General features: G+C 68.3%; 47 protein-coding genes, 3 tRNA genes and 1 pseudogene (1 of these 51 only partly in view). 29 read left to right on the top strand and 22 right to left on the bottom strand.

Annotated elements, in window-relative coordinates; translation table 11 throughout:
• The 3 genes from APZ21_RS13425 to APZ21_RS13415 all read left to right on the top strand — a co-directional run.
• A protein-coding gene (locus tag APZ21_RS13425) for a hypothetical protein (protein ID WP_054813590.1) crosses the window boundary here: on the top strand, window positions 1-158 show its 3' end. Its footprint begins 166 nt before the window's first position; 158 of the gene's 324 nt are visible here — the last part of the coding sequence; its start codon lies off the left edge, out of view; the stop codon is at window positions 156-158.
• Window positions 155-1525, top strand: a complete 1371-nt coding sequence (locus APZ21_RS13420) for a hypothetical protein (protein ID WP_054813589.1) — start codon at window positions 155-157, stop codon at window positions 1523-1525. Before APZ21_RS13425 ends, APZ21_RS13420 begins: the two co-directional genes overlap by 4 nt.
• Before the next feature lie 400 nt (window positions 1526-1925).
• Window positions 1926-4040 carry a DUF8176 domain-containing protein gene (locus APZ21_RS13415; protein WP_156371049.1) on the top strand — a complete coding sequence of 705 codons (2115 nt, stop codon included), beginning with the start codon at window positions 1926-1928 and terminating at the stop codon, window positions 4038-4040.
• A 118-nt stretch (window positions 4041-4158) separates the two neighbouring features.
• Here APZ21_RS13415 and APZ21_RS13410 read toward each other — a convergent pair whose 3' ends face one another.
• Both APZ21_RS13410 and APZ21_RS13405 read right to left on the bottom strand, forming a co-directional pair.
• Entirely contained in the window at window positions 4159-5352 is a 1194-nt protein-coding gene (locus APZ21_RS13410; RefSeq protein WP_204249096.1) for a cation:proton antiporter, read from the bottom strand.
• A gap of 10 nt (window positions 5353-5362) precedes the next feature.
• Window positions 5363-5845, bottom strand: a complete 483-nt coding sequence (locus APZ21_RS13405) for a cation:proton antiporter regulatory subunit (protein WP_054813586.1) — start codon at window positions 5843-5845, stop codon at window positions 5363-5365.
• A gap of 129 nt (window positions 5846-5974) precedes the next feature.
• Here APZ21_RS13405 and APZ21_RS13400 point away from each other — a divergent pair, with 129 nt between their 5' ends.
• Entirely contained in the window at window positions 5975-6853 is an 879-nt protein-coding gene (locus APZ21_RS13400) for an ABC transporter ATP-binding protein (protein ID WP_054813585.1), read from the top strand.
• Window positions 6850-8037: an ABC transporter permease gene (locus APZ21_RS13395; protein WP_054813584.1), complete on the top strand. Its 1188-nt coding sequence runs from the start codon at window positions 6850-6852 to the stop codon at window positions 8035-8037. The genes APZ21_RS13400 and APZ21_RS13395 overlap by 4 nt, the downstream gene beginning before the upstream one ends.
• A 41-nt stretch (window positions 8038-8078) precedes the next feature.
• Here APZ21_RS13395 and APZ21_RS13390 read toward each other — a convergent pair whose 3' ends face one another.
• The 3 genes from APZ21_RS13390 to APZ21_RS13380 form a co-directional block, all read right to left on the bottom strand.
• A complete protein-coding gene (locus APZ21_RS13390; RefSeq protein WP_054813583.1) occupies window positions 8079-8423 on the bottom strand; it encodes a hypothetical protein in 345 nt (114 codons plus the stop codon).
• Window positions 8424-8465: 42 nt separating this feature from the next.
• Window positions 8466-9998: a bifunctional phosphatase PAP2/diacylglycerol kinase family protein gene (locus APZ21_RS13385; RefSeq protein ID WP_082393072.1), complete on the bottom strand. Its 1533-nt coding sequence runs from the start codon at window positions 9996-9998 to the stop codon at window positions 8466-8468.
• A 106-nt stretch (window positions 9999-10104) separates the two neighbouring features.
• The gene (locus APZ21_RS13380; RefSeq protein ID WP_054813582.1) at window positions 10105-12168 is read right to left on the bottom strand and encodes an acyltransferase family protein; all 2064 of its coding nucleotides are present in this window, start codon (window positions 12166-12168) and stop codon (window positions 10105-10107) included.
• Between the two features lie 230 nt (window positions 12169-12398).
• Here APZ21_RS13380 and APZ21_RS13375 point away from each other — a divergent pair, with 230 nt between their 5' ends.
• The gene (locus APZ21_RS13375; RefSeq protein WP_054813581.1) at window positions 12399-12626 is read left to right on the top strand and encodes a hypothetical protein; all 228 of its coding nucleotides are present in this window, start codon (window positions 12399-12401) and stop codon (window positions 12624-12626) included.
• A gap of 5 nt (window positions 12627-12631) precedes the next feature.
• Here the strand turns inward: APZ21_RS13375 and APZ21_RS13370 are convergent, their stop codons facing one another.
• From APZ21_RS13370 to APZ21_RS13360, 3 genes are read right to left on the bottom strand one after another with little or no spacing between them, the layout of a single operon-like run.
• Window positions 12632-13471, bottom strand: coding sequence for a sterol desaturase family protein (locus APZ21_RS13370; RefSeq protein ID WP_054813580.1), 840 nt, complete (start codon window positions 13469-13471; stop codon window positions 12632-12634).
• Window positions 13472-13475: 4 nt separating this feature from the next.
• Complete coding sequence (locus tag APZ21_RS13365) at window positions 13476-14189, bottom strand: FadR/GntR family transcriptional regulator (RefSeq protein WP_054813579.1); 714 nt, start codon at window positions 14187-14189, stop codon at window positions 13476-13478.
• Between the two features lie 24 nt (window positions 14190-14213).
• Window positions 14214-14846 carry a sigma-70 family RNA polymerase sigma factor gene (locus APZ21_RS13360; RefSeq protein ID WP_054813578.1) on the bottom strand — a complete coding sequence of 211 codons (633 nt, stop codon included), beginning with the start codon at window positions 14844-14846 and terminating at the stop codon, window positions 14214-14216.
• Window positions 14847-15457: 611 nt separating this feature from the next.
• Between APZ21_RS13360 and APZ21_RS13350 the strand changes: the two genes are divergently transcribed.
• Complete coding sequence (locus APZ21_RS13350) at window positions 15458-15682, top strand: hypothetical protein (protein ID WP_054813576.1); 225 nt, start codon at window positions 15458-15460, stop codon at window positions 15680-15682.
• Between the two features lie 18 nt (window positions 15683-15700).
• Here the strand turns inward: APZ21_RS13350 and APZ21_RS13345 are convergent.
• A tRNA-Arg gene (locus APZ21_RS13345) sits at window positions 15701-15774 on the bottom strand.
• Window positions 15775-15981: 207 nt separating this feature from the next.
• Between APZ21_RS13345 and APZ21_RS13340 the strand changes: the two genes are divergently transcribed.
• The 8 genes and pseudogenes from APZ21_RS13340 to APZ21_RS13305 all read left to right on the top strand — a co-directional run.
• The gene (locus APZ21_RS13340) at window positions 15982-18021 is read left to right on the top strand and encodes a bifunctional copper resistance protein CopD/cytochrome c oxidase assembly protein (protein WP_054813575.1); all 2040 of its coding nucleotides are present in this window, start codon (window positions 15982-15984) and stop codon (window positions 18019-18021) included.
• A gap of 197 nt (window positions 18022-18218) precedes the next feature.
• Window positions 18219-19205, top strand: coding sequence for a serine/threonine dehydratase (locus APZ21_RS13335; protein WP_239476610.1), 987 nt, complete (start codon window positions 18219-18221; stop codon window positions 19203-19205).
• A 164-nt stretch (window positions 19206-19369) separates the two neighbouring features.
• Complete coding sequence (locus APZ21_RS13330) at window positions 19370-19885, top strand: single-stranded DNA-binding protein (RefSeq protein ID WP_082393062.1); 516 nt, start codon at window positions 19370-19372, stop codon at window positions 19883-19885.
• A 133-nt stretch (window positions 19886-20018) separates the two neighbouring features.
• Entirely contained in the window at window positions 20019-21695 is a 1677-nt protein-coding gene (gene ettA, locus APZ21_RS13325; protein ID WP_054813654.1) for an energy-dependent translational throttle protein EttA, read from the top strand.
• A 398-nt stretch (window positions 21696-22093) separates the two neighbouring features.
• Entirely contained in the window at window positions 22094-27022 is a 4929-nt protein-coding gene (locus APZ21_RS13320) for an NAD-glutamate dehydrogenase (RefSeq protein WP_054813574.1), read from the top strand.
• 254 nt (window positions 27023-27276) lie between these two features.
• Window positions 27277-27699, top strand: a complete 423-nt coding sequence (locus APZ21_RS33985) for an acyl-CoA thioesterase (RefSeq protein WP_338048717.1) — start codon at window positions 27277-27279, stop codon at window positions 27697-27699.
• A 57-nt stretch (window positions 27700-27756) separates the two neighbouring features.
• Window positions 27757-28425, top strand: a complete 669-nt coding sequence (locus tag APZ21_RS13310; RefSeq protein ID WP_054813572.1) for a DUF8185 domain-containing protein — start codon at window positions 27757-27759, stop codon at window positions 28423-28425.
• Between the two features lie 214 nt (window positions 28426-28639).
• Window positions 28640-28900 (top strand): annotated as a pseudogene (locus tag APZ21_RS13305) (transcriptional regulator); the annotation flags it as partial.
• Between the two features lie 3 nt (window positions 28901-28903).
• Here APZ21_RS13305 and APZ21_RS13300 read toward each other — a convergent pair.
• Window positions 28904-29611, bottom strand: coding sequence for an HNH endonuclease (locus APZ21_RS13300; RefSeq protein WP_239476609.1), 708 nt, complete (start codon window positions 29609-29611; stop codon window positions 28904-28906).
• A 165-nt stretch (window positions 29612-29776) separates the two neighbouring features.
• On the opposite strand from APZ21_RS13300, the gene APZ21_RS13295 reads away from it, so the two are divergent.
• The 4 genes from APZ21_RS13295 to APZ21_RS13280 all read left to right on the top strand — a co-directional run bounded on the left by APZ21_RS13295 (window position 29777) and on the right by APZ21_RS13280 (window position 32837).
• On the top strand, window positions 29777-30181 hold the full coding sequence (locus APZ21_RS13295; RefSeq protein WP_054813652.1) for a globin: 405 nt from the start codon (window positions 29777-29779) through the stop codon (window positions 30179-30181).
• A 238-nt stretch (window positions 30182-30419) separates the two neighbouring features.
• A complete protein-coding gene (locus APZ21_RS13290; protein WP_054813571.1) occupies window positions 30420-32036 on the top strand; it encodes a glycoside hydrolase family 13 protein in 1617 nt (538 codons plus the stop codon).
• A gap of 71 nt (window positions 32037-32107) precedes the next feature.
• Window positions 32108-32386 (top strand): aa3-type cytochrome oxidase subunit CtaJ, encoded by a 279-nt coding sequence (ctaJ, locus tag APZ21_RS13285; RefSeq protein ID WP_054813651.1) that lies wholly within the window; start codon window positions 32108-32110, stop codon window positions 32384-32386.
• Window positions 32373-32837 carry a DUF5130 domain-containing protein gene (locus tag APZ21_RS13280; RefSeq protein ID WP_054813570.1) on the top strand — a complete coding sequence of 155 codons (465 nt, stop codon included), beginning with the start codon at window positions 32373-32375 and terminating at the stop codon, window positions 32835-32837. The genes ctaJ and APZ21_RS13280 overlap by 14 nt, the downstream gene beginning before the upstream one ends.
• Window positions 32838-32896: 59 nt before the next feature.
• Here the strand turns inward: APZ21_RS13280 and pepN are convergent, their stop codons facing one another.
• Window positions 32897-35470: an aminopeptidase N gene (pepN, locus tag APZ21_RS13275; protein ID WP_054813569.1), complete on the bottom strand. Its 2574-nt coding sequence runs from the start codon at window positions 35468-35470 to the stop codon at window positions 32897-32899.
• A gap of 218 nt (window positions 35471-35688) precedes the next feature.
• Between pepN and APZ21_RS13270 the strand changes: the two genes are divergently transcribed.
• Complete coding sequence (locus tag APZ21_RS13270) at window positions 35689-36519, top strand: phosphoribosylaminoimidazolesuccinocarboxamide synthase (RefSeq protein WP_054813568.1); 831 nt, start codon at window positions 35689-35691, stop codon at window positions 36517-36519.
• Window positions 36520-36637: 118 nt separating this feature from the next.
• Here the strand turns inward: APZ21_RS13270 and APZ21_RS13265 are convergent, their stop codons facing one another.
• The 4 genes from APZ21_RS13265 to APZ21_RS13250 form a co-directional block, all read right to left on the bottom strand.
• Window positions 36638-37120: an NUDIX hydrolase gene (locus tag APZ21_RS13265; RefSeq protein WP_054813567.1), complete on the bottom strand. Its 483-nt coding sequence runs from the start codon at window positions 37118-37120 to the stop codon at window positions 36638-36640.
• Between the two features lie 54 nt (window positions 37121-37174).
• A complete protein-coding gene (locus APZ21_RS13260; RefSeq protein WP_054813650.1) occupies window positions 37175-38407 on the bottom strand; it encodes an RNA polymerase sigma factor in 1233 nt (410 codons plus the stop codon).
• Window positions 38408-38409: 2 nt separating this feature from the next.
• Window positions 38410-38808, bottom strand: coding sequence for a YciI family protein (locus APZ21_RS13255; protein WP_174553613.1), 399 nt, complete (start codon window positions 38806-38808; stop codon window positions 38410-38412).
• Window positions 38809-38923: 115 nt separating this feature from the next.
• On the bottom strand, window positions 38924-40156 hold the full coding sequence (locus APZ21_RS13250; RefSeq protein WP_054813566.1) for an NAD(P)/FAD-dependent oxidoreductase: 1233 nt from the start codon (window positions 40154-40156) through the stop codon (window positions 38924-38926).
• 185 nt (window positions 40157-40341) lie between these two features.
• Between APZ21_RS13250 and APZ21_RS13245 the strand changes: the two genes are divergently transcribed.
• Entirely contained in the window at window positions 40342-40983 is a 642-nt protein-coding gene (locus APZ21_RS13245) for a mycothiol-dependent nitroreductase Rv2466c family protein (protein ID WP_054813565.1), read from the top strand.
• A 42-nt stretch (window positions 40984-41025) separates the two neighbouring features.
• On the opposite strand, the gene APZ21_RS13240 is transcribed toward APZ21_RS13245, so the two are convergent.
• Window positions 41026-42030, bottom strand: coding sequence for a M48 family metallopeptidase (locus tag APZ21_RS13240; protein WP_082393071.1), 1005 nt, complete (start codon window positions 42028-42030; stop codon window positions 41026-41028).
• A gap of 264 nt (window positions 42031-42294) precedes the next feature.
• Between APZ21_RS13240 and APZ21_RS13235 the strand changes: the two genes are divergently transcribed.
• Both APZ21_RS13235 and APZ21_RS13230 read left to right on the top strand, forming a co-directional pair.
• Window positions 42295-42759, top strand: a complete 465-nt coding sequence (locus APZ21_RS13235; RefSeq protein ID WP_054813564.1) for a ribose-5-phosphate isomerase — start codon at window positions 42295-42297, stop codon at window positions 42757-42759.
• Between the two features lie 15 nt (window positions 42760-42774).
• A complete protein-coding gene (locus APZ21_RS13230; RefSeq protein ID WP_054813563.1) occupies window positions 42775-43587 on the top strand; it encodes an Fpg/Nei family DNA glycosylase in 813 nt (270 codons plus the stop codon).
• A gap of 114 nt (window positions 43588-43701) precedes the next feature.
• Here the strand turns inward: APZ21_RS13230 and APZ21_RS13225 are convergent, their stop codons facing one another.
• A complete protein-coding gene (locus APZ21_RS13225; RefSeq protein ID WP_054813562.1) occupies window positions 43702-44658 on the bottom strand; it encodes a GGDEF domain-containing protein in 957 nt (318 codons plus the stop codon).
• A 549-nt stretch (window positions 44659-45207) separates the two neighbouring features.
• On the opposite strand from APZ21_RS13225, the gene APZ21_RS13220 reads away from it, so the two are divergent.
• The 3 genes from APZ21_RS13220 (at window position 45208) to APZ21_RS13210 (ending at window position 47950) form a co-directional block, all read left to right on the top strand.
• Window positions 45208-45278: transfer RNA gene (locus APZ21_RS13220), tRNA-Gly, on the top strand.
• 47 nt (window positions 45279-45325) lie between these two features.
• Window positions 45326-45402: transfer RNA gene (locus tag APZ21_RS13215), tRNA-Pro, on the top strand.
• A gap of 379 nt (window positions 45403-45781) precedes the next feature.
• The gene (locus APZ21_RS13210) at window positions 45782-47950 is read left to right on the top strand and encodes an MMPL family transporter (RefSeq protein WP_054813561.1); all 2169 of its coding nucleotides are present in this window, start codon (window positions 45782-45784) and stop codon (window positions 47948-47950) included.
• Between the two features lie 102 nt (window positions 47951-48052).
• Here the strand turns inward: APZ21_RS13210 and APZ21_RS13205 are convergent, their stop codons facing one another.
• The 5 genes from APZ21_RS13205 to APZ21_RS13185 form a co-directional block, all read right to left on the bottom strand.
• Window positions 48053-49768, bottom strand: coding sequence for a hypothetical protein (locus APZ21_RS13205; RefSeq protein ID WP_054813560.1), 1716 nt, complete (start codon window positions 49766-49768; stop codon window positions 48053-48055).
• Between the two features lie 381 nt (window positions 49769-50149).
• Window positions 50150-50866: an ESX secretion-associated protein EspG gene (locus tag APZ21_RS13200; RefSeq protein ID WP_054813559.1), complete on the bottom strand. Its 717-nt coding sequence runs from the start codon at window positions 50864-50866 to the stop codon at window positions 50150-50152.
• The gene (locus tag APZ21_RS13195; protein WP_054813558.1) at window positions 50863-51435 is read right to left on the bottom strand and encodes a hypothetical protein; all 573 of its coding nucleotides are present in this window, start codon (window positions 51433-51435) and stop codon (window positions 50863-50865) included. The genes APZ21_RS13200 and APZ21_RS13195 overlap by 4 nt, the downstream gene beginning before the upstream one ends.
• Complete coding sequence (locus APZ21_RS13190; protein WP_156371048.1) at window positions 51432-51776, bottom strand: hypothetical protein; 345 nt, start codon at window positions 51774-51776, stop codon at window positions 51432-51434. Before APZ21_RS13190 ends, APZ21_RS13195 begins: the two co-directional genes overlap by 4 nt.
• A 152-nt stretch (window positions 51777-51928) precedes the next feature.
• Window positions 51929-54391, bottom strand: coding sequence for a phosphoketolase family protein (locus tag APZ21_RS13185; RefSeq protein ID WP_156371056.1), 2463 nt, complete (start codon window positions 54389-54391; stop codon window positions 51929-51931).
• Between the two features lie 173 nt (window positions 54392-54564).
• Between APZ21_RS13185 and APZ21_RS13180 the strand changes: the two genes are divergently transcribed.
• The 3 genes from APZ21_RS13180 (at window position 54565) to APZ21_RS13170 (ending at window position 57639) form a co-directional block, all read left to right on the top strand.
• The gene (locus tag APZ21_RS13180) at window positions 54565-55146 is read left to right on the top strand and encodes an FKBP-type peptidyl-prolyl cis-trans isomerase (RefSeq protein ID WP_054813556.1); all 582 of its coding nucleotides are present in this window, start codon (window positions 54565-54567) and stop codon (window positions 55144-55146) included.
• A gap of 232 nt (window positions 55147-55378) precedes the next feature.
• Window positions 55379-56758, top strand: coding sequence for a trigger factor (gene tig, locus APZ21_RS13175; protein WP_054813647.1), 1380 nt, complete (start codon window positions 55379-55381; stop codon window positions 56756-56758).
• 293 nt (window positions 56759-57051) lie between these two features.
• Complete coding sequence (locus tag APZ21_RS13170) at window positions 57052-57639, top strand: ATP-dependent Clp protease proteolytic subunit (RefSeq protein ID WP_054813646.1); 588 nt, start codon at window positions 57052-57054, stop codon at window positions 57637-57639.
• The last annotated feature ends 32 nt before the right edge of the window (window positions 57640-57671 follow it).

The following is a 57671-nucleotide window of genomic DNA, read 5'->3' as shown; positions in this document are numbered from 1 at the left end:
TCACCGCCGCCGTCGCCGAACACTCGCAGGCGCTCTCGACGGCCGGTCAGCTCGTCGCCGCCTACGGCGAGGTGCTGCGCGACTACAGCACCCGGGCGCAGGCCGTGGACGCCGACACCGCGGGCGATCTGAGCCGGACAGGGGAGGAATTGGTATGAAAAGGCTTCGCAGGCGCGGGAATACCGAGGACGCCGCCTCCGCAAAGACCCTCGACCCGAATGTCGACCCGCCGATCGTCGCCGCGCTCGTCGAGCCGATCCTGACGTTGCGCGCCTCGCTCGGCACCGGAGCGGGCGCCCCCGACAGCGCCATCACCGACGCGTTGTCGGCCGCCTCGACGCGGGCGGCCGACACCGAGGAACCGCACCGGCGCGGGCTGCACGCCCTGGAGTCGTCGTGGACCTCCAACGCCGCCGATCTCGCGGTGCCGTCGCTGCGCACGACACAGACCGAACTCGGCGAGATCTCCGACCGTGGCCCCGCCTACCTCGAAGTCCTCTCCGACGCGCAGACCACCACCTCGCGCGGTGCGCAGAAGGTCGACCAGATCATCGCCGACTTCCGCCGAGACGCTCGTCGCATCCTCGGCGTGGCCACCGCGTCCCCCGACACCGACGCCGTCATCGAACGCGGCGCGCAGGCCCTGCGCGACGCCATCTCGACGGTCGAGTCCACGCGGTCGGAGATGAACGACCACACCCGTCGCCTGGATGCCATGGGGCCGCTCACCGTGTCCTCGCCCGCCGGCATCGGCACGACCCAGGCCGCCGCGGGCACGGACTATCCGAGCCCCGGCAACGGTACCCAGTACGTCCCCGGCGCCACCGTGCCCGGCGCGGGCACCACCGCGCAGCAACTCGATCCGGTCGTCGCGGCGCAGTTCCAGTTGCAGCAGCAGCTCATCTCCGCGGGCGTGCAGGTCGGCACCGCCGCCATCAGCGCGGGCGTCGACATCGGCACCCACCTCATCGACAAGTTCGTCGAGGTCGGCACGCACGCCATGGACACCGTCGCGGCGTCGGTGGACAAGGTGATCGACAAGGCGATACCGGAACTCATCCACCCCGGCAGCACCACCGGGGACGGAAACACCAGCGGCAGCGGAGCCAAACCCGGTGCCGGGCAATTCGATTTCGGCGGCGGCACGGGGCAGACCGCCGCCCCGAACGGCAACCGCAACGGCAATCCGCCGTCCTCGGCGCAGAGCGATTCGCCCACGATCGATCCCAAACCCGCCCCCATGCCGCAGGTCCCCTTCGCGGGCGCGTCGCCGAACGGGTCAGGCGGCACGGGCGGTTCCGGTGGTTCCGGTGCGGCGGCGGCCCCGCGCGCCGTCGCGCCCGAGCCCGCCCAGCAGCACGGCCCGACGGGCGGGGTCGCGATGCCGCCGCAGATCGGCTCGGGCGATCAGGAGCACAAGTCGCGTGAAGGTCAGCTCGGCGTGACGGTCCCGGCCACGCTCGACCCCGATCCCATGACCGTGCCCGCCGCGGTCATCGGCGATTTCGGCGATGACTTCGTCTGATTCGGAAACCCCCAAGCCGAACAATCCTTTCGACATGGGGTTGCCCATGCTCCGCCAGCCCGCGCGCAAACCCAAACGCCGGCGCGGCGCCCCACGTCGAACCCAGCCGCGCGCACCCGTCGAGTCGACGAATACTCCGCAACCGCCGGTCACCGCGGCTCCGGCCCCGCCCGCGCGGGTGCGAAGGCCGGAGCCCGCGGCGATTGTTCCGCCGCGTACCGAACAGTTCCGGGATTCGCGCGATTCGGCAGTCGACGGTGAAGGTGAAAAGGCCACTGCCGGAAATGGGTTCGAGACCTCAGCTACGGTGGCGTCCGATTCGACGGAGCGGGACGAGCCTTTCGCCGATCCCTCGGGAACCGCTTACGGCGCGCGAGTCGCCGGCCGCGCGGAGGATCCGGTGTCCCCCGATCCAAATGCCGGCGAAGCCGACACCGCGATAGCAGCGGAGCGGACCGATATCGAAGTCGAGGAATCCCCCGATATCGGCTTCACGCTGTTCGAGGAGGAGCGTGAGGCTCCCGCGGTGACGGACATCTCGCCCCCGCCGTCGAACGAGACGCGACCCGGCATCGAGAGTGGCGGTGCCACAGGAGAATCGACTTCGGTAGACAAATGCGCATCCCAGACCTCGACGGCGCCGGGCGACGCCGCCGTCGGGTCGGCGGATCGTCTCGCGGATGACGCGACGCCCGACCGGGTAGGGGCCGATGCCGACGCGGGGGAGCGGGACGTGTCGGTCACCGAAGCGAGCGATCCTTCGGATACGCGATCCGCGACGAGATTGCCCGAGGGCCAGTGCGATGTCCCGGGCGATCAGGACGATTCGGTGCTGCGGGCCGACGACGGCCTGCCGGACTCCGACGACCGCGGGTGGGACGTTCTGCCAGGAGACGAGTCGGGAACGTGGGCTCCGCTGGCCGAATCCAGTAGCGCGTTCGAGGCCGACAGGACCGCACTCCACGCGGGTGGTTTGGGGCCATGGGGAAACGGCGAGGAAATCCCGGACGAGAAGGTCGGCGCATGGGCGCCCACAGGCGGAGCCCCGGTAGCGGACGACGAGCCGGACCCCGATGACGGCGATCACGATCGCGCCGACGAGTGGAGCACATCGGATCGGGAGCGGAGTTCTCTCGACGGCGAGCAGAACTCGTTCGACCTGGATCGGGCAGTATCCGAGCGGGAGTGGGATTCATCCGAGGATGAGCCCGATCCGGCCGATGACGAGCCGGATTCGTTCGGCGGCGAGTCGAGTCCGGCTGGACCGGAGCGCGATTCGGCCGAGGTGGCCGCTGGTCCCACCGGTGATGACCCGGGCGCCGACGAGGGGGAGGGGAGCCGGACCGATGGTGAGTGGGATCCGAGCGATCGGGTTCACGCGGTGAGTGAGCGGGACGGGGAGCCGAATTCGCCCGGTGTCGAGCAGAATTCAGTCGACGGTGTGTGGATTGCGGCCGAAGGCGAGATGGATTCGTTCGATGACCAGCGCGATGCGTCCGAGGCTGAGCCGGATTCGTTCCACGGCGGGTCGAGTTCATTCGAGGATGAGTGGGTGCCGGCCGACGGCGCGCGGAATCGCACCGACGCGGCGTCCGGTGACGACGGCCGGGACACAGACTTCCCGGACACGCGGGAAGCCGCCCCCGCGACTCCACCTGCCGGTCTGTTCCCGTTCGCCGAACCGTCCTTGCCGGATGTGGACGAGCCAACCGAGCGCTCGGGGCATTGGGAGCAGTGGTTGGAACAGGCCCCCCGAATGGAAAAGCTCGTGCCTGAGCGGGTGACGGATCGGCCTCGCCCACTGCCGCGGCGGGTGGAGGAGCAGGAGCCGGGTTCCGATGAGCCGGTGCGGGTTCCGGGCATCGTGGACCGGACCGGTGGGAATCCCGGGTTGGCGCTGCGGCGTCCGCGGCCCGCGGGTGCGACGGAGCAGAGCGGCGGCGGGAACCGCATGATGGGGGTGCTGATCGGGGTCGGCATCGTGGTCGCGGTGGTCGCGGTGGTGATGATCGCGCTCGGCGGTTCCGACGAGCGGAAACGTCCGGCCGCCGCGGCGACCGCGACTCCGGCGCCCGCGCAGGGCGCGACGGCCAAGTCCTCGCCGTCACAGGGGGAGCCCGCGGTCATCGCCACGCCGGGATGTGAGCAGCGGCGCACCCCGGATATCGTCTCGGGCACCGATCCGGGCGGTACCACCGACGGCCCTTCGGCCATTCTGGCGTTCGAACGGGCCTATTACGTGCAGCGTTCGGGTTTCGCGGCGCGTGCGGTGGTCGCGGAGAACTCCGCGGTGCCCGCCGCCGAACAGATCCAGCGCGGCATCAACCAGGTGCCGTTGGGCACGTTGTACTGCGTGGAGATCACCCGCGCGGAGAGCGGCGAGGGTAGCCCGCCGAGCTGGCGGGTGCGCCTGACCCAGCAGGTTCCCGGCGAACAGGCCACGACCTTCACCCAGTTGGTCACCACCGCGACCATCGGCAATCGCACCCTGATCACCTCGATCGCGGCGGGCTGAGGGCTATTCCCTGTCGTGCGCCGACCAGGGTCGGTGCAGTCGCGGTGCGGGTCAACGCAATTCACCGCGAACCGGTCGAGACGAACCGTGTCCGATCGGGCGGCCGGACGCGCGCCGCTCACTCGGGAACCGGCTCCGGCCGGGGTTTGGCCGGACGCTCCAGCAGCGCGCGAGTGATGGGTTCGACCACGCGGGCCGCGATGGGACCGAGGATCGCCATGAGCAGCACGTAGGTGGTGGCGAGTGCGGCGAATTCGGACGGCAGCGCGCCCGCGGTGACGGCAAGACCGGCGATGACGATGGAGAATTCGCCGCGCGCGACGAGCGCGGTGCCGGCTCGGGCCCGTCCGAGCGGACTCGCTCCGGTGCGTTTGGCCGCCCACCAGCCGGTCGCGATCTTGGTGATCGTGGTCACCACCGCGAGCAGCACCGCCCACGCGAGAACCGGCGGAATACCGGCCGGATCGGTGCTCAACCCGAACAGGACGAAGAACATGGCGGCGAACAGGTCGCGCAGCGGTTCCAAGATCTTGGTCGCGTTGTGCGCGGTGGAATCGGAGATCGCGATGCCGAGCAGGAACGCGCCGACGGCCGCGGACACCTGTACCGCGGAGGCGAGTCCGGCCACGAGCAGAGCCGCGCCGAGCAGTTTGAGCAGGAATATCTCCCGGTCGTCGCTCGCGACCACGGCGGAGACGTATCTGCCGTAGCGCAGCGCGACCACGAGGACGACGGTGACCGCGACCATGGCGATGGTGAGTGTGGTGAGTCCGGCGATGAATCCGACGCCCGCGAGTACCGCGGTGAGCGTGGGCAGATAGGCCGCCATCGCCAGATCCTCGAAGACGAGGATGGACAGGATGACAGGTGTCTCCCGGTTGCCGAGTCTGCCGAGGTCGTTGAGGACCTTGGCGACGATGCCGGAGGAGGAGATGTAGGTGACGCCCGCGAGTGCGATGGCGCCGGTGAGTCCGAGTCCGAGCATGAGTGCGACGATGACGCCGGGCGTGGCGTTCAACGCCATGTCGAGCAGCCCGGCGGGCCAGGATCTTCGCATGCCGGTGACGAGTTCCGCGGCGGTGTACTCCAAGCCGAGCAGCAGCAGGAGCAGCACGACGCCGATTTCGCTGGCCAGGTGGATGAATTCGTCGACGGCGTGCAGTTCGACCAAGCCGCCCTCGCCGAAGACGAGTCCGCCGAGGAGGTAGAGCGGAATCGGTGAGAGGCCGATCTTGGCCGCGACACGGCCGAGGACACCGAGGCCGAAGAAGACCGCGCCCAATTGGATCAAAGCCAGGGCGGTTTCGTCCAGCTCCATGCGTTCAGCCGTCGGTGAGTAGCTCGGCGGCGGATGCCAGGCCCGGCGCGGTGCCGACGGCCACCAGCAGATCCCCCGCGGTGAACAGGAACTCGGGTGCGGGAGAACCGTGCACCTGGCCCGCCCGCATCACCGCGACTATGGATACGCTCGTCCTGGTGCGCATTTCGGTATCGCCGAGGGTGCGGCCGTCGTAGGGCGCGCCGGGCAGGATCGGCAGGGTGCGGGTGTGCACGCCTTCGATGTCGCGGTGTTCCTCGCGCAGTTGCGCCACCAGTTGCGGTGCGCCGAGCAGGTTGGCCAGCACTCTGGCCTCGGTCCCGGAGAGGGGGATCTGTACGGTTGTGTCGGGATCGGTGTCCTTGGTGAAGATCAGGTCCATCGTTCCGTCGCGGTGATCGACCACACCGATTCGGCGACGGTCGTTCTGTACCGAAAAGTCCTTGCGGACACCGATACCCGGCAGCGGTGTCACCTCTACGTCCACCCCCACAGCCTAACGCTTAACCGCACATTACCTTTACTTTACCTCACTTTCTACCTGACACAGGGTGAGCGCCCACCTCGAATCGCATCGCCCGTCGGTAGGGTGGGTGCGACGACGAGAGGGGGACCGATGCTGGAGGTCGCGGATCTCACGCGACGGTTCGGGAAACACGTGGCGGTGGACGCGGTGTCGTTCACCGTGGCGCCCGGCACGCTGACCGGATTCGTCGGCGGCAACGGAGCGGGCAAGACCACGACGATGCGCATGATCATGGGCGTGCTCGCCGTGCACGGCGGCGAGATCCGCTGGCGCGGCGGCCCGGTCACCGCGGCGGATAGGCGCTGTTTCGGCTACATGCCCGAGGAGCGCGGACTGTATCCGAAACAGCCGGTGCGCGAACAACTGGTATATCTGGCGCGGTTGCGCGGACTCACCGCCGCCGACGCCCGGCAGCGCGCCGACGAACTGCTTGACCGCTTCGATTTGGCCGATCGCGGCAAGGACAAACTCGAATCGCTGTCGCTCGGCAATCAGCAGCGGGTGCAGATCGCCGCCGCGGTGATCGCCCGGCCGACCCTGCTCGTCCTGGACGAGCCCTTCTCCGGATTGGATCCGGGTGCGGTCGACGCCATGACCGCGCTGCTGCGCGACTACGCCGCACAGGGTGTGCCGGTGCTGTTCTCCTCCCATCAGCTCGACCTGGTCGAGCGACTGTGCGACGACCTGGTGATCCTGGCGGCGGGCCGGGTGGTGGGCGCGGGGTCGGTGGCGCGGTTACGGTCGGGCGGCAGCACCAGATACCGGCTGGTCCTCGACGCGGACGCGAGCTGGCTCACCGCCGAATCCGGCGTGCGGGTCCTCGATATCGACGGCGCCACGGCGCTGCTGGAACTCCACTCGGTGAGCACCGACGATCTACTTCGCGCCGCCCTGTCGCGTGGTTCGGTGCGCGAGTTGGCCGAAGTGCGTCCATCGGTGGCCGACATCTACCGGGAGGTCACCGCGTGAGCGCGCCCGAGCCCGCACCGCACGGCGTGTGGCGGATCGTCGCCCTGCGTGAGATCGCGGTGAAACTGCGCGACCGCAATTTCCTGATCTCGACCCTCGTCACGGTGATCGCGATCATGGCGTCGTTGGTGATCGGCGGATTCGTCTCGGGTCGCACGCAGACCATCGAGGTCGCCGCGGTCGGGTCCGACGCCGAACAGGTGGTCGCCGCCGCCGGACGGCTCGGCGCGGCCGACGACGAGAAGATCACCTTCACCGCGCGTCCGGTCGCAGACGCCGCAGCGGCAGAGCAGCAGGTGCGCGATGGACGGGCCGACGTCGGACTCGTGCCCGTCGAGTCGGGGTGGCGGCTGGTCGGCAAGGATTCCGAGAACGACGATGCCGCAGCCTATCTCGGTGCGGCCGCCCGCCAGATCGCGGTGGAGCGCAACGCCGCCGCCGCGGGGGTGTCGATGCAACAGTTGGGCCGCGGCGGCGGAATCGTCTACGACCTGCTGGAACCGGGCGCCGTCGATCCCGGCCTCGCGACCGCGGTGGCCTTCGTCTTCGCCTTCCTGTTCTATATGGCCTCGTTCCTGTTCGGCATGTCCATCGCGCAGAGCGTGGTCGAGGAGAAGCAGAACCGCATCGTCGAGATACTCGCCAGTGCGATTCCCCTGCGGCAGTTGCTGATCGGCAAGATCGCGGGCAATGCCGTGATGGCGCTGGCGCAGCTCGCGCTGTTCGTCGGCGCGGGGCTGATCGGTTTGGCTGCCACCGGGCGCGGCGATCAGGTCGCCCGCATCGGCGGCGCGGCCGGATGGTTCATCGTCTTCTTCGTCGTGGGATTCCTGGCGTTGGCGAGTCTGTGGGCGGTGGCGGGGTCGCTGGCGACGCGCAGCGAGGATCTCCAGTCCACCGCGACACCGCTGTCGATCGTCATCATCCTGGTGCTGCTCGCGGGGATATTCCTCTCGGGTAGCTGGCGCGTGGCGGCCTCGTATGTGCCCGTGGTCTCGATCGTGGCCATGCCGGGCCGTCTGGCCGACGGCACGGCGCGGTGGTGGGAGCCGCTGGTTTCGCTGCCGCTCACGGCCCTGGCCGCGTACGGTGTCGTGCTGGTCGCGGAGAAGGTCTACCGCCGGTCGCTCATGCAGACCAGCGGGCGGATGACCATGCGGCAGGCGCTCGCGGTGCAGGACTGAGTCACAGGGTGCGAACCGGGCTTCTCGGGTCGCCCGGCTGATCAGTTGGTGGTGACGATCCCGGTGGATATCCGCACCACGACCTGCTGATCGGTGACCTCCCGCACGGACACGTCCATTCCGTCGGCGGGTCTGCTCTCGCCGACCGGAACGAGCACCTGCTGTCCCGCGACCTCGATGGTGACCGTATTACCGTTCACCGCGACCAGTTTGGCGTCGACGCCGAGCACGCTGGCCCGCGCGTCGACCCCGCGGTCGAAGACGATCGTGCATCCGTCGACGTGGCAGTCGGTTCTGCTGCCCGGCCCCTCGACGGTGCACGCGCCCAACCCGAACGGGGCGAGCAGGGCGAAAAGGGATGGGGCGATCAACCGTCGAACAAGCACACGACCCAGTGTAGGGCGGTGGGCGACGAGAATTCCGACAAATCAGGCGCGCGAGCCGCCGGTCCGCGCCGCCCACAGCCGGCTCAGCGGTCGGCGGTGATGCGGGCGCGCGCGATCGGCCCAGCGCGGATTGTCCTCGTCGCGGCGGTAGGCGGTGACCTGTCCGGCCACCGTGAACCGCAACCGGGTCGCCTCGCCGAGCACCTCGCCGTCGGCGGCCACGGCCTGCGGATCGTCCAGGTGCACGATCAGTTCGCGCACCTGCTTCTCGCTGTAGACCTTGCTGCGCCCGATGGCCGCCAGCAGCAGCGCCGCCACCGCCCTGATCCGGGAGAACTTCAGGTCCGCGCGCAACCAGCGCACGTCGAGCAGGCCGTCGTCGATGCGGGCCCGGAATGCCGGAATCGCGCCGCGCGGGTGGTAGACGCCGTTGCCGACGAACACGAACCACACGTCGTGCCATTCCTGATTCAGACGCACCCGGATCGGTTCGGAGCGACGCAGGGTGACCACCAGCGCCGCGACGAACGCGGGCCACTTGCCCCAGCGGTCCTGCCACTTCTCCCGCAGCCGAACGAGATCCGGATACGCGCCGAGACTGGCGGTGTTGATCCAGTGGTGGACGCGGTCTCCGTCGGGGGTGCCGAGTTCGAGTCCGGCGATGTCGACGCCGACGGCCTCGCCCGCGCCGGTGGCGTCCACGATCTCGAGCAGGTCGTATACCCCGAGGTCGCGGGCGAAATGATTGAGGGTGCCGGTGGGAATGACCGCCAGCGGCAGGCCGTGGCGCAGCGCGACGGTGGCCGCGGCCGCGATGGTGCCGTCGCCGCCCGCCGCGCCCACCGCCAGCGGGGGATCGGTGCGCTTGGCCAGCGCCTCGGTCAACTGTTCGACGCAGTCGCGACCGGGTTCGGTGCGCAATACGGTCGCGGCGGGCAGCGCGGCCGCGACGTCGTCGGTCGGATCGTAGCCGGGGGAGCCCGACACCGGATTCACCAGCAGCACCAGCCCCTTTCCCTCGGCCAGGACCGCCACGTCCCGCACGATATGCGCCTCGGCCTCGTCGGATTCGCGCACCGGCCACCATCGGCTCGTCGCCAGGGCGACCCCGCTGCCGACCGCCGCGCCCACCGCGACATCGGTGGCCCAGTGCACCCCGGTGTGCACCCGTGAGTAGGCGACGGTCGCCGCCAGCGGCGCCACCACCAGCCCCGTGCGAGGACTTTCCAGGGCCACCGCCGTGGCGAAGGCCGCCGCCGCGGCGCTGTGCCCGGACGGGAAGGAGGACGAGGTCGGCACATTGACCAGCCTCCGTTGCACCGGGAGCAGTTCCGCGGCCGGACGCCGCCGCGCGACCAGCGACTTCAGTATCACGTTGACCACGAAACTGGCCCCGCCGACCGACACCATCCCGCGCAGCGCGGCCCGCCGCGTCGCGCCAGGGCGGGTGGCCAGCGCCGCGGCGACGACGCCCCACAGCAGTCCGTAGTCGGCGGTGTGGGTCAGCCGCAGCATGCCCGCGTCGACCGCGGTGACCGGAATGCCCGCCACCGCACCGCTGATCGCTTTGTCCACATGACCCACCCGGCGAAAGTTCCGGCGCAATCGCACAATCACTCGATCGACATTACCCACCGCGGGCCGGTGCATTCGTCGCGCGAACGAAGTCGTCGAATCGCGTTCACCACCACTGGGTCAGCGCGCCGACTCGCGTGCCGAGTTCGGACGCGAGCGACCGGGCGTAGCTGGCGGTGAGGTGGTGTTCGTCGCGGTAGATGAGGATATTGCCCTCGACCACGCGGCAGCGGTCCGGTCGGCAGATGGCGTCGGACATGTCGAAGGGAAAGACATTGGGGTAGGCCGAGGCGAGATCCTCGGCCGGATTGCGCGGGTCGAGCGCGGTGCCGCGTTCGACACCGCAACTGAAGGCCGTACCGCGGTGGGCCAGACAGTCCGCCGCTCGGTAGAGCACGCCGCCACGGCGCAGGCGCGGGGTGTCTCGGATGGCGAGCACTCGAAGGCCGCGGTCCGACAGCGCCGACCACACGTCGAGGTATTCCGGCGGCACCTCGTCGCCGTCGGCGTGCATGCGGTTGCGGGTGGCCGTGGTGAACACCCAGTCGGGGCGGGTCTCGGCGAGCCGGCCCAATACTTCCTCGGTCCATTCCCGGCATTCCGGGAACGGGTACTCGGCGTAGGAGGGCTGATCCGACAGCGTCAGCGGACAGCCTTCCTTCAGATAGGTGACGATGCGGAAGTGATGTTCGAGGGCGAGCGGTTCGAAGGCGGGCAGCCAGTGCTCCGAATGCGATCCGCCGACCACCGCTATGGCCCGCTCGGCCTGTGCGTCACCGTAGGTACACACCCTGACCTCGCGATCGGGCGTGATGCAGCCGTCGTAGGTGGGAGCGGGGGCGTCGGCCGCCGCTTCGAACACCGTCGGCCGCATGGCCGCCTGACGCTGTTCGATCCCGTCGTCGAGCAGGGTCGCGGCACCGGGATAGCTGGTGGTGTCCAATGCCTGCGGCGGATGGGCGGGATTGGCCCGCAACAACATCTGCCAGCCCGCCGCGCCGACGAATACGGCCGCGGCGGTCGCGACCACGACGAGTCCGACCGCGCGTCGGTACCGCGGCGACCCGGCGGGGCTGTGTTCGCCGCGCAGTCGCAGGGGTGATTCCACCAGTCGCCGGGTGAGTACGGCGAGCGCCAGCGCCGTGCCGACGATCAGGACACCGCCGCTGATTCCGGGGGCGACCGCGCCGTTCTCGGCCAGATAGAAGATGAGCAGCGGCCAGTGCCACAGGTACAGCGCATAGGCCAGACCGCCCAGTTCGGTACACACCCGTCCGGCCAGTATTCGATTCGGCCACGGTGCCCGCCCCGACCCCGTGCCCGCGAGGATGAGCGCCACGGCGGCCGAGACCGGGAACAGCGCGGCCGGGCCGGGAAAGCGGTTGGCCCCGTCGATCAGCAGCCCGCACGAGAGCACCGCGCCCAGCCCGAATATCGCGAGCGCGGTGCGCACGAGCCCGGGCAGCCGAATCCGGGCGATGAGCACCGCCACCGCCGCGCCCACCGCCAACTCCCAGGCGCGCGCCCCGCTGTCGTAGTAGTTCCACGCCTGATAGCGGTCCGATCCGGCGGCGGCGTACCAGAACGACAGTCCGCCCAGCACCGCGATGACCACCAGCAGACTCGCCCGGCGCACGGTCGGCGCCAGTCCGCGACTCACGAACGCCCACACCGCGACCAGCGCGAGCATGGCCAGGTAGAACTGACCTTGGATGGCCATCGACCACAGGTGTTGCATCGGACTCACCGACGGGTCGGCGGCGGCGTAGGTGAGTTCGGCGTTCGCCAGATACCAGTTCTGGTAGCACAGCGCCGAGGCGAGGGTCTGCGCGGAGATGTCGCCCCACTGGGTATAGGGACGGGTCACCACCGTGCCGACCATCACCGCGGCCAGCACCACGAACAGGGCGGGCAGCAATCGGCGCGTCGTGCGGCGCAGGGTCCGGCCGATCGGCACCCCGCCGGTCGCCTCCACCCGCCGCAGCAGCATGGCGGTGAAGAAGAATCCTGACAGCGTGAGGAAGACATCGACGCCGCCGGAGACCCGGCCCATCCAGATGTGGAACCCCACGACCAGTGCGATCGCTATGCCGCGCAGGCCGTCGAGGTCGTCGCGACGGGTCGCGTCGGATTGCCGCGCGACCGTCGAAGGCGATGTCTGTGCGAACACCCGTGACTCCCGCCGTTAGCACCCGACTCGCGGTTCGAACCGGATGTGCCGACCAGATTTCTCAGCGAACTTCCGCAACCATGCCCCAATGAGCGCATATCAGGCAAACCGAAGGTGTACCCCCGGGGTACGTGAGGTTGCCGTCGAACGGCGGATCACCCGCCGCGGGTGATGCCCATCCTCGCACGGTGACCCACGATGAACGCGCAACCGCACCGACGGGAGTGGATATGACCGAGACGAAGAAGCGCTCCGTGCTGGCGCGGATCTCCCCGACCCGATGGCTGGCGCTCGGTCTTACCGTGCTGGCGGTGGTGTTCGTCCTCGAGAATCGCGCGCAGGTCTCGATCGAGATCCTGCTGATCAACATCACCGCCCCGATGTGGCTGATCCTGCTGACGATGTTCCTGATCGGCTGGGCCGTCGGCTTGCTCACCCGCAGGCGGGCGCGCGGCTGAGCCGGTCAGCGGGCGGCCCCGTCGAGCGGGGTCCAGCCGGGTCCGCGCAGTAGATGACCAGCGCGCACCCGCCAGGTCGGCGCGGCCCGCAGATCCGCCCAGATCGCGCCGAACTCGTGGGTGGCGACCCGGAGCGGGTTGTAGGTGGCGATGTTCTTCGTCAGTCCGTAGCGCACGGGTTCGGTCTCGGGGCGGAAGGTGCCGAACAGCCGATCCCAGATGATCAGGATGCCGCCGTAGTTGGTGTCGAGATACCGCTCGTTGGCCCCGTGGTGCACGCGGTGGTGTGCGGGCGTGTTGAACACGAATTCGATGGGCCGCCAGAGCTTTCCGACCCGCTCGGTGTGGATGAAGAACTGGTACACCAGGCTGACCGACTGTTGCAGCAGGATCATCCACGGCGGGAAGCCGACCAGGGCCAATGGCAGCCAGTAGGGCAGCGAACTGAACGGCGTCCACGGTTGTCGCAGCGCGGTGGACAGGTTGTAGAACTCGCTCGAATGGTGCACGACATGGCTGGCCCACAGCACCCGCACGGTGTGATGGGTGCGGTGATACCAGTAGTAGGCGATCTCGTCGGCGAAGAAGAGCGCGACCCAGGTCAGCGGATTGCCGGTCGGCAGATGCAGCGGGGTGATCAGGTAAGCGCCCGCGTACACCGCGACCACCACCAGTTTCCAGCCGAGGTTGACCACCACGCTGCCCAGTCCCATGAGCACGCTCGTGCGCGCGTCGCGGAACTGGTAGCCGCGTTGGTCCTCGTCGGGGCGCAAGCGGAAGGACACGGCCTCCAGCGCCAGGCAGAGCACGAATACGGGGATGGCGTGGGCGATCAGGTCGAACATGTCGTCACGATCTCGCTTCTGCCTGTGCCTCGACCAGGCCGCTCAGCAGCGCGTATGCCAGTTCGTAGGCGGTGTCGGCCGCGCCGTCGGCGATGGCGCTCGCCAGCCGTCGGTGCGCGTCCGGGTCGACGTACTCCTTGCCGAGCCCCAGCTCGGCGACGCGCCGCATGCCGATCCCCACATAGCCCGCGACCAGGGTGTTGAGCCCGAGCCGGTAGGCGAGGTTGCCCGAGCCGTCGAGGATGGCCACCCAGAACGCGATATCGCCCGCGACGACGGTGTCGAAGTCCTCGGTGGCGTCCGGGTAGTCCCGCGCCGCGGCCGAGACCGCCGCGCGCTGTGCGTCGTCGGCGTGCCGCGCGCACAGCCGCGCGGCGTCGGCGGCGATGGAGCGCCGCATGACCGCGATGTCGTGCAGGATTCGCTGTGCGGGTACCGCGCCCGATCGGGCCAGCGCGGACAGGATGTCCAGCCCCGCGCTGGTACGCCATTCCAGTACCCGGGTCCTGCCGCCCTGGCTGACCCGTACGAGTCCGCTCTGTTGCAGTCGCTTGACCGCTTCGCGCACCGCGTGCCGGTTCACCTGGAAGGTCTCGGCCAGTTCCCGTTCACCGGGCAGCGTCTGTTCCGGTGCGATCCGCCCGGTCAGGATGGCGTCGACGAGCTGGCCGAAGACGACATCGGAGACGGCGGTTCGACCGACCGCGGTGAATTCCATGCGGTCAGTGTGCGACCCTGGAGGTCAATTGGTCAACTGGTTGGACCAGTCGAGGTCGCCGCGTAGTCGGTACTCCAGATGTTTGAGGCCGCAGCGGATGCGGCTCTTGACCGTCGGCAACGGTATGCCCAGCAGCTCGGCCACCTCGCGATAGGTGCGGTCGCCGTAGAAGGCGAGCGCGATCGACTCACGTTCGAGCGCGGTCAGCCTGCGCAGATGATCGCGCACCGACTGGTGGTCGAAACGGGTGTCGACCTGTTCGGTGACCATGTCGTGCCCCGGCTGGAAATCGGCGGTCCCGTACGCGGAGTCCCGGTCGGAGCTGGCCTGTTCGGCCCGGACCAGATCCACCGCGCGCCGGTGGGTGAGCATCATCAGCCAGGTCATCGGGGCCGACTGGTTGCCGTCGTAGCGGTCGGCATTGCTCCATGCCTGGAGGAACACCTCCTGGGTGATCTCCTCGGCCATCGTCGGGCTTCGCGCGATGCGGACCGCGAGACCGAATACCCGTCGATTGGTGGCGCGATAGAACTCGGTGAAGGCGATCCGGTCTCCGGCCGCGGTGGCGGTGAGCAGTTCGCCCAGGTGACGCCGGCGCGGAGTCTCGAAATCGGTTGTGACCTCGCTGGCGTCAATTCGCTGAATGGTAACTGTCATCGTTGGCTCCACATCGCAAAATCTGACGGGTTCGCTGTTCAGTGCACCGCGCCGGTCCGATCGAGCGAGATCAGCGCAATCGGGTGGTCGCCAAAAGCCAGTTCAACTCATGTGTGGCCGAAATCAACACACCGCGTCGGCGCGTCATGGCCCGCTCGGCAGTGCGGCGCACTGCCCACCATTGGGCGATGCTGAAAATTTGCTACAGCCGCGACATCGCACTGTAGGTGTATTCGTTTCGCCTCGGGTGAGAATCGGCCCAGATTGGGAATTTTGCCGCGATCCACCAGTCCGAAATCCGACTTCCGGTATGAAACACGGTCCGACCGGGAAACTGGCGTGGTCGCCGACGTCGGCCTCTCGCTGCTTCGGCAGTCGGCGCGCGCGAGCGTCTTTCCGGACGGGAGTGTTCCGCCCGGTGACTCGGGTATCCGGGCGGCTCGGCGTTGCGGACATTGCCCTCGGGTGACGTTGTGGCCGAGGGTGTTCGGTGCGGGGGTGGCCTTCGACGATGCGTCCGTCCGCTCGCATGGCGGGAGCGCCCGCCCGGCGACATCGACACCCGCCGCGGCGAACCGTGCCGTCGGCAGATCCGGTCACGGGACCGATCGATGAAACTGGAAGCCGAGGAGCCGTCGGCACCGAACCACTCCCTGATTGAATCGTTGCCGATTGGGTACACAACCGTGAAGCAGTGGCCCGATCACCTCGTTCGAACTACGTTCGAAGCGTTGCGACTGGAGGTTCGGTACGACAAAACCCGGCACCGCGTGACCTACCGCGTCACCGGCACAACGCGACACGACACCGCCACGCCGTTCAACGCGCGACGGTGATGCTGCCATGTTCGGATGCGCCCCCGGCAGGAATCGAACCTGCGACCTAGGGATTAGAAGGCCCTTGCTCTATCCAACTGAGCTACGGAGGCAACGCGTTCCACCTTGGCCGACAACGGCCATGCTGTCCAGCACGGGCAAGTATAGCGACCGTCCAGGTAGTTAGGTTCTATGCGTCAGCAACGTTTCGGTACCTCGGTTGGAGTGGGGCGGGCCGACCGTGACGGTCGGCTGATAGACACAGTAGCGCCGCGAGGCCGAACGGGCCACGCCATATCGCGGCAACTACGCTGGGTCGTATGTCGTCGCAGGACCCGCCCGCCGAAACCGTCGCATCTGATGCGGCCCGGCCGGGTCCCGCGGGTAGTCACGCCGCGCTGACGGCCCTCGCCGGGGCGATCGCCGCGGTGGTAGCGGCCCTGGTGGTCGGATTGTCGGCGGCGCAGGCGCTGAGTCTGCTCGGGATTCCCGATCCGGGTCCGCTCACCACCTACGGTCTGCCCGCGCTGCGGGCACTCGCCGATCTGTCCGCGGCCCTGACCGTCGGCGCGTTGCTTTTCGCGGCCTTCCTGGTGCCGCCGCAGCGGAGTGGACTCCTCGACGTCGGCGGCTACCGCGCGGTGCGGCGCGCGTCGTATTTCGCCCTGACCTGGGCGTGTTGCGCGGCAGTTCTGGTACCGCTGACGATATCGGACACGACCGGGCAGCCGGTCGGTCAGATCTGGCGACCCGAGCGGTTATGGCGGGCGATCGGCCAGGTCGAACTCGCCGAGGCGTGGCGGACCACCGTGGTCTTCGCGCTGATCGTCGCGATCGGATGTCGTCTCGCCCTGCGCTGGCGCTGGACGCCGGTGCTCTTCGGCGCGTCGATCATCACCATGATGCCGCTGGCGCTCACCGGACATTCCTCCGCGGGCGGCTCCCACGACATCGCCACCAACAGCCTCATCCTGCATCTGGTCGCGGCCGCGGTCTGGGTGGGCGGACTGTTCGCGCTGCTGGCCTACGCGATCCGCGGCGGCGCGCACACCGGACTCGCCGCCCGGCGGTTCTCGTTCACCGCGACCGTCGCCTTCGCGGTCATCGGCGTCAGCGGCGTGATCAACTCCTGGGTGCGTGTGCCCCTCGACGATCTGTTCGTCACGACCTACGGCCGGCTGGTCCTGGCGAAGGCCGCCGCGCTGATCGTGCTCGGCGTCATCGGTTATCTCCAGCGCCGCGCGGCACTACCCGCCCTGGCCGCCGACCCGCGCGACCGCGGCGCGCTCATTCGCTTCGGCGGGGTCGAGGCACTCGTCTTCGCCGCGACCATGGGCCTCGCGGTCGGCCTCGGGCGCACCCCGCCGCCCGCGCCGCGCTCGGTGCCGACACCCGCCGCGGTCGAACTCGGATACGACCTCGCCGGACCACCGACGGCGGCTCGCCTGCTGTTCGACTGGCGTTTCGATCTGATCTTCGGCACCCTTGCCATCGTCGCCGCGGCACTCTACCTGCTCGGGGTGTGGCGGCTGCGCGCCCGCGGCGATGCCTGGCCGCTCGGTCGCACTCTGGCCTGGCTCTCAGGATGCGCGGTACTGCTGCTGGCGACATCCTCCGGGATCGGTCGGTACTCGCCCGCGGTATTCAGCGTGCACATGGGCCAGCACATGGCGCTGTCCATGCTCGCGCCGATCCTGTTCGCCCTCGGCGGCGCGGTGACCCTGGCACTGCGCGCACTGCCACCCGCCGGACGCGGCGCGGCGCCCGGACCTCGCGAATGGATACTGGCCGCGGTGCACAATCCAGTCTCGCGCTTCCTGACCCATCCGCTGGTCGCGTCGATCATCTTCGTCGGCGGGTTCTACGCGCTGTACATGGGCGGCATCTACGACTCGTTCGTGGATTCGCACGCCGCGCACCTGCTGATGAACATCCACTTCCTGCTCAGCGGATACCTCTTCTACTGGGTGGTCATCGGCATCGACCCGAAACCGCGCCCGGTGCAGCCGCTCACCAAACTGGCGATGGTCTTCGGCTCGCTGCCCTTCCACGCATTCTTCGGCATCGCGTTGATGAGCATGACGACCGTGATGGGCGGTTGGTTCTTCCGTGGACTCGGACTCGGCTGGAACTCCGATCTGCTCGGGGATCAGCGCACCGGGGGCAGCTTCGCCTGGGCAAGCGGCGAGGTGCCCTTGGTCGTGGTGATGCTCGCTTTACTCATCCAGTGGTCTCGCAGCGACGCCCGGCTGGCCAAGCGCACCGATCGCGCCGCCGACCGCGACAATGACGCCGACCTCGCCGCGCACAACGCCATGTTCGCCGAACTGGCGAAACGAGATCGCGAGGTGCGCAAGTGAATTGCGGGCAAACCGCAAGCGGAGGAATTCGGGTCGACGGGTGTTGAGCGGATCGGGTCGTCCTCGGGCACGATGGAACCGAGACCCGAGATGTCGGCGGATCGTCGATCGTGAGTGAGCGGAAATTTGGCTGTATCTGAACCAGGCACCGGCGCCGACCACGGCATCGGATGCGGCTCCCGCCGCGCGGAATCGTCGTGAGCGAGCGGGCACACGTGGTGAACGAACGTGGTGCGGTCGACTCGGATCCGGTCGAACCGGAGGCGAGCGCACGGGTGTCGCGTACGGACGTACGGGCCGCGCGCAAACGGCTGGCAGGCCGCATCCGCAAGACACCGGTCTTCCATACCTCCGTCGTCGGGCCGAACGGCCCGGTGCCGGTGACGCTGAAACTCGAATACCTCCAGCACGGTGGCACCTACAAGGTCCGGGGCAGCTACAACACGCTGCTCGGGTCTGCGGTGGTGACCGAGCGCGTCGTCATCGCCTCCGGCGGGAATGCCGGGATCGCCGCGGCCGTGTCGACCGCACAGCTCGGTATCGCGTGCACGGTCGTGGTGCCGGAGTCGGCGCCACATCACAAGGTGGCCGCCATGTGGTCGCACGGTGCGGAGGTGCTCTGGCACGGCGCGACCTATGCCGAGGCGTACCGATACGCCGGTGATTTCGCGGCCGAGCGCGGGTCGACGCAACTGCACGCCGAGGATCTTCCCGCGGTCGTCGCGGGCGTGGGCGTGGTTGGGCTCGAACTCGAGGATCAGGTGCGCGGCAGGCCGCCGGTGCTGATCGCGGTGGGTGGCGGTGGGCTGGTCGCGGGTGTCGCGGCGGCGCTCGGACGCCGGCGACAGGTCATCGGGGTGGAGCCGGCGGGACTGCCCGCGCTGCACACCGCGCTCGGCGTCGACCGTCCCGTCGCGCTGCCGAGCGCCGATGCGCTCACGGCCGATCGGATCGGCGCGGTGAGCCTCGGTATCGCGCGTCATCACGGTGTGCGCTCGCTGCTGGTCAGCGATGACGCGGTCGTCAGCGCGCGCGACTATCTGTGGCGGGAATTCCGTATCGTCGTCGAGCCCACCGGGGCGACGGCGCTGGCCGCGATCCACAGTGGCGTGTACGTCCCGCCGCCGGGGGAGCGTCCGGTGGTGGTGCTGTGCAGTGCGAACACCGAGGTCGCCGCGCCCTGAGCCGGTGATCGAAGCGGGCGCTGTCCACATGCGGGAGGTTGTGCACATTCCGCGCGCCCGGCCCCCGCTCGGGCGCCGGACAGGTCAGGCTGGAAGGACCTCGCGAACAGGGGCGGACAGCACCGGCGCCGCGGGCGCCGGTGCGGATGTGAAGGGGCGCAATCATGTACGAAGCAATGGCGACAGTGATCGGCACCGTGGTCACCCATCCGACCAAGCGGGAGCTCAATTCGGGCGAGCAGGTGCTGACCTTCCGCATGGCGAGCAATTCGCGCCGGTTCGACCAGGCCAGCGGGCAATGGGTCGACAACGGGACGTTGTTCCTCACGGTCACCTGCTGGCGGCGCCTGGTGGACGGGGTCGAGGCGTCCATCCGGCGCGGCGATCCGATCGTGGTCTACGGGCAGTTGCGTTCGCACGAGTACCGCACCAGGGACGGCGTCGAGCGCCGCGACCTGGAGATGCGGGCCAGTGCCGTCGGTCCTGATCTCACTCGGTGCACCGCGCGGGTGATCCGGTCATCGGAGACCGCCGCCGAGGCGGGCGGCGTCATACGGAATACTTGTGACGGATCGAGCGCTGAACACGGTGCACGCGTCGGACGTGGCCTGGGGGAGACCGCAGCGACCGTGCCTTCCGCATCTACCCGGAGCGCCGAACCGGAGCCGGTGGACGCCTGAATCACGGGAAACAAGCACCGTGAACAGCGCGGATATCGCCCGGCGGCACTCAGGCGCCCGGCCCGAATCGACCCCGGCGCGGTGGGTGGCGCTGCCCGAGTCCACCGTTCCCCAGACCGATAGGCTTCTGTGTATGGCTGAGTTCATCTACCAAATGAAGAAGGTTCGCAAGGCGCACGGCGACAAGGTCGTGCTCGACGATGTCACCTTGAACTTCCTTCCCGGCGCCAAGATCGGTGTTGTCGGCCCGAACGGCGCGGGTAAATCCACCGTGCTGAGGATCATGGCCGGATTGGACCAGCCGAACAACGGTGACGCCTTCCTGGCGCCGGGCGCCACGGTCGGCATCCTCCAGCAGGAGCCGCCGCTCAACGAGGAGAAGACGGTCCGCGGCAATGTCGAGGAGGGCCTCGGCGAGATCAAGGTGAAGCTGGATCGCTTCAACGAGATCGCCGAATTGATGGCCACGGACTACTCCGATGAGCTCATGGAGGAGATGGGCAAGCTCCAGGAGGATCTCGACCACGCCGATGCCTGGGATATCGACTCCCAGCTCGAGCAGGCCATGGACGCCTTGCGCTGCCCGCCGCCGGACGAGCCGGTCACCAAGCTCTCCGGTGGTGAGCGCCGACGGGTCGCACTGTGCAAGCTGCTGCTGAGCAAACCCGATCTGCTACTGCTCGACGAGCCGACCAACCACCTCGACGCCGAGTCGGTGAACTGGCTGGAACAGCATTTGGCGCAGTATCAGGGCGCGGTCCTCGCGGTCACCCACGACCGGTACTTCCTGGACAACGTCGCGGGCTGGATTCTCGAACTCGACCGTGGCCGGGCCTACCCCTACGAGGGCAACTACTCCACCTACCTGGAGAAGAAGGCCGAGCGGCTCGAGGTGCAGGGTAAGAAGGACCAGAAACTCCAGAAGCGACTCAAGGAAGAACTCGCCTGGGTGCGCTCGGGCGCCAAGGCGCGTCAGGCCAAGAACAAGGCGCGTCTGGGTCGGTACGAGGAGATGGCGGCCGAGGCCGAGAAGCACCGCAAGTTGGACTTCGAGGAGATACAGATCCCGGCGGGTCCCCGTCTGGGCAGCGTGGTCGTCGAGGTCTCGCATCTGGACAAGGGCTTCGGCGATCGTCAGCTCATCAAGGACCTGTCGTTCACCCTCCCGCGCAATGGCATCGTCGGCGTGATCGGCCCGAACGGTGTCGGTAAGACCACGCTGTTCAAGACCATCGTCGGCCTCGAACAGCCCGACAGCGGCGAGGTCAAGGTCGGTGAGACGGTCAAGCTCAGCTACGTCGACCAGAACCGCGCGGGAATCGACCCGAAGAAGAACGTCTGGCAGGTCGTCTCCGACGGGCTCGATTTCATCGAGGTCGGAAATCAGGAGATGCCCTCGCGCGCCTACGTCAGCGCCTTCGGCTTCAAGGGCCCGGATCAGCAGAAGCCGGCGGGCGTGCTGTCCGGCGGTGAGCGCAACCGCCTCAACCTCGCGCTCACCCTCAAGCAGGGCGGTAATCTGATCCTGCTCGATGAGCCGACCAACGACCTCGACGTCGAGACGCTCGGTTCGCTGGAGAACGCGCTCGAGCAGTTCCCCGGCTGCGCTGTGGTCATCTCCCACGACCGCTGGTTCCTCGACCGCACCTGCACCCACATTCTCGCGTGGGAAGGCGATGTGGACAACGAGGCCAAATGGTTCTGGTTCGAGGGCAACTTCGAGGCGTACGAGGCGAACAAGATCGACCGTCTCGGCCCGGAAGCGGCGCGCCCGCACCGGGTTACGCATCGAAAGCTGACGCGCGACTGATCGTCGGAGGCCGGGGCGTCGCGCGTGCGACGCCCCGGGCCGACCGGCCACGCACCACCGATGTGATGTGCGGCCGAGGGGGTGCATCGGACTCGCCGCGGCAGGGTTACGCGGACATCCTCCACTACCCGTGGGTACTGGATAGGGTGGGTTACGTGCATGCGCAGGCGCGGTCCGGGCAGTGGGTGGTTCCCACTTCCGACTCGCCGTCATGACAGTTGTCGGATCCGAAGGATGCTGGGTCGAGCGCGTGGACTTGGCTACTCTGTGGCGAACTCCGAAATCGTGGTGAACACCCTGGCATTCAAAGGGATTTCACCCCTTGGTTTCCGACGCGCAGCTACCCTCGGACCGGCGTCGCTTTGTTACGGAACCGAATCCGAGGGAGTTGGCGAAAAATGACGGTCTCGTCCGAATTGTCCAGCGCGGCGTGGGCCGCGGGACTGCCGCAGTCACTGCGCGGCGATCTCGCGACGCTCGAGGAGGCGTATTTCCGCCACGTCGACGCGGGCGATGTGGACTGCGCGATCACCGGGATCACCCAGATCTTTCGGCGACACCTGGAATTGGCGATGGCGCGTCCGAGTGGACGGGCACTCGTCCGGGTGTATCACCCGGACGACGGTTCCGGACTCGGCGCCGCCGTTCAACTCGTCACCGACGACATGGCGTTGCTGGTGGAATCTGTGACCTCGTCGCTGACCCGCATGGGGGTCGGCATCAGCGAGATCATCCACCCGATCTTCGAGGTCGAACGCGACGAGGAGGCGCGGCTCGTGCGGGCCGCGCCGCACGAAGTGGACGGCAACGGCGAGATGGGCACGCGTGAATCGTGGATGCATCTGCAACTACACCCCTCCACCACCGACCAACTCCTCGATCGGATCGAACAGGCGATGCCCGTCGTCGTCACCGACGTCCGCCAGGTCAACAGCGATACCGTCGCCATGAAGTCGGTGCAGAGCACCCTCGCCGACCAGCTCGATCGGGCCGCCGAATCGGGTGGCGCGCCGTTCTCCGCCGCCGATCTCGAGGACACCGCGAATCTGCTGCGCTGGCTCGCCAGCGGCAACTTCACCGTACTCGGCTACGCGCGCTACCGACTCGACGACGACACCGGGCAGACCGTCTGCAACGCGCTGCCCGGCACCTGCCTCGGCGTGTTGCGCCCCGATGTCGGCACGGACTTCCGGGTGCCCATCCACGACGGTAAACGTCCGCTGCTCATGCTCACCCAGGGCCTGGTACCGGCGACGGTGCACCGTTCGGTGTATCCGTACTTCATCGGTGTCGCCGACTTCGACGAATCCGGCGCGGTCGTCGGCGACCACCTGTTCATCGGCGTGTTCACCGTCACCGCCGTGCACGAGAACGTCCTCGACATCCCGGTGATCGCCCGCCGGGTGCGTGCGGCCATCGAACAGAGCGGTTTCGATCTCGACTCGTTCTCCGGCCAGGCGATGCTCGAGGTCATCCAGTCCTTCCCGCGGACCGAACTGTTCTCCTCCGATGCCGAGACCATGCGCCGCACCGCGACGGCGGTACTCAATGTGGGCCTGCGCAGACAGGTCAAGCTGTTCATGCGCGCCGACCGCTACGGCCGCTTCGTGGCCTGCCTCGTGTATCTGCCGCGTGACCGCTACACCACTCGGGTGCGACTCGAGATGCAGGACATCCTGGTTCGCGAACTCGGCGGCGTCTCCATCGATTATTCGGCGAGGGTCAGCGAGAGTGAGCTCGCCAGCGTCTATTTCACGGTGCGGCTGCCCGATGCCGATCTGCGCGGCCCGCGTGAGACACCCGCTCCCGCCGACACCTCCGAACCCAACCGGCTGCGTATCCAACGCCTGCTCGCCGAGGCGAGCACTACCTGGGACGACCACCTCAACGATCAGCACAACCTCGCGCCGGTCGTCGATCCGGCGGCGGTGCGCCGCTATGCCGAGGCGTTTCCCGAGGGCTACAAGCAGGATTTCGAACCCGCGCGCGCGCTCGGCGACATCGCCCGCCTCGAGCGGCTGTCCGAGGGTTCGATCGTGCAGCACCTATACCGCAGACCGGGAGCGGCGCCCGGTTCCTGGCGGTTCAGTCTCTTCATCGGCGGCACCGGAATCTCACTGAGCCAGGTGCTGCCGGTATTGCAGAGTCTCGGCGTCGAGGTCGTCGACGAGCGGCCGTACCGCATCCTGCTGGATTCGCCGGGTGAACCGGCCGTCGAACAATGGATCTACGACTTCGGCGTGCTCGCGCGCCCGGAATTGCTGCGCAGTTCCCTGGACCGGGACCTCGACGCCGAACTGCTCGAATCCTCGGCCCGCGCGGATACGCTCGAGGCGGAGGTCCGCGGTCTGCGCGAGCGCTTCACCGAGGCATTCGAGGCCATGTGGTACGGGCACGCCGAGGCCGACGGACTCAACGAACTGGTGCTGCGGGCGCGGTTGTCGTGGCGGGCGGTGTCGATCCTGCGTACCTACGCGAAATACCTTCAGCAGGCCGATTTCCCGTACAGCCAGGCCAATATCTCTCGCGTACTGCTCACCTACCCGGACGCGGCCCGGCTGTTCGTCGAATTGTTCACCGCCCGGTTCGATCCCGACACCTCCTCGGCCGAGCACGCCGAGGATCTGGAATCCCATGTGCGCGCTCGTATCGATGAGGTGGTGAGTCTGGATGCCGACCGCATCCTGCGCGCCATACTCGGCCTGATCAAGGCCACCCTGCGCACCAACTACTACGTCACCGACCCCGAGGGCGTGTCGCGCGAGCACATCTCGATCAAGGTCGAACCTCGCGAGATCGTCGAATTGCCCAGGCCCCGGCCGCAATTCGAGATATTCGTATACTCGCCCCGGGTGGAGGGCGTGCACCTGCGGTTCGGCGCCGTCGCTCGTGGCGGACTGCGCTGGTCGGATCGCCTTGAGGATTTCCGCACCGAAATCCTCGGCCTGGTCAAGGCGCAGGCGGTCAAGAACGCGGTCATCGTTCCGGTCGGCGCCAAAGGCGGTTTCGTGGTGAAACAGCCGCCCGCGGCTACCGGTGACCCGGTAGCCGACCGGCAGGCGCTCGGCGCCGAGGGCGTGGCCTGCTATCGCACCTTCATCTCGGGTCTGCTCGATCTCACCGACAATGTCGACCGGGTCACCGGCGCGGTGCTGCCGCCCGCCCGCGTGGTGCGCCGCGACGGCGACGACACCTATCTGGTCGTCGCCGCCGACAAGGGCACGGCCACCTTCTCCGACACCGCCAACGAGGTCGCGAAGCGCTACGGCTTCTGGCTGGGCGACGCCTTCGCTTCCGGCGGTTCGGCGGGATACGACCACAAGGCGATGGGTATCACGGCCAAGGGTGCGTGGGAGAGCGTCAAACGTCACTTCGCCGAGATGAACGTCGACACCCAGAGCCAGGATTTCACCGTCGTCGGCATCGGCGACATGAGCGGTGATGTCTTCGGCAACGGCATGCTGCTCTCCGAACACATCCGCCTGGTCGCCGCCTTCGACCACCGGCACATCTTCCTGGACCCGAATCCGGATGCGGCGAGCTCCTTCGTCGAACGGCAGCGCATGTTCGCCCTGCCCCGCTCGTCCTGGGCCGATTACGATACCTCGCTGATCAGCGAGGGCGGCGGCGTCTGGGATCGCACGGTGAAGTCGGTGCCGATCAGCGCGCAGGCGCGGGCGGCGCTCGGACTGGCCGACGACGTCACCTCCCTGTCGCCCCCGGAACTGGTGCGCGCCATCCTGCTCGCGCCGGTGGGTCTGCTGTGGAACGGCGGTATCGGCACCTATATCAAGGCGTCGACCGAGACCAACGCGGAGGTCGGCGACAAGTCCAACGACCCGGTCCGTGTGGACGGAAACCAGTTGCGGGTCAAGGTGATCGGTGAGGGCGGCAACCTGGGCGCCACCGCGCTCGGCCGTATCGAGTTCTGCCGTCACGGCGGCAAGATGAATACCGACGCGCTCGACAATTCGGCCGGTGTGGACTGCTCCGACCACGAGGTCAATATCAAGGTGCTCCTCGACGGTGTGGTCAGCAGTGGTCTGCTGCCCGAACCCGAGCGCAATCCGCTGCTGGCTTCCATGACCGACGAGGTCGCGCGGATGGTGTTGCGCGACAACGTGTCCCAGAACTTCCTCATGGGCATCTCCCGGTACGAGGCGCCGCGCATGCTCAATGTCAGCCAGCGTGTCATCGAGGATCTGGAACAGCGGCGCGGCCTCGACCGCGAGCTGGAGGCGCTGCCGTCCGACGCCGCGATCAAGCGGCGGCACGAGGAGGGTACCGGCCTGACCTCACCGGAGCTGGCCAATCTGATGGCGCACGTGAAACTTTCGCTCAAGACCGATCTGCTCGACTCCGAATTGCCGGACATGTCGTACTTCGCCAGCCGGTTGCCGGACTACTTCCCCTCCGCGATTCGGACCCGTTTCGGCGCGGCCATCAAGAAGCACCGGCTGCGCCGGGAGATCGTTACCACGATGATCGTCAACGAGATGGTCGACTACGGCGGGATCACCTACGCCCATCGGCTCAACGAGGAGATCGGCGCCAGCGCCTCCGACGCGGTGCGTGCCTTCGCTGCGGCGGGCTCGATCTTCGACCTGCACACCATGTGGGCAAGGATTCGTGAGTCCGACACCTCCACGTCGGTGCGCGACGCATTGGAATTCGAGACCAAACGCACCCTGGACCGAGCCTCGCGCTGGCTGTTGAGCAACCGCCCCCAGCCGATCGCGGTCGGCGCGGAGATCAATCGGTACAGCCGAGGCGTGCGGGAGTTGGCGCCGAAGGTGCCGGGCTGGTTGCGCGTGCACCATGTCGCAACCGTCACCGATCACGCCTCGGAACTGATCGCCCAGGGCGCGCCGACGGATCTGGCCACGGAGGTCTTCGCGCTGCTGAACCAGTTCCCACTGCTCGACGTGCTCGATATCGCCGACATCACCGATCGTGACGGTGACGAGGTGGGCGCGCTGTACTACGCGCTCAACGATCACCTCAAGATCGACTGGCTGCTCGAGGCCGTCACCCACCTCGAACGTGGCGACCGCTGGCATGCGCTGGCCCGGTTGGCGCTGCGCGACGACATGTACAGCTCGTTGCGGTCGCTGACCCTCGACGTGCTCTCCGCCGGTGATCCCGAGGAGACCGCCGACGAGAAGATCGCCTACTGGGAGTCCAAGAACCAGTCCCGCCTCGGCCGTGCCCGCGCGGCACTGTCGGAGCTGTTCGAATCCGGGGCCCATGATCTGGCGACGCTGTCGGTGGCGGCGCGGCAGGTGCGCAGCATGGTCAGCGGTGTGGGGGCGCAGTCCGAACGCTGAACCGGACCGCGGTACGGCTCGGCCCGATCGCCGAGCCGTACCGCACAGGGCTGATGGTGCGGGCGTGCCCCGCGGTGATCGACCCGCCGGACGTTGCCATACTGGTCGGTGATCGAGTCCGGCGACCACGGTCTCGCTCCGCTGTACGGCCGCAATGTGGCGGCCGCGACGCGGGGTGGGTCGGGCGCCCAATCGGAGGTGTCACGGTGACGAGTTCTGTGAACGGTAGGGGGAGCGGCGAAGGGGGAGCCGGCGTGCTGCCCAGGCGCTTTCACGCCAAGGTCGAGATCCGGTGGTCGGATATGGACGTGTTCCAGCACGTCAATCACGCCCGCATGGTGACACTGTTGGAGGAGGCCCGCATTCCCTGGTTGTTCGAGGATGGCAGACCCACCGCCTCGCTGCGTGAGGGCTGCGTACTCGCCGATCTGCGGGTGCGCTACCGGGGCCAGTTGCGCCACGAAGACACCCCGCTCGATATCGCCATGTGGATCGAGCAGATCCGGGCGGTCGACTTCACCGTCGGCTACGAGGTGCGCGCCAACGGCGCCGCCGAGGAGTCCGCACCCGCGGTGCTCGCTTCCACCCAGATCGCCGCCTTCGATATCAAGACCCAGCGACTGCGCAGGCTCTCCGACGCCGAGCGCGGGTACCTGGCCGAATGGATGGATCGCTGAACGAGGCCGCGGAACAGCGCTGAACCTACTGGCGTGACGATGACAGGACCGTTCTAGATGGTGTCCGAGCAGCGCGTGCTGTACGTGACCGATCCGGCCGAACGCGAAAATCTGGCCACCTTCCTGACCCGTGCCATCCGGCTCGACCCCGCCGTGGTAGTGCGGTTGCGCAGACGGGGCGACCGGTACGTCTCGGCCTGGGTCGGCACCGGATTCGAGGCGCTGGCGGTGCGCACGGTACTGGCCGAACTCGGCGTCGACGACGTGACCATCGGTGCGGATCTGGTGCTGGCGGGTCTCGGCTCGGGCAGCCCGATCGACCTGGGCTATTCGATGGATTCGGCCTGGCGTGGTGCCCTGCCGCCCGCCGATGGCTTCGCCCACATCGATGACGTGCCTGCCCGCTCCCTGGTGGAATTGGCCGAACGCGGCGCCGAGTTGGCCAAGGAACACGGCAGTTCGCACGGCCCGCCCGCATCCCTGCTGGACCAGACGGTCCTGACCGCCACGGCGGACAATGCCTCGGTGGAAGTCCCCATGCGAGTCGTGTTCGCGCTCACCGCAATGGATTTCATCCCCCATTCGGGCGACAAGACCGAGGCCCGGCGCATCCCGCCCACCGAGATAGTCCGGGTCCGCGCCACCGCGACCTGGCTGCGTCTCGACGCGCGCTATGGATCGGTGGCCCGCCGCCGAGGCGGCGCCATCCCCCTGACCCCGAACTGACCGGTAGGCATTTGCCGGTATCGGGCACCTCGCCACCGCGAGGTGCAATCCCTCGCCGCCCGAACCGGCGGTGCGGGCACGGGAGCGGCGCATTGCCTCGGTGCGGATACGGCGAAGAACCCGACCGGTGGAGTCACGCGGGCATTCGCGACCCGGATTTCGCTGACGTGGCATAACCCGCCGAGCACCGAACCTCCCGGCGACTCACGAGGCGCCGAGTAGGCGCAGGAGTGCCGTGATCGCGGCCGCGGCCACGGCCGCTTGGCCACCCGGCCATGCTCGCGAATCCGATCCGCACATCACGGGGGTCGTCGAACATGTGCTGCTCGCGGCGGGGCGGGCGCTGGTCGGCCCGAGTGCGGCCCCGGTGGAACTCGAGCCGGGCGACTACATCGCCTATCCCGGCGACGCGCCGCACCTCTTCGAGGCGCTGGCCGCCGGGACCTGGGCGACGCTGGTCGTCGAGTACACCTGAGTGTCAGGCCGCGCCCTCGCCGAGGTACTGCAACCACACCGGGTCGAGTTCGGCGGTGGTGGACAGCAGCCGCCAGTGCGGACCCTTGGGCGAGACCAGGGGCGCCCGCAGGGTCCAGCCCAGTTCGCTGAGCAGTTTGTCGGCCTTGCGGTGGTTGCACGGTGCGCAGCTGGCGACGCAGTTCTCCCAGGAGTGCTCGCCGCCGCGGCTGCGCGGAATGACGTGGTCGATGGTCTCGGCCTTGCCGCCGCAGTAACCGCAGCGGTAGCGGTCACGGTGCATGAGGGCGGCTCGCGTCATGGGAACGCGGGCGCGATAGGGGACGTGCACGTAGTTGCGCAGTCGGATGACGGATGGAATCGCGACCTCGGCCGCGGCGGAATGGACTACCGGACCCTCGTCGTTGTGATGGACGGCGTCGGCTTTGTCGCAGATCAGCAGGATGACCGCGCGACGAGCGGACAATGCGGTGAGCGGCTCGTAGGTGGCGTTCAGAAGCAACACCCGGCGCTTCAACCAGTTGACGGTCTCGGTGGGAATCGAAGTCAGGTGCGGACCGTGATGGACGGTCTCGGCGGGGCGATGCGCCCCCGGATGATGGTCGGACAAAATGTGCAGCGGAGTGGCCCCCGACCCACGACTGTGGACGTCGGCGGGCTGGAGTTGTCGGTGTGCCCTGACCTCGTGTGATCGGCCGTGCCGCTGCTTCATGGGGACCTCCGCTGGGACTGCTCCCCAGTTGACCACGGAAACCGGCCGATTGCACGGTGATTTCGCACAATGTTCGGTTAACTGCTGCTGAAGCGCCGCCGCGAGGCCAAGTGCGGGCGAGCGGGCACAATGGACGTCGGTGGATTCGGCGAGGGAGAGGATCAGATGAGCACGGGCGAGCAGACGGCGACTTCGTTCTACGACGCGGTCGGCGGTGCGGAGACCTTCCGGCGAATCGTCGCCGCGTTCTACCGCGAGGTGGCCGCCGACGAGGTGCTGCGTCCGCTGTATCCCGAGCAGGATCTCGGCCCGGCCGAGCGGCGGTTGCGCATGTTCCTCGAACAGTACTGGGGCGGTCCGCGCACCTATTCCGACGAACGCGGGCATCCGCGGCTGCGGATGCGGCACATGCCGTTCAAGGTCGGTCCGATCGAGCGCGACGCGTGGTTGCGGTGCATGCGCGTCGGCGTTGCCGAGATCGAGCCCGAGGTCCTCGACGACGAACACCGCAAGGCGCTGCTCGACTATCTGGAGATGGCGGCCCATTCCCTGGTGAACTCCCCGTTCTGAGGGCCGCAAAGCGGGCGGACGACACCGCGCAGAACGTGACGCATATCGCGATTTCGCGGTGGCGGTGAATTCGCTGATATATGGGATCCGGCGCTGCGTCGAGGGGGGTTGCGGTGGTGCGGCGGGTGTGACCCGGCTACCTGCTGTGCGAGCGCGGCGACGCTGACGGTTTGCGGGATTTCGATGTTATGGCGTTGCCTGAGAGAATTCGGTGAAATTCTTTGGCACTATTGCGGACGTGACAGAATCACCAGCCGCGCCGGTGGAGGGCAACGCGCCGGTTGACGGCCAAGGACAACCGTGGTGGCGTTCGGCCGTGTTCTACCAGGTCTACCCCCGATCCTTCGCGGACTCCGACGGCGACGGCGTCGGCGACCTCGGCGGTGTCAGAGAGAAGCTGGGGTATCTGGAACTGCTCGGTATCGACGCGCTGTGGATCTGCCCGGTCATGCGCTCCCCGATGGCCGACGGCGGTTACGACGTGGCCGACCCGCGCGATATCGATCCGCTGTTCGGCGGGATGGCCGCGATGGACGCCCTGATCGCCGACGCGCACGGGCGCGGCATCAAGGTCACCATGGATCTGGTGCCCAACCACACCAGTGATCAGCACCCGTGGTTCGCGGCCGCCGTGCAGTCCCCGCCCGGCAGCGGCGAACGCGCCCGCTACATCTTCCGCGACGGCCGCGGCCCCGACGGTTCCGAACCGCCCAACAACTGGCCCAGCATCTTCGGCGGCCCGGCCTGGACGCGCGTCACCGAACCCGACGGCACGCCCGGTCAGTGGTACCTGCACATCTTCGCTTCCGAGCAGCCCGATCTGAACTGGGAGAATCCCGAGGTCATCGCCGATTTCGAGCAGACGCTGCGGTTCTGGCTCGACCGCGGCGTCGACGGTTTCCGCATCGACGTCGCGCACGGTATGGCCAAGCCGTCGGGACTGCCCGATATGGCCGCGGTGTCGACCAAGATGCTGGTGCACGACGACGACGATCCGCGGTTCAACAATCCCGGCGTACACGAGATCCACCGACGTTTCCGCAAGGTTCTCGACGAATATCCGCACGCGGTGTCCATCGGCGAGGTGTGGGTCGACGACAACACCCGTTTCGGCGAGTACGTGCGTTCCGACGAACTGCATCTGGCCTTCAATTTCCGCCTCGCCGAGACCCCGTTCGACGCCGAGGCCGTGCGTTCGGCCATCGACAATTCGCTGGACGCGGTGGCGCCGGTCGGGGCGACGCCGACCTGGACGCTGTCCAATCACGACATCGCGCGCGAGGTCACCCGCTACGGCGGTGGCCCGCGCGGTGTTGCCCGCGCCAAGGCCATGATGATGGTCGAATTGGCACTGCCCGGCACGGTGTTCCTCTACAACGGCTCCGAACTCGGATTGCCGAATGTGGACGATCTGCCCGAAGAGGTGCTCCAGGACCCGGTGTGGGAGCGCTCGGGACACACCGATCGCGGCCGTGACGGCTGCCGGGTGCCGCTGCCGTGGGAGGGCGACACCCCGCCGTTCGGCTTCACCTCGGCGGCGACCTCGTGGCTGCCCGCACCGCCGGAATGGGCCGCGCTCACGGTGGAGTCGCAGTTGGAGGAACTCGGCTCCACGGTGTCGCTGTATCGCATGGCGATCGAACTGCGCGGCGCTCGGCGCGAGTTCTCCGGCGCGAGCGTGGAGTGGTACGGCAGCCCGAAGGGATGTCTGGCCTTCCGCCGTCCGGGCGGGTTGATCTGTGTACTCAACACCACCGCGGGGCCGATTCCGCTGCCGCCGGGTGATGTGCTGCTGGCCAGCGCGGCCTTGGTGGAGGGTCAGCTGCCGCCGGACGCGGCCGCCTGGCTGACCTGATCCTCGACACGGATCGCTCCCGGTTCGACCGGGTGGATGATCTACTACAGCCGATCGGATACCGTTGCTTCGTGAGCATTCTCGAGACAGTGCTGATTTTCGGCGGCATTCCACTCGTGGTCTACGGCGCCATCGCCGGATTGTCGTATCTCGGTAAGCCACTGGCCGGTGACAAGCCGACCCATTTCGACCTCGGTCAGAAGTGGACTCAGCCGCCGGTCCTGTGGAGTGCGACCGACGAGGTGACCGGACACGGCCACCACGGTAGTGCCGGGGCGCACGGCGACCACGCCGCCATCGAAGCGTCCGCGGCGGATCTGATCGGAGGCCGGGCAAGTGGCAAGTTCTAATTGGCCCGCGGTGGTCGAATCCGACCTGCCGCACGGATACGCACTGACCAGCAGCGGTCGGGTCTCGGGGGTGCACGAGGCGGGCGATGTGTTCAAGGAGGTGCCGTTCAGCGACGACGAGCGGCTCGCCATGGACAATGTGCTCACCGAGGCCACCAGGGCCACCAAGGTGCGGTTCAACGTCTACATCGGCGACCTGGGGGCCGATCCGGCCGCGGGTGTGGACGCCATCTTCCCCGCGACCCCGGAGGCGGCCCGTTCGGTGCTCCTCGCCGTGTCGCCGAACGAGAAGGTCATCGAGGTCCGCTCCGGCAGCGAGGTGGCCGACCGCGCCAACGACCGCGTCTGCCAGCTGGGCGTCACCGCCGCGCTGAGCTCGTTCCGGCAGGGCGAGATGATCGACGGACTCGTCTCGGCGATTCGCGTCATGGCGGCCGCGATCGGGCGCTGAGCGAAGGATAGCGTTCGGGGTGGATCGGCTCGTGGGAGCCGATCCACCCCGTTTCGCTCTTACCGGGCGTCGAAGGCGCGGGCCCGCAGTGCGCGTTCGATACCGGCCTTACCCTCGCTGACCAGGCGGCGCAGCGCGGGCGGGTGGTCGCCCGCGAGGAACTTGTCGGCGATGGCGACCGCCTCCTCGCTGATGGCCCACGCGGGATACAGACCGACGACCACGGTCTGGGCGACTTCGCTGGAACGCCGCTCCCACACACCCGGGATATCGGCGAAATACCGTTCGACGAAGGAACCGAGCAATTCGGCCTGTCCGGCGGGAGCGAAGCCGCCGACGATGGCGCGCGCGGTGATGTTGGGCACGGTGTCGTCGCCCATGACCGTCGCCCATGCCTTTTCCTTGACCTCCGCTATCGGACGCGCGGTGGCCGCCGCGGCGGCTTGGCGCTTGCCCGCGGCGGTGTTGTCGTTGGCGAGTTCGCCGTCGATGACGGGGGTGTCGAGGCCGTCGGCGTCTATGCGGCCCGCGGCGGCCAGCGCGGCGACGATGCGCCAGCGCAGGTCGGTGTCGACCACGAGCCCGTCGAGTCCGGCGGGCTCGCCCTCGCGCAGCGCCGCCAGCGTGTCGAGGTGCCGCGGTTCGAGTTTCGCGCCGGTCAGGGCGTTGACGAAGGCCAGTTGACGGTCCGAACCGGGCTCGGCGGCGCGGGCGAGTTCGAGCAGCCGGTCGGCGAATGCGGGCCAGCCGGTCTCGGTCGCCCAGCTCGGATCGGCGTAGCTGCCGATGGCGGTATGCGCCTGCATGAGCAGCCGCTGTACCACGCCGATCTCCGATTCCGCCTCGATTCCGCGCTGGACGAGGCCGACGAAATCGCGGGCGCGCATCTCGGCCTGGCGGGTCATCTCCCATGCCGCCGACCACGCCAGGGTGCGCGGCAGCGGTTCGACGATCTGGTGGATGCGGTGCAGCACCACGTCGAGGGAATCCGGGTCGAGCCGGACCGAGCAGTAGGTGAGGTCGCCGTCGTTGACGAGCACGAACTGGCCGTTCTCGACTCCGACCAGCTCGGGCACCTCGGTGCGTTCGGCCGCCTCGAGGTCGAGTTCGACGCGGTGGGTGCGTACCAGCTTTCCGTCGCGCTCACCGTAGATGCCGATGGCGAGCCGGTGCACGCGGTACTCCCCGGCGCCGGGCCGCGCGCCCTCCTGGACGACGGCGAATCGGGTGAAGCGTCCGCCGGGATCGACCTCGAAATCGGGGCGCAGGATGTTCAGGCCGGTGGTCTTGAGCCACTGCGCCCCCCAGTCGGACAGGTCGCGACCGGAGGACTTCTCCAGCGCGGCCAGCAGGTCGTCGAAGGTCGCGTTGCCGTAGGCGTGGTCGGCGAAGTACGCGCGCAGTCCCGCGAGGAACGGGTCGAGCCCGACGTAGGCCACCAGTTGCTTGAGCACCGAAGCGCCCTTGGCGTAGGTGATTCCGTCGAAGTTCACCTCGACCGCCGCCAAGTCGGGGATGTCGGCGGCGATGGGGTGGGTGGAGGGCAGCTGGTCCTGGCGGTAGGCCCACGACTTCTCGACATTGGCGAAGGTGGTCCAGGCATTGGTGTACTCGGTGGCCTCGGACTGGCACAGCACCGAGGCGAAGGTGGCGAAGGACTCGTTGAGCCACAGATCGTCCCACCACTTCATGGTGACGAGATCGCCGAACCACATGTGCGCCATCTCGTGCAGGACGGTCTCGGCGCGGCGCTCGTAGGAGGCCCTGGTGACCTTGGAGCGGAAGACGTAGTCCTCGAGAAAGGTCACCGCGCCCGCGTTCTCCATCGCGCCCGCGTTGAATTCCGGCACGAACAGCTGGTCGTATTTGCCGAAGGCGTATGGCACGCCGAACTTCGCGTGGTAGAAGCCGAAACCCTGTTTGGTCTCGGTGAACAGCCGACCGGCGTCCATGTGCTCGGCCAGCGAGGCGCGGCAGTAGATGCCGAGCGGAATGGTGCCGTGGTCGTCGGTATAGGCGTCGGTCCACTGCGCGTAGGGTCCCGCGATCAGCGCGACCAGATAGGTGCTCATGCGCGGGGTGGTGCGGAACAGGTGGTGGCCGGGTTCGGCGCGCACGGTCTCGACCACCGCGCCGTTGGAGATGACATGCCAGGTCGGGTCGGCGGTGACCGATATGTCGAAGGTGGCCTTGAGGTCGGGCTGGTCGAAGCAGGCGAACATGCGCTTGGCGTCGGCGGTTTCGAACTGCGAGTACAGGTAGACCGCGCCGTCGGCGGGGTCTACGAACCGGTGCAGACCTTCGCCGGTGTGGGAGTACTCGCAGTCGGCCTCGACCACGAGTTCGTTGCGCCCGGCAAGGTCGTCCAGGGGGATGCCGGTCGACTCGTCGTAGTCCGACACATCGAGCGCGACGCCGTTGAGCACGGCCGAGCGCACCCCGCGGGCGACGATGTCGATGAAGGTGCTCGCCCCCGGTGTCGCCGTGAAGGCGACCGTGCTGCGTGAGAAGAAGGTCTGCTCACCCGGTTTCCCCGACCCGTCGGTCAGGTCGAGTTCGATGCGGTAGTTCTCGACCTGCACCGTGGCGGCGCGTTCTATCGCCTGTTCGCGAGTCAGGTTGGGTGCGGACATGAGGCTCCTTCGTGGTCGAAGAACGGCGCGGGCGCCACGCATACTGCCACCAGCGCGGTGCGGCGCGCGCGGAAGTTTCCCGCCAACCCTATCGGTGCGCGGCGTACTCGTGTCGCCTCGCCGCATCGCCCGTGCGCCGCGCCGCGAGCGGGCCCGCGCGGCGGCGGTATCGTTGCCGTTCGGCGCGGCTACACCAGTGAGGATTCGGAGGCTCGACGTTGAAGCATGTGCACGCCGGAAAGGTGCGCGACCTGTACGAGGACGGCGACAGCCTGCTGCTGGTCGCCTCGGACCGGGTCTCGGTCTACGACGTCGTGTTGCCGACGCCGATTCCTGACAAGGGCGCGCTGCTGACCCAGCTGTCGAACTGGTGGTTCGACTTCTTCGCCGATATCCCCAATCACGTGCTCTCCACGACCGATGTGCCCGCCGAATTCGCGGGCCGCGGGATCAGGGTGAAACCGCTGCGGATGATCCAGGTGGAATGCATCGCCCGCGGCTATCTGACCGGCGGCGGACTCCAGGAGTACCGCAGGACCGGCACGGTCTCCGGCATCGCGTTGCCGCCGGGGCTGCGCGACGGTGACAAGCTGCCCGAACCGATCTTCACCCCGTCGACCAAGGCCGCCGAGGGCCACGACGAACCGATCACCTTCGATGACGTGGTGCGTCAGGAGGGGTGCGAGGTCGCCGAGAAACTGCGCGACACCACCCTCGACCTGTACGTGCGCGGGGCCGAGCACGCGGCGCGCAACGGGGTCATCATCGCCGACACCAAGGTCGAGTTCGGCTGGGACGGTGATGTTTTCACCCTCGGTGACGAGGTGCTCACCTCGGATTCCTCGCGCTTCTGGCCCGCCGACGAGTGGGAGCCCGGCCACGCCCAGCCCTCCTTCGACAAGCAGTTCGTCCGCGACTGGGCGACCTCGACCGGCTGGGACAAGGAACCGCCCGGCCCGGAGATTCCGGCCGAGGTCGTCGCGGCGACCCGGGGCAAATACGTCGAGGCATACGAGCGCATCACCGGTCGCGCCTGGACGCGGCCCTAGGGTCGGGCCGTATCCGTCGGCGACATCTGCGCGGGCGCGGAGATAGCCGATCCGAACTACGACGTGCGTCTCACCATCCGCCTACTGCTCGACGGTTGCCGACGGTAGCCGTGCCGCCCTACCGGTTGTCGAGCAGATCGGACAGCCGGTCCAGATAGGGCCGTTGACCCTTGCCGAGTTTGTCGTGCGCGGTGGCCAGGTCGAACCAGGCGGCGCGGTCGAGCTCCGGGAATTCGGCCATGCGCCCCGAGCGCGGCGGCCATTCCATCTCGAAGGTGCCCGGGACCACCGCCTCCGGGTCGAGGTCACCTTCGACCGCCCATACCAGCACCGTCTTGTGACCCGCGCCGGACCCGTAGCGGACCTCGCCGAGCGGCAGCCATTCCCCATCCGGCACCGGCAGGCCCAGTTCCTCGGTGAACTCCCGGCCGGCCGCGGCGCGCGCGTCCTCCTCGGGGTTGTACTCGCCCTTGGGGATGGACCACGCGCCGTCGTCCTTCTTCGCGAAGTACGGTCCGCCCATATGCCCGAGAAGCACCTCGGTGCCGTTGCCGGTGGTCCGCCGGAACAGCAGGACGCCCGCACTGGTTTTGTCTGCCACGTCGTGCAGTCTGCCCGGCCGCGATCCGCGGGGGACCGCCGACCGGGCGACGACTCAGTCCGCGTCCGCACGGTCGCGCAGTTGGGCGGCGCGGATGGTGAGGTAGTCGCGTTCGGGCGTGCTGGTGGTGCGCGCGGCGGCGGCCGTGTAGGCGGCGACGGCGGCCGGATTGTCGCCCGCCATCTCGTACAGGTGTCCGCGCACCGCGGCGAGCCGGTGGCTGCCCGCGAGATCCGGCTCAACGGTATCGGTCAGCGCCAGACCCGCGGCCGGACCCTCGACCATGGCGAGGGCGACCGAACGGTTCAAGGTCACCAGCGGTGTGCCCGCGAGTCGTTCGAGCACCTCGTACAGCCGCAGGATCGAGGCCCAATCGGTGTCCTGCGGGCGCAGCGCCTGGGCGTGCACCGCGGCGATGGCGGCCTGCACCTGATAGGGCCCGGTCAGCCCGCGCGCCAAGGTCGCGGTGGTGAGCCGGATGCCCTCGGTGATGAGCGCGCGGTTCCACAGCCTGCGGTCCTGTTCGGCGAGCGGGACGAGTTCGCCGTGCGGTCCGGTGCGCGCCGCGCGGCGGGCGTCGGTCAGCAGCATGAGCGCGAGCAGACCCGTGGCCTCGGTGTCCTCGGGGACGAGGGCGTGCACGGCGCGGGTCAGGCGGATGGCCTCACCGGACAGATCGGTGCGGTGCAGGTCGGGGCCCGCGGAACTGGTGTGGCCCTCGGTGAAGATCAGATACAGCACGTGCAGTACCGGACCGAGCCGCCTGCGCAGGTCCGCGCCGTCCTCGAGGGTGGCGGCGAAGGGCCGGTCCAGGGCGGCCAGCCGTTTCTTGGCGCGGGAGATGCGTTGTGCCATCGTCGCTTCCGGCAGCAGGAAGGCGTGCGCGATCTCCGCGGTGGTCAGGCCGCCAACCGCGCGCAGGGTCAATGCGATGGAACTGGCCGTCGACAGGGCCGGATGGCAGCACAGGAAGTACAGCGACAAGGTGTCGTCGCGGTCGACGGTCTCCGCGTCGCGCACCTCGCGGTCGAATACCGCGGTCTCACGGCGGCGACGGGCGACCTCGGTGCGCACGGTGTCGGCCATCCGCCGCTGCGCCACCTGGATCAGCCAGCCGCGCGGATTGTCCGGCATCCCCTCGGCGGGCCATTGGGTGGCCGCCGCCAACATCGCCTCCTGGAGCGCGTCCTCGGCGGTGTCGAAATCGCCGAACCGTCGTACGAGCGCGCCGAGGACCTGCGGCGCGAGTGCGCGCAGCAGGTCGTCGGCAGTCGCGGCGGTGTCGATCACTACCGGGGGGCGGGCGCGCTCATGACCGCCCGTACCTCGATGTGCTCTCCGATCGGCGCGCCGCCGGGACCGGGGGCGGCCGAGGCGAGTGCGGCGATCTCGAGCGCCCGCTCCGGGCTGTCTACATCGACAAGCCAATATCCGGCCAGGAATTCCTTGGTCTCGGGAAACGGACCGTCGGTGACCACCGGCGCCGACCGGCCGTCGCAATTCACCACCCGCGCCTCCTCCGGGCCCGCCAGTCCCTGCGCGTCGACGAGTTCACCGCTCGCCGCCAGTTGCGCGCCGAGGGCCTTCTGGAATTCGATGTGCGCCACGATGTCCTCGGGTGCCCACTCGGTAATCGGGGTGTCGCAGTTGGCGGTCGCCCCATAGGTCTTCAGCAGCATGTATTTCATGATTCGGCTCCTTGCCGGTCGGCGCGCCCACGCGGCGCTCTCGGGGATAGGTCGGAACCGAGCGCGCGGTCTCGACATATCCGGTCGGCCGAATTCTCCGCGATTCGACGCGGGTTCACAGCGGCGTCGAGGCGTCCGCCAGCCGGTGTGGATCGACCGGTTCGCCCGCGACGACCAGCTCCTTGATCCGGTCGGTGACATCCCAGACATTGACGTTCATCCCCGCCAGCACCCGGTTGTCGGCGTCGAGCCAGAAAGCCACGAATTCGCGGCCGTCGCGGTCGCCGCGCACCACCACCCGCGCGTAATCGCCCGGTGCGGCGTATCCGGTGTATTCCATACCGAGGTCGTACTGATCGGTGAAGAAGTAGGGGAGCCGGTCGTAGGTCGCGGGTCGGCCGAGCATGGTTGCCGCGGCCACCGCGGGCTGGTTCAGCGCGTTCGCCCAGTGCTCCACTCGGATTCGGCGGTTCAGGATCGGATGGCGTTGTTCGGCGATATCGCCGACCGCGACGATATTCGGATCGCTGGTCGCCAGCGACTCGTCGACCAGCACGCCGCCGTCCACGTCCAGTCCGGCCGCGGCGGCCAGTTCGACATTCGGCCGCGCGCCGACCGCCATGAGAACCGCGTCCGCTTCGACGGTGCTGTCATCGCCGAGGCGCAGGCCGGTCGCGAGGATGGCTTCGCCACCGTCGCGGGTGGTGATCTCCTCGACCTTCGCGCCGAGTCGCAGGTCGACGCCATTGGCCCGGTGCAGGTCGGCGAAGACCGCGCCCATCTCCGGGCCGAGCGCGCCGAGCAGCGGCTGTTCGGCGGATTCGACGACGGTGACGCGCAGCCCGGCCCCGCGCGCCGCGGCGGCGACCTCGAGGCCGATCCAGCCCGCGCCGATCACCGCCAGGCTGGTGTCCTGACCGAACAATTCGATGAGGGTGTCGGAATCGTCGATGGTGCGCAGGGTGTAGACATTGGGCGCGTCCGCGCCGGGCAGCGGCAGGCGATTCGGGCTCGACCCGGTGGCCAGCGCCAATTTGTCGTAGGGCAGCGTGGAGCCGTCGGGCAGGGTGACGGTCTTGGCCGCGGGGTCGATGGCGGTGACCTCGGTGCCGAGTCGCAGGTCGATATGGTGGTCGCGGTACCACTGCGCGGGATCGACGGTGAACTCCGCCAGGCTCTTCTTACCGAGCAGGTGTTCCTTGGACAGCGGAGGTCGCTCGTAGGGCAGGTGCTCCTCGGCGCCGATCAAGGTGACGGTTCCGTCGAAATCGTTGTCCCGCAGTGCTTCCGCGAGTTTGGCCGCGGCCAGGCCGCCACCGACGATGACAAAACGACGCTGCGAGGTCATTGCGGACTCCTTCTCTGACGGATAACGGATTCCTGCCACCCGAGCGTACTGGGAGCCGCCCCGCCCGAACGCGGATCGAGCGGACCGGGAACGAATGGCGCCGCGATGTGGTTGCTTTCACTGACGGCGTCCCCGCCGCCACCCCGACGTACGCGAGTTTCGCGAAATCGAGAGGAACGCAAACCGTGACCGACACGGCCGGAAAAGACGTTGCCGACTTCTGGTTCGACCCGCTGTGCCCGTGGTGCTGGATCACCTCCCGCTGGATCCTCGAGGTCGAGAAGGTCCGCGATATCCAGGCCAACTTCCACGTCATGAGCCTCGCGGTGCTCAACGAGGGCCGCGACCTGCCGCCGCAGTACCAGGAACTGATGGCCGTGGGATGGGGCCCGGTGCGGGTCGCCATCGCCGCCGCCCAAGCGCACGGCGACAAGATCCTGTCGCCGCTCTACACCGCCATGGGTACCCGTATCCACGATCGCCGCGACGAGTACGAGCGCGAGGACCGCGCCGCCTCGCTGGCCGCGGTCATCGCCGATTCCCTCGCCGAGGTCGGATTGCCCGCCGAATTGGCGAGCGCCGCCCAGAGCACCGAATTCGACGCCGCGCTGCGCGAGAGTCACCACGCGGGCATGGACAAGGTCGGCAAGGATGTAGGCACGCCCACCATCCACGTCAACGGCGTAGCCTTCTTCGGCCCGGTGCTGTCGCGGATACCGCGCGGCGAGGAGGCGGGCAAGGTGTGGGACGGCGCGGTCGCCCTCGCCTCCTACCCGCACTTCTTCGAGCTGAAGCGGACCAGGACCGAAGCGCCGGCCTTCGACTGAGCTCATCCCGCGGTACGGCGCGAACGCCGCACCGCGGGTCGGTCAGTACCGTGGGGTGTCGGTCGGCGCCTGCCGATATCCCGGTGGCGGGGTGTGGGTTCCCGGCACGCCGTAGAACACGTCGCCGGGCGGTGAGGACGGATATCCGGCGATCGGATACCGGTAGCCGTCGGTGTGCGAGTACTGCGCGCCGGGGAAGGTCCCGTAGTGCCCGCTGGGCAGCGGATAGCCGCCGGGCGGGAACTGGTTCGGCGGAGCGAGCGGCGGTTTGGGACGCCACAGCAGCCGGCCGTGTCTGCCGCGGTCGCGCAGGGCCCACATGCGCCAGGTCAGGACCGGATGGCTGACCAGGCCGTTGTAGAGCCAGACGAAGAAGCCGCCCTCGGCGGGGGCCCGATCGGCCATCTCGTCGAATCCGACCAGTGCGTTGAGGTATTTGCCCCCGGCCAGGGTCCGCATCGCGCCGCGCGCGCCCTCGTGGTTGTAGCAGTAGCCGTGGTTGTCGGCGGTGTACTCCTGCGCGCGCTGCAACGATCCGCCCAGTATCGGCAGGTACGGCACCGTGTACATGCCCAGCCAGCGCCAGTAGGAGGCGTGGCCCGCGGCGATGTGGCCGACTTCGTGGCCGATGATGAACGCCAGCGCGTCGGGATCGCGCGCCGCGCCGCCGATTTCGAACAGGTCGCTGTTGACCGCGACGAAGCGGCGGAAGCCGTGTCCCGAGGCGAAGGCGTTGATCGCGCCGTTGCCGAGTACCACGTACGCCTCCGGCACCTTCGCCATGCCGAAGCGGGCCGCGGCCTCCACCACCATGCGATGGGCGTCGGGGAACTGGGTCGGGGTGATCTTGATTCCGCCCGTGCGCAGTGTCGCGTAGAGCAGGCCACGCTGCATCACCAGCACCAGCGGTGCGAGCAGCAGCGGGCCGGAGATCTCGATCGGTATCCAGCCGGCCAGGGTCAGCAGCAGGCCGAGCACGAAGAACATGGCCGTCAGCACCACGATCACCGCCAGCAGCGGAATCTCGAGTATGTGGCGGGCGGGCATGCCGAACGGGGACAGTCCGCGGGTCTGCTGGACGGGAACGGTGGGCGGTCGCGGAGCACTCGCGGTCGCGGGTGACTGGTAACCGGATATCCATCCGGGCGGTCCGACGGCAGGATTCCATCCCGCGAGGTTCGACACCGCCGGTTCGGCACCGGATTCGGTCACCGACGGGAAAGACTGCCGTTGAGCATCGGACTGCATGATATGAACTCTAGGCATTCCCCCGGCGGCGTCGTCCGTGGCGGGCCTGACACAATCGCTGCCATGCGCGTATACCTGGGTGCCGACCATGCCGGTTTCGAGTTGAAGAATCACGTCAAGACCCATCTGGAGCAGGCGGGCCACGAGGTCGTCGACTGTGGCGCTCTCGAATACGACGCACTCGACGACTACCCTGCCTTCTGCATCGACGCGGCGCGGCGCACCGTCGCCGATCCCGGCAGTCTCGGACTCGTGTTCGGCGGCAGCGGCAACGGCGAGCAGATCGCCGCCAACAAGGTGCCCGGCGCTCGCTGCGCGCTTGCCTGGAGTACGGAGACCGCACGGCTGGCCCGCGAACACAACAATGCTCAGCTGATCGGCATCGGCGGCCGTATGCACAGCACCGAGGAGGCGCTCGCGATCGTCGACGCTTTCGTATCGACTCCGTGGTCCGGTGAGGAACGTCACCAGCGTCGCATCGACATCCTCTCGGAGTACGAGAAGACGGGCGTGCCCCCGGCCGTGTGAGGTAGGTACGCATCCATGCCCGAAGGGCATACGCTGCACCGGCTGGCGCGGCAGCACCGGGAACGGTTCGTCGGCGGCGTGGTTCGGGTGTCGAGTCCGCAGGGTCGCTTCGCCGAGGGCGCCGCACTGGTCGACGGACAGGTGCTGGTGCGCTCGGAGGCGTACGGGAAACATCTGCTGCACCACTACGAATCCGGGTTGGCCGTGCACGTCCACCTCGGTCTCTACGGCAACTTTCACGATTCCGAACTACCGATGGGAGCGCCGGTCGGCCAGGTCAGGATGCGCATGATCGGCGCGGGCGGCGCGGGTGTCGGCTTCGGCACCGATCTACGCGGTCCGAGCGCCTGCGAGGTGCTTACCCCGCCGGAGGTCGAGGCGCTGACCGGTCGGCTTGGCGCCGACCCGCTGCGCCGGGACGCCGATCCTGACCGCGCGCTGTGCCGGATCGCACGCTCGCGCAGGCCGATCGGCGCACTGTTGATGGACCAGTCCGTGATCGCGGGAGTCGGCAATGTCTACCGCGCCGAAGTGCTGTTCCGACACGGTGTCTCGCCGTACCGGGAGGGTGCGGCGGTGAGTGCCGAACAGCGGCAGGCGATCTGGGCGGATCTGGTCGAGTTGATGCCGGTGGGCGTCATGACCGGCCGCATGCACGTGGTTCGTCCCGAACACGATCACGGCGAGCCGTCCTATGCACCGGACCGTCCGCGGACCTATGTCTACCGGCGGTCGGGCGCGGCCTGCCGGATCTGCGGCGCGACGGTGGCGCACGCGGTCATGGAGGGACGAAATCTGTTCTGGTGCCCCGGCTGTCAACCGGACTAGCCGACACGCGGGACACGGCGCGCCGCCGAGTGCCACGCACGGCCCGAGGGCGTCGCGGTCGAAACCGCGGGTTCATCGCGGTCGAAACTTCATTGCGGTCGAAACCGCGGGATCTCAGCCCGCGACAGCGGCGTCGATCTCCGGTTCGTCGGAATCCGCGAAGGCGAAGCGACGCCCACCCGCCGTCTTCGCCGAGTACATCGCGCGGTCGGCCCGGCGCAGCAGATCCGTGAAGTCGCACGGCGCACCGGGCGGATTGTGCGCGGTGCCCACGCTCGCCGACACCGGGACCGGTCCGGCCGTCGACCACACCGGATCGCGCAGCGCGTGCACGATACGGTTGGCGATGTCGCGCAGCGAGTGGAAGTCGCGATTGACCGCGAGCACGAATTCGTCGCCACCGTAGCGGCATATCACGGTGTCGGGCGGGCAGACCTTGCGCAGCCGGTTGGCCAGTTCCACCAGGACCTCGTCGCCGACCGCGTGGCCGTAGCCGTCGTTGATCTGCTTGAACCGGTCGAGATCGATCAGCAGCAGACCGACATTGCTGTTCGGGTCGGCCGCCATGCGGCGCACCTTGTCCTGCAACAGGGTGCGGTTGGCCAGATCGGTGAGCGCGTCGTGGGTGGCCTCGTGGCGCAGCCGGTGCTGGAGCGCGGCGATCTCCTGCACGCGCAGTGACACCGCGGCGGTCATGTTCTGCTTCTGTTGGTCGAGCGCGCGTTCCTGGAGGGCCTGGGCGTAGCTGTCGATGGCCTGGCTGGCGATGAAGGGCCACCGGGTGGCGACCAGCGATTTGGGTCTGCCCGACGGGAAGCCGAGTAGCCACCGGCTGGCCTGCGCCAGCATCCTGGTTCGCTCGAAGGGCGGTTCGGCCAGCAGTGCGCCGAGCGCCCTGGCTTCATCGACCGGAAACGGCTCGAAGCGGGCGAGTTCCAGTAGGCGCTGCACGATCTGGATGAGAACCGGTTCCAGCTGCTGCGGAGTCGTGTGCGAGCCGGGCTCCGCGCAGACCGCACGTGCCCAGGCGCGCGCCATCGCGCTGACGGGTGGCTCGGTGTCGGCAGACATGGCGCTCACCCCGCGGGGTCGACGTCGGTACCCGGGTGCCCTGTGCGCGCACAGGAGCCGGTATCACCCCGATCACTACTGCTATGCGGTTGGGTCCACCATGTCAGGTGCACGTTCACCGCCCCCTTTCCAGATACCCCCGTCCGGCAAAAAGGATCCTAGCAAGCCACTCGGCACTGAAAAACGGCGTTTTACAACGAGTTTTCGACGCCTGGTGAGCGGCGATCGGATGTGTGATCGTTCCGCAGGTCTCGGCGTTACAGATCGGTATCGGTTCGCTGGAGAGTCGCGTGATGACACGCCGTGAAGTTGCCGTAACCGGGGTGGATCCGTCCGCCGTCCGTGGCCTGATTCCGCGCCCGTGGCGCGCGATGGGAGCGTGTCCATTCCGGGCTGGGTACCCCACGGCCGTGACCGGAATCCCCCTCGGGGCGGGTAGTGACTCGTGCCACATCCTCCGACCGGGGGGCGATTGGCTTTTTCAGCGGTTGGTTCGGTACAGTCGGTGCGCACACGACATCGTGGCGATCCCATCGGTGTCGTATGCCTGCGGGTGTAGTTCAATGGTAGAACCTCAGCCTTCCAAGCTGATGGTGCGGGTTCGATTCCCGTCACCCGCTCCGAGTAGGTTTTCATCCTCGACGTCGACTCTTCCGCGACGAGGCCACGGGGTGTAGCGCAGCTTGGTAGCGCATCCGCTTTGGGAGCGGAGGGTCGCAGGTTCAAATCCTGTCACCCCGACCATCATTCGCGGACTTCTGTCCGGCCCGCAAGTCCCGCAGCGTGCGAGGGGCGCGTCCCGTGAGTCCGAGCGGCGATTCTCCGTCTGCCATCGTCCCGGTGGGATGGTCTGTCCGATGGTCCATTTCGACTCCTCGGGTGATCATATTCGGCGCGTCTGGCGATTCACGCGGTGGACGGTGGCGGAATTGTGCTCTGTCACAAGGGAATCGATGGTGACGGATGGTCAACGTTACCCGGTTCGCGAACGGGCGACAATGAGTAGTTGATCGGTGCAACGATGCGTTGACAGTCGGCGGCCGGAGCCGCGAATTTGATCTCCTGACGAGGCAAGCGCGGGCGATGCTGTGGTTCGCCCCGCGGAAGTGATCTAGGGGTGAGAATGCAGCGGTGGGCACGGTTCGTCACCGGGAATCCACGAGCGGTCGTCTGGGTGACCGTGGTGGTGATACTCCTGAGCGGCCTGTGGGGGCTCGGGGTACTCGACCGGCTCAATCTGGCGGGATACGAGGATCCGGCGAGTCAGTCGGCGCACGCGGACGAGTTGACCGCGAAGGCGTTCGGGCGGCAGACACCCGATGTGGTCGCCATCTACACGGCGCCGGAGGGCAGGACGATCGATGATATCCGGCCGCAGGTGCTGGAACGACTCGGCGCGATCGATGAGGACGTGCTCGCCAAACCGGTCGAATCCTATTGGAGCGCGACCGGTGTCCGGCAGTTGGCGATGGTTTCCACCGATCGCCGCACGGCGCTGGCGGCCATCAGCCTCGACGGGTCGATGAGCGACCAGCTGAAGGTCTATCACGACCTTCGCTCCGCGGTCACCGTCGCCGGGGTCGACACCCGCTTCGCCGGTCTCATCCCGGTCGTGGACGCCTACAACGAGAAGTCGAAGAAGAGCGTGGTGATCGCCGAATCGGTGGCGATCCCGCTGATGCTCGCCCTGCTGGTGATCGTGTTCGGCGGCTTCGTCGCGGCCTCGGTGCCGGTGATCGTCGGCGGACTTGCCATGATCGGCGCGCTCGGCGCGCTGCGCGCACTCAGTATGGTCACCGATGTCAGCGCGTTCGCCCTCAATATCGCCTCGATCCTCGGGCTCGGTCTCGCGATCGACTACGGACTGTTCATGGTGAGCCGATTCCGCGAGGAGTTGGGCGCGGGGCACACGCCGGTCGAGGCGGCTCAGCGTGCGGTGCGGACCGCCGGCCGCACCATCGCATTTTCCGGTGTTCTGCTGATCTGCGCCTTCGCGGGCACCATGGTGTTCCCGCCGTCGATGCTGCGCTCACTCGGTTTCGGCGCCATCGCCGCCATCGTGATCGCGGCGGCCGTCTCGGTGACCGCGCTACCCGCCGCGCTGTCGCTGCTCGGCGAGCGCATCAACGCCCTGCCGTGGCGGCGCGGCGCGGCCCAGCGGGGGGAGGCGCGCGCCCGGACCCGGTGGGCCGATCTCGCCAACTGGGTCATGCGCCGACCCGTGGCGGTCACGCTGGCCATCGTTGTCGCGCTGTTGGCGCTGAGCGCACCGTTCCTCGGCATCGGACTCGGCGGCATCAACCCGAATGTGCTGCCCGCCGACGATCCGGTCCGGGTGGCTCAGCAACATCTGGCCGCTGACTTCCCGAACGCGGCCGAGGGCGCGACCATCCTCGTCCGCGGGGACGGCGGCACGGCCCCCGCTTCGGCCTCGGTATCGCAGATCGTGGCCGCCGCACAACAGACCGACGGGGTGCGCACCGTCGTGCGACTCGGCGAGGACAAGGATCTGGTTCTGTTGCGCGCGCTGCTGACGAGTCCGGATTTCTCGCCCGGATCCGAGGACGCGGTCGGGGCGTTGCGCGAGATCGCCGCACCGCCGGGGACGAGCGTCCTCGTCGGTGGCGTCAACGCCATTCGTGCCGACAGCAGCGATTCCATCCTCGACGCGATACCGCTGGCGCTGACGATCGTGGTCGTTGCGACCCTGGTGGTGATGGCCGTGGCCTTCCGTTCGATCGTGCTGCCCATCAAGGCCGTCGTCATGGCGGTGGTCAGCCTCACCGCCACTTTCGGTGTGCTGACCTGGATTTTCGTCGACGGCCACGGCGCGTCGGTCTTCGGCGCGGAGGCGGCGCCGCTGCCGACACCCGCGCTCATCGTCGTGGTGGTGGCGGTATTCGGCCTGTCCACCGACTACGAGGTATTCCTCATGTCGCGCATGATCGAGGCGCGCGATCGCGGCGCGAGCACCGAAGAGGCCGTGCGCGAGGGTGTTTCGAAGACCGGGCGGATCATCACCACGGCCGCTGTCCTGTTCATGATCGTCACCGCCGCGGCCGCGCTGTCCGATGTCACCCTGATCAAGGTGGCCGCGCTCGGTATGACGCTGGCCATCCTCATCGACGCCACCGTCGTGCGCATGCTGCTGGTACCCGCGCTGGTCACCCTCATGGGCGAGGCGAACTGGTGGACACCGTTCGGTCGCGCGCGGACGGTGCGGGCCGCCGACGTCGAGACGCCCGAACCGCCGGAGGACCGATCCACGGTATCGGAAGGCGCGGCAGGCTGACGAATCAGGCCGCCGGGCGCGCGCCCGTTCGCTGTCGGCGGTGGGGTGAAAATGCCGATGGGCCCGTGCTCTCGGCGGCGGGCCCATCGATCGGGTGGTGGATCAGCGCTGCCTGCTGCTGCGGGCGCGACGGCGTTCGGCCTGAAGTTCGGCGAGCTCCTGTTCGAGGAGTTCGGCGATGCGGAACTGGCCGGTGTCGTGAATCGGGTCCGGGGCGGGCACGACCTGGAGATCCGGTTTGGCCGGAATCGCCGGGGTCTCCTTGCCGTTCTTGGCCGATCGGGAGTCCTCGCCCGCCGTCGAGCCGTTGGACCTGGACTTGGCGGGCACGACCTTCCTGATGCCGCTCTTGGCCGGTGCCGCGGCCTTGGTCGCCGCGGGCTTCTCGGTCGGTGCGGGCACGGCCTTGACCGGCTGCGGCTCGACCACCGCCGCGATGGCGGGCTTCTCCGCGGGCACGGGGGCCGGGCGCTGCACCGGTGCGGGCGCTTCGGTCCTGACCGGTGCGGCGTTCTTGGCCGGTGCGGTGGTTTTGGCGGGTGCGGCGTTCTTGGCCGGTGCGGCGTTCTTGGCGGGCGCGGCGTTCTTGGCGGGCGCGGCGTTCTTGGCGGGCGCGGCGTTCTTGGCGGGCGCGGTGGTTTTGGCGGGCGCGGTGGTTTTGGCGGGTGCGGTGGCCTTGGCCGGTGCGGTGGCCTTGGCCGCGGGCGCGGTTGCCCTCGTGGGCAAGGGTTCCGTCGCGGGAGCGTTCACGCCGGCGGTCGTGCCGTTCGTCTCGCGTGCGGCGGGCTGCTCAGCCGGACGGCGCTGCTCCGGCAGCGGGGCCTCGGCGGGTTCCCGTTCCTCGCGCGGCGTCTCGGTGGGCGCGTCGGAATCCTCGGCCTCGGCCTCGACGCCGCCGTCGGCCTCGTCGGTTTCGTACAGTTCCACGGCCGGCTCGAAATCGGGTTCCGGCTCGGCCTCGATCACCACGGACTGGTTGGCGCCCAGCTCCATCGCGATCGGGCGGTAGGACGCGAGATCGGGCAGCCTACTGCGGATCACCTCCGCCGGGTCGGGCAGCTCGCGCACCTGCTCGGTCGCGCGCGCGATGGCGAGGCCGTAGCGGGCGCTGGCCGCGTCGTGGATGAGCAGCGAAACGCCGATCATGACGGGAGCCACCGCGTGGACACCGACGTCGAACCAATGGCCCCCGCGCACATACGGGTAGGTGTTCAGGCCGACGGTCAGCGTCAGCAGGGCGATTTCGGCGGCGACGACCTGACCGCGGTTGTCGACGACCCCCCATTCGGAGACCTTGTTGGTGCCGATCATGATGATGATCAAACAGACGCTGATCATCGCCTCGATGAGGTAGCTGAACCAGTACAGCGGGTCGCCCGGGCCGCCGGGGGCGATGTTGTGCTGGACATTGACCGCCGACCAGAGCATGCCTGCGCCGACCACGCCCGCGAGGGCGCGCAGCGACCAGGATCGGTGACGGTACAGCGACGCCAGTTTGGCGTGCGGGCTCGATTCCCGCCGCTGTGCGGCGATCGCCTTGCGCGCGACCAGTAGATCTCTGATGTCTGCCTTCTCGATCTCTTCGGTGGTCTGACGAGCTCGGTCGGCGGCCGCGGCGGCGGCCTGCGCCTGTTTCCAGCGCTGTGCGCGATCCTGTCCGCGGATCTTCTCGGCGAGCTCGCGTTCGGCGTGCAGTTCGTCCTCGGACAGCGCCTCGGTCAGCGCCGGGTCGAACTGGTATGCCAGTCGACCTCGGGCCTTCTCGACCCGCCTCGCCAGCTGACTGACATCGTCCTCGAGGGGATGCTCGATCGTCACCTCGACTCCCTCCGAGGGAGGCTCGAGGGCTGGCAGGTGATCACACATGGGAACGGCACATGCCATTCATAGTCGATGGACCGCCACCCGCGAAACTGTGGAATAGCTTCTAGGTCGATTGATCTCGGCGTGGCGCGGGCGACACGCCACCGGCCAATTCGATTCGCGGTCATGTCATGTTCACGCAATCGCGTTCGGTTCGTACTCGCCGAAGAGGTTTCGACCCAGTTCAGGGCGATTACGGAGGGATGACGGGTATATCGGAGCGCGGGGGCGAGCGGTCGCCGAGGGCGGGTGGGCCGCGCGGCGGTCATAGTCGGGCCCGGGAAAATGTGGTTGTGCCCATCGTTTTCGCTACCGACCGGTAACTACGCACTTCGGTCAACGAATCGCGGCCAGGCGGGTGAGTTGGCTGTCGAAGGCGCTGTCGCTCACCGGCATCAGACTGAGGTTGGTGTTCGTGGTCAGCAGGTACCTGCCGTCGTCGGTGAAATCGAGCCAGGTGCGATGTCGGGTCGGCGGTGACATCGGATCGTCGGGGGCCACCGTCACGGTGATGAAGCCGCGCGCGTCGATCGGGCGGTGCAGGGTGCGGCGGAAGACGGCCGCGCGGTCGGCCTGCTCGGAATGGTCCCAGGCGGGCGGATCGCCCTGGAGTACGGCCTCGCGTGGCTCCCGCATCGGGGCGAGTCTGCCCGCGGGGGCCGGACCGATGGCGGCGACCAGATGGTGCGGCACGCGGCGGGCGTGACAGGCGATGACGGTGACGTCACAGGATCCGGCGACGATGACCGTGCCCCAGACCAGATGGGTCGCGCCGAAGGCCAGGATCGGCTCATCGGCGCGGCCGTCGGGACCGAAGCGATCCCCCGACACCGTGATCGTGGTGACGTCACCGCGCGCGCACAGAGTCAGCGCCCCGGTCAGGTCGGGATCGCGGTTGCGCCGGAAGCGCTCGGCGAGTTTCAGCTTCTCCCAATCGTTCTCACTGCGGACGGTGCCGCGGTGGGCCATGTTGATCGGATAGGGACGGCGGTCGAGTCCGGTTTCCACGGACCAGACGTAGGTGAATTCGTCCGGGCTGAAGACCCATTTCACGGCGCATACTCTCCTCGGACCCGCACCTCGAACGCCGGTACGGCGTCACCCGAGGCCACGAGTGTCGAGTTGTAGAGAAAGGTCAGCGTGTCCTGCGCGTCGGCCAGGGCCGTCGCGGCCGCGATATCGTGCGCCATCTTGCGTGGCCCGCCGTCCACGGCCTCTCGAACGGGGTCGGGATCCGGGACGTACGGCTGCGGTGGCGGCGGGATCGCGTCGCGGACCGTCTGCGCCGCCACGGCATTGGTCTCCATCAGTCGGTGCACCGCGGCGCAGACGTCCTGGGCGGCGGTTCCCTCGCGCACGAAGGATTCGGTGGCCTCGCGCGCCGCCTCCGCGGCCTGCCCGTGCCAGTCCGCGAATTCCTGGCGCACCGCCGCCGCGAAGGTCTCGAACAACTGCTCCAGCGTGGCCGCCCCTGCCTGCCAGCCCTCCGCGGTGCGGCCGAGCGCGGCCGGGTCGAGCGCCTCGCGCACCGACTGCCAGATCTCGTCGTGGGTGTAGGCGTCGAACGCCTCGCGGTCGGGCACGTACGGCGGGTCGGTGCCCTCCTGCCATTCTGGCTTCATAGTCGGCCATCCAGTTCGTCGGCCGTGAGCCGCATGGCCGCGCGATTGGCCGCGTCGGCCTCCTCGAACAGTTCCGCCGCCGCGAGATATCCCGCCTTCAAACGCAAAGCCGCCTCCTGCAATCCGGCCAGCACCTCGCGGTACTGCGCCCCCTTCGCCCCGAAGCCGCGGGCCAGCGCCTGCCCCGACGGCAGTTGCGCGAACCCGGTGACCTCGGTGAGTTCGGTCCCGCTCGCCCTGGCCCGGCGCAGGCCGTCGACGAGTGCGTCACAGGCCGCCGCCAGACGGCGCGCCGCCCCCTCCGGCATGCTGAACTCGCCTGCCGCCGCCGCGTCGTACACTCCGGCCTCCGCACCTCGCGCCTCGTCGGGTCGCACCGGTTTCGGCCCCCTCGATCCTGGTCGACACCAAAGTCCTCGAAGCACGGCAGTCTAGCAGTGCCATTCACCCGGCGGTCGCGGTTCTCGGCCGTCCGCCGCTGGCTCCCGCCCGGTCACCCCCGCGCGGGATCGGGCCAGCGCCAGTCCGCGACGACCGGGATGTCCGCGCCGTACTCGCGGGTCCACGCGCGCGCGGTCCAGCGCGCGTCGACCATCTCCTGGCGCAGCCCCGCGGCCTTCTCGCGCAGGGTCGGCACCCGGTCGATCACATCCATGACCAGGTGGTACCGATCAAGGTCGTTGAGCATGACCATGTCGAACGGCGTTGTGGTGGTGCCGTTCTCCTTGTAACCACGCACGTGGATCTCGGAGTGGTTGGTGCGCCGGTAGGTCAGCCGGTGCACCAACCACGGATAGCCGTGGAAGGCGAAGATCACCGGGCGGTCGCGGGTGAACAGGGTGTCGAATTCCCGGTCGGGCAGACCGTGCGGATGTTCCTCGGCGGGCAGCAGTCGCATCAGGTCGATCACATTGACCACCCGGACCCGCAGGTCGGGCAGTCGATCGCGCAGTATCGCCGCGGCGGCCAGCGTCTCGAGGGTCGGCACGTCGCCCGCGCAGGCCAGCACGACATCCGGACTCGTGCCCGCCTCGTCGTTGTTACAGGCCCAGTCCCAGATACCGACGCCGCGCGCGCAGTGCGCCGCCGCATCGGATACCGAAAGCCAGTCCGGCTGCGGCTGTTTGCCCGCGACCACCACATTGACATGGTGGCGCGACCGCAGACAGTGGTCGTAGGTGGACAGCAACGTATTGGCGTCCGGCGGCAGATAGACCCGGACGATCTCGGGCTTCTTGTTCAGCACCACATCGAGGAAACCCGGATCCTGATGGGTGAACCCATTGTGGTCCTGCCGCCACACGTGGGAGGACAGCAGATAGTTGAGGCTGGGTATGGGGGCCCGCCACGGTACGCCCGCGCTGGCGTCGAGCCATTTGGCGTGCTGGTTGAACATGGCGTCGACGATGTGGATGAACGCCTCGTAGCAGGTGAACACGCCGTGTCTGCCGGTGAGCAGATAGCCCTCCAGCAGACCCTGGCACATGTGCTCGGACAGCACCTCGATCACCCGACCCGCGCGATCGAGTTTCACGTCGCGAGGATCGATTTCGGCCTGCCAGTCGCGTCCGGTCACCTCGAGGATGTCCTGTAGCCGATTGCTGGCCAATTCGTCGGGGGCGAAGGTGAGGAAGTTGTCGGCATTGGCCCGGGTGACCTCGCGCAGCCAGCCGCCGAGCACCCGGGTCGCCTCGTGATCGGCCGCCCCGGGCGCGTCGACCTCGACGCCGTGGTCGCGCCAGTCCGGCAGGCGCAGGTCACGGACCACGGTGCCGCCGTTGGCGATCGGATTGGCGCTCATCCGCCGGGTGCCGACGGGCACCAGATCGATCAGTTCCCCGACCGGGGCGCCGGATTCGTCGAACAGTTCCTCCGGCCGGTACGAACGCAGCCACTGTTCCAGCACCGCGCGGTGGCTGTCGTCGGTGCGCGCGGCGGGCAGCGGAACCTGGTGCGCGCGGAAGGTGCCCTCGACCCGGTCGCCGTCCACCACGGGCGGGCAGGTCCAGCCCTTGGGCGTGCGCAGCACGATCATCGGCCAGCGGGGACAGACGATATCGCCGCCGTCGCGGGCGGTGGCCTGGATCGTGTGTATGCGATCCAGGCAGGTGTCGACCGCCGCGGCCATGGCCTGGTGCACGCGGGACGGATCGTCGCCCGCGACCAGGACCGGTTCGTAGCCGTAGCCGCGCAGCAGCGAGAGCAGGTCGGTCTCGGGGATGCGCGCGAGCAGGGTCGGATTGGCGATCTTGTACTCGTTGAGCGCCAGAATCGGCAGCACCGCGCCGTCGCGGCGAGGATTGAGAAACTTGTTGGCGTGCCAACTGGCCGCAAGCGGACCGGTTTCCGCCTCGCCGTCGCCGATCACGCAGAACACGGTGAGATCGGGATTGTCCAGCGCCGCGCCGTAGGCGTGCAGCAGTGAGTAACCCAGTTCGCCGCCCTCGTGGAAGGAGCCGGGGGTCTCTGGCGCGCAGTGGCTCGGCACACCGCCGGGGAAGGAGAACTGGGCGAACAGCGCGCCCATGCCGTCGGCGTCGCGCGGGATATGGCTATAGAGCTCCGAGTAGGTGCCCTCCAGCCACGCGCAGGCGTTCGGCCCGGGGCCGCCGTGCCCCGGGCCCGCCACGAAGACCGCGTTCAGATCGCGCTGCCGGATCGCGCGGTTGGCGTGCACCCACACCAGGTTCAGTCCGGGCACCGTGCCGAAGTGGCCGAGCAGCCGCGGCTTGATGTGCTCGGGGCGCAACGGTTCGCGCAGCAGCGGATTGGCCATGAGGTAGATCTGGCCCACCGCGAGATAGTTCGCCGCGCGCCACCAGGCGTCCACGGTCGCGAGTTGCGCGAGTTCGAGCGGACCGGGGACATCGGCCAGCACATAGGATTCGGGCGCGATGGTCCGGCCACCGCTGCTGTTCACGTTATCGGCCGAGGTGTCGCCCCCGGCGCTCGCCATCCGAGTGGTCTGGGTCATCTGCCCACTTCTCCTCACGCCGGGATATGTCGCGGTCGCCCCGCTCGCGATCGGCCCTGGCCGCGCTCGGGTACGTCCGATGAGGAATCCTGCGCAAGCCTACCGAGCCGGGGCGGGTGGGTCGCGGCGCGCCGGCTTGGCCTAGGGTGCGCCGCATGCGAAAACTCGGCAGGATCATGGGAGTCGGCGCTGTCGTCGCGGTGGCGGTCGCACTGAGCGCCTGCGGATCGAGCGACGATTCGACCTCCTCGACGCCGTCCTCGACGCGGTCGAGCGCGGCCGCCGCCGCCGCCTCGTCGGCGGCCCCCGCCACGAAGTCACACGGCCGTGCGTGCGCCGCCGAGGACGTCAAGGTTACCGGCGGATTCGGCGAGAACCCGAAGATCGAACTGCCCACCGACTGCGATCCGCCCACGAAACTCGTGGTCAAGGATCTCGTCACCGGCAGCGGGCCCGGCGCGGCGGCCGGACAGCAGCTCACCATGAACTACAGCCTGGTGACGTGGTCGGACGGCAAGAAACTCGACAGTTCCTTCGACCGAGGCAAGCCGTTCCCGCTCACCCTGGGGGCCGGCCAGGTCATCCCCGGCTGGGAACAGGGGCTCGACGGCGTGCAAAAGGGCACCAGGCGGCTGCTGATCATCCCGCCCGACCTTGGCTACGGCAAGGGCGGAAATGGCATCAAACCCAACGAGACGCTGGTCTTCGTGACCGACGCGGTGGCCGTCGGCAACTGAGCACGGCCGATTGCAGCGCCTCCCCGCCGGTCAACTACCCTGGTCGGGATGCGTACATCAGGGTGCGCGGGCCACGAATGCCCGCCGCCCGGTCGGCACGTAGCGGCGTTCGCCCCACATTCCGGGTCCGGGGTGCGCGGTCGGCGCCCGCCGAATGGCGACTACCCGGATGACCAGCACGAATGACGACAAGCACGAATACCGAACCGAACGACGAACAAGGAGCATGTCCGTGAAGAGCACCGTCGAGCAGCTGAGCCCGACCCGGGTCAGGATCAATGTCGAGGTGCCCTTCGAGGAACTGAAGCCGGACTTCGATCGCGCCTACAAGGCGCTCGCCAAGCAGGTTCGCATCCCGGGCTTCCGTCCGGGCAAGGCGCCGGCCAAACTCCTCGAGGCCCGTCTCGGCCGCGGCGCCATCCTCGAGCAGGTCGTCAACGACGCGCTGCCGGGCCGCTACAGCGAGGCCGTGACCACCTCCGAGGTGAAGGTCATCGGGCAGCCGGAGATCGAGATCACCAAGATCGAGGACGGCCAGGAGCTCGCCTTCACCGCCGAGGTGGACGTGCGGCCGGAGATCACGCTGCCCTCCTACGACGACATCGAGATCACCGTCGACGCGTACACCGTCGAGGATTCCGATATCGACGACCAGCTCGAGTCGCTGCGCCAGCGCTTCGGCACCCTGACCGGTGTCGAACGCGCCGTACGGAACGGCGATTTCGTCTCCATCGACCTGTCCGCGACGGTCGACGGCGAGGAGGTGGCCGACGCGTCCACCACCGGTCTGTCGCACGAGGTCGGCTCGGGTCAGCTCATCGAGGGCCTGGACGAGGCGGTGGTCGGACTGTCCGCGGGCGAGTCCGCGGAGTTCACCTCGAACCTGGTCGCGGGCGAGCACGCGGGCAAGGATGCCGTCATCACCGTCACCGTGCAGAGCGTCAAGGAGCGTGAGCTGCCCGAGGCCGATGACGAATTCGCCCAGCTGGCTTCGGAATTCGACACCCTCGAGGAGCTGAAGGACGATCTCAAGAGCCGCGTCGAGCGGGTCAAGAAGGTCGAGCAGGCGGGCGCCATCCGCGACAAGGTGCTCGAGACCCTGCTGGAAAAGGTCGAGGTGCCGCTGCCCGAAGCCGTGGTGCAGGCCGAGATCGAAGCCGTGACCCATGACGCGGTGCACGGATTCGACCACGACGACGCCAAACTGGCCGAGGCGCTCGAGGCACAGGGCAGCAGCCGCGAGGAGTTCGACCGCGACACCAAGGAAGCCGCGGAGAAGTCGGTCAAGACCCAGCTGCTGCTCGACGCGATCGCCGAGGCGGAGAACACCCAGGTCGGTCAGGACGAGCTCACCGAGCGCATCCTGTTCCAGTCCCAGCGCTACGGACTGTCGCCGGAGCAGTTCATCCAGCAGGTCCAGCAGGCGGGCCAGCTCGGCGCCATCTTCGCCGACGTGCGCCGCGGCAAGGCGCTGGCGGGTGTGGTCGGGCAGGTCAAGGTCGTCGACTCCAATGGCGAGGTCGTCGACACCGCCGAAATGTTCGGTGGCCGTGACGATTCCGAGGCGGACGCCGAGATCGCCGACGAGTCGGCAGCCGTTTCGGCCGAATAGAAGCGCCGCCGGGATCCGCGGAGGATCAGCGCGGGGACGTGGCCGGTGAACATTGCGCACACCGCGTCCTCGCACGCAGCGCAGGTCGACGCGAGTGAATTTGCGCTGTGAGCGAAGAAGGGCGGTGCCGGGAGTTCGGCACCGCCCTGCTTCGTTACTGTTTGTGACAACGAAGAGAGCGAAGAGTCAGGGCTGTGTGGCAATGAACGTGGCAATGAACGCTTTGCTTGTAACCACGAGCCGGTGAGAAGAGAAGGCAGGTATCCGTGACAATGAACAAGGCAGGGGTCGTCATGAGTTCCCCCACTGCTGGCCTCAACCTCAGTGATTCGGTCTACGAGCGCCTGCTGCGTGAGCGCATCATCTTCCTCGGCACCCAGGTCGACGACGACATCGCCAACAAGCTGTGCGCGCAGATCCTGCTGCTCTCGGCGGAGGACCCGACCCGCGACATCTCCCTGTACATCAACTCGCCCGGCGGTTCGGTGACGGCGGGTATGGCGATCTACGACACGATGCAGTTCGCCGAATGCGACATCCGCACCGTCGGTATGGGTCTGGCGGCCTCGATGGGGCAGTTCCTGCTCACCGCGGGCACCAAGGGCAAGCGCTACGCGCTGCCGCACGCCCGCATCATGATGCACCAGCCCTCGGCGGGTATCGGCGGCTCGGCCGCGGACATCGCGATCATGGCCGAGCAGTTCGCCCACACCAAGCGTGAGTTGAACGAATTGCAGGCGCAGCACACGGGCAAGTCCATCGAGCAGGTCACCGCCGATGCCGACCGCGACCGCTGGTTCACCGCGGCGCAGGCGCTGGAGTACGGCTTCATCGACCACGTGGTGAGCCACGCGAATCAGGCGAACGGTTCGGGCAGCTAGCAGCCGGCCCGGCGACGAATCGCTCGAACCCG

This window comes from Nocardia arizonensis (assembly GCF_001310275.1).
Lineage (GTDB): Bacteria > Actinomycetota > Actinomycetes > Mycobacteriales > Mycobacteriaceae > Nocardia > Nocardia arizonensis.
This window is presented reverse-complemented; position numbering and strand designations above follow the sequence as displayed.

Coding starts and splice junctions, on each gene's coding strand:
- APZ21_RS13310 (WP_054813572.1), top strand. CDS start 27,757: ATGGTGTCCGAGCAGCGCGTGCTGTACGTGACCGATCCGGCCGAACGC.
- APZ21_RS13185 (WP_156371056.1), bottom strand. CDS start 54,391: ATGGCGAGCGCCGGGGGCGACACCTCGGCCGATAACGTGAACAGCAGC.
- APZ21_RS13170 (WP_054813646.1), top strand. CDS start 57,052: ATGAGTTCCCCCACTGCTGGCCTCAACCTCAGTGATTCGGTCTACGAG.
- APZ21_RS13350 (WP_054813576.1), top strand. CDS start 15,458: ATGAAACTGGAAGCCGAGGAGCCGTCGGCACCGAACCACTCCCTGATT.
- APZ21_RS13210 (WP_054813561.1), top strand. CDS start 45,782: ATGCAGCGGTGGGCACGGTTCGTCACCGGGAATCCACGAGCGGTCGTC.
- pepN (WP_054813569.1), bottom strand. CDS start 35,470: ATGTCCGCACCCAACCTGACTCGCGAACAGGCGATAGAACGCGCCGCC.
- APZ21_RS13300 (WP_239476609.1), bottom strand. CDS start 29,611: ATGAAGCAGCGGCACGGCCGATCACACGAGGTCAGGGCACACCGACAA.
- APZ21_RS13180 (WP_054813556.1), top strand. CDS start 54,565: ATGCGAAAACTCGGCAGGATCATGGGAGTCGGCGCTGTCGTCGCGGTG.
- APZ21_RS13195 (WP_054813558.1), bottom strand. CDS start 51,435: ATGAAGCCAGAATGGCAGGAGGGCACCGACCCGCCGTACGTGCCCGAC.
- APZ21_RS13230 (WP_054813563.1), top strand. CDS start 42,775: ATGCCCGAAGGGCATACGCTGCACCGGCTGGCGCGGCAGCACCGGGAA.
- APZ21_RS13370 (WP_054813580.1), bottom strand. CDS start 13,471: ATGTTCGACCTGATCGCCCACGCCATCCCCGTATTCGTGCTCTGCCTG.
- APZ21_RS13225 (WP_054813562.1), bottom strand. CDS start 44,658: ATGTCTGCCGACACCGAGCCACCCGTCAGCGCGATGGCGCGCGCCTGG.
- APZ21_RS13365 (WP_054813579.1), bottom strand. CDS start 14,189: ATGGAATTCACCGCGGTCGGTCGAACCGCCGTCTCCGATGTCGTCTTC.
- APZ21_RS13235 (WP_054813564.1), top strand. CDS start 42,295: ATGCGCGTATACCTGGGTGCCGACCATGCCGGTTTCGAGTTGAAGAAT.
- APZ21_RS13330 (WP_082393062.1), top strand. CDS start 19,370: ATGTACGAAGCAATGGCGACAGTGATCGGCACCGTGGTCACCCATCCG.
- APZ21_RS13360 (WP_054813578.1), bottom strand. CDS start 14,846: ATGACAGTTACCATTCAGCGAATTGACGCCAGCGAGGTCACAACCGAT.
- APZ21_RS13400 (WP_054813585.1), top strand. CDS start 5,975: ATGCTGGAGGTCGCGGATCTCACGCGACGGTTCGGGAAACACGTGGCG.
- APZ21_RS13320 (WP_054813574.1), top strand. CDS start 22,094: ATGACGGTCTCGTCCGAATTGTCCAGCGCGGCGTGGGCCGCGGGACTG.
- APZ21_RS13240 (WP_082393071.1), bottom strand. CDS start 42,030: ATGCCCGCCCGCCACATACTCGAGATTCCGCTGCTGGCGGTGATCGTG.
- APZ21_RS13420 (WP_054813589.1), top strand. CDS start 155: ATGAAAAGGCTTCGCAGGCGCGGGAATACCGAGGACGCCGCCTCCGCA.
- APZ21_RS13340 (WP_054813575.1), top strand. CDS start 15,982: ATGTCGTCGCAGGACCCGCCCGCCGAAACCGTCGCATCTGATGCGGCC.
- APZ21_RS13255 (WP_174553613.1), bottom strand. CDS start 38,808: ATGAAATACATGCTGCTGAAGACCTATGGGGCGACCGCCAACTGCGAC.
- ettA (WP_054813654.1), top strand. CDS start 20,019: ATGGCTGAGTTCATCTACCAAATGAAGAAGGTTCGCAAGGCGCACGGC.
- APZ21_RS13375 (WP_054813581.1), top strand. CDS start 12,399: ATGACCGAGACGAAGAAGCGCTCCGTGCTGGCGCGGATCTCCCCGACC.
- APZ21_RS13295 (WP_054813652.1), top strand. CDS start 29,777: ATGAGCACGGGCGAGCAGACGGCGACTTCGTTCTACGACGCGGTCGGC.
- APZ21_RS13250 (WP_054813566.1), bottom strand. CDS start 40,156: ATGACCTCGCAGCGTCGTTTTGTCATCGTCGGTGGCGGCCTGGCCGCG.